Annotated in this window: 48 protein-coding genes (1 of these 48 running past the window's edge); 26 read left to right on the top strand and 22 right to left on the bottom strand. The window is 58.4% G+C overall.

The features are described from left to right. From RGM3321_RS04075 to RGM3321_RS04050, 6 genes are all read right to left on the bottom strand, one after another. A protein-coding gene (locus RGM3321_RS04075) for a nuclear transport factor 2 family protein (protein ID WP_244391706.1) crosses the window boundary here: on the bottom strand, window positions 1–300 show its 5' portion. Its footprint begins 192 nt before the window's first position; the window shows 300 of its 492 coding nt (coding positions 1–300); its start codon is at window positions 298–300; the stop codon falls past the left edge of the window. Window positions 301–373: 73 nt separating this feature from the next. Continuing rightward, entirely contained in the window at window positions 374–1,603 is a 1,230-nt protein-coding gene (locus RGM3321_RS04070) for a CynX/NimT family MFS transporter (RefSeq protein WP_244391705.1), read from the bottom strand. Window positions 1,604–1,770: 167 nt separating this feature from the next. Continuing rightward, window positions 1,771–2,535 carry an amino acid ABC transporter ATP-binding protein gene (locus RGM3321_RS04065; RefSeq protein ID WP_003365366.1) on the bottom strand — a complete coding sequence of 255 codons (765 nt, stop codon included), beginning with the start codon at window positions 2,533–2,535 and terminating at the stop codon, window positions 1,771–1,773. Window positions 2,536–2,545: 10 nt separating this feature from the next. Then, window positions 2,546–3,643: an amino acid ABC transporter permease gene (locus tag RGM3321_RS04060; protein WP_244391704.1), complete on the bottom strand. Its 1,098-nt coding sequence runs from the start codon at window positions 3,641–3,643 to the stop codon at window positions 2,546–2,548. Between the two features lie 10 nt (window positions 3,644–3,653). Continuing rightward, window positions 3,654–4,835 (bottom strand): amino acid ABC transporter permease, encoded by a 1,182-nt coding sequence (locus RGM3321_RS04055; RefSeq protein ID WP_002552269.1) that lies wholly within the window; start codon window positions 4,833–4,835, stop codon window positions 3,654–3,656. A 70-nt stretch (window positions 4,836–4,905) separates the two neighbouring features. Continuing rightward, complete coding sequence (locus tag RGM3321_RS04050; protein WP_003365373.1) at window positions 4,906–5,934, bottom strand: amino acid ABC transporter substrate-binding protein; 1,029 nt, start codon at window positions 5,932–5,934, stop codon at window positions 4,906–4,908. A gap of 485 nt (window positions 5,935–6,419) precedes the next feature. On the opposite strand from RGM3321_RS04050, the gene RGM3321_RS04045 reads away from it, so the two are divergent. Together RGM3321_RS04045 and rhlB are read left to right on the top strand one after the other, a co-directional pair. Then, window positions 6,420–7,079, top strand: coding sequence for an alpha/beta fold hydrolase (locus RGM3321_RS04045; RefSeq protein WP_244391703.1), 660 nt, complete (start codon window positions 6,420–6,422; stop codon window positions 7,077–7,079). A gap of 116 nt (window positions 7,080–7,195) precedes the next feature. Then, the gene (gene rhlB / locus RGM3321_RS04040; protein WP_244391702.1) at window positions 7,196–8,650 is read left to right on the top strand and encodes an ATP-dependent RNA helicase RhlB; all 1,455 of its coding nucleotides are present in this window, start codon (window positions 7,196–7,198) and stop codon (window positions 8,648–8,650) included. Between the two features lie 3 nt (window positions 8,651–8,653). Here rhlB and moaE read toward each other — a convergent pair whose 3' ends face one another. From moaE to RGM3321_RS04015, 5 genes are all read right to left on the bottom strand, one after another. Continuing rightward, window positions 8,654–9,103 (bottom strand): molybdopterin synthase catalytic subunit MoaE, encoded by a 450-nt coding sequence (moaE, locus tag RGM3321_RS04035; protein WP_244391701.1) that lies wholly within the window; start codon window positions 9,101–9,103, stop codon window positions 8,654–8,656. A gap of 2 nt (window positions 9,104–9,105) precedes the next feature. Beyond that, the gene (gene moaD, locus RGM3321_RS04030) at window positions 9,106–9,351 is read right to left on the bottom strand and encodes a molybdopterin converting factor subunit 1 (protein WP_244391700.1); all 246 of its coding nucleotides are present in this window, start codon (window positions 9,349–9,351) and stop codon (window positions 9,106–9,108) included. Further along, window positions 9,348–9,833 carry a cyclic pyranopterin monophosphate synthase MoaC gene (gene moaC / locus RGM3321_RS04025; protein ID WP_244391699.1) on the bottom strand — a complete coding sequence of 162 codons (486 nt, stop codon included), beginning with the start codon at window positions 9,831–9,833 and terminating at the stop codon, window positions 9,348–9,350. The genes moaD and moaC overlap by 4 nt, the downstream gene beginning before the upstream one ends. A gap of 115 nt (window positions 9,834–9,948) precedes the next feature. Further along, window positions 9,949–11,343 carry a PhoH family protein gene (locus RGM3321_RS04020; protein ID WP_002552259.1) on the bottom strand — a complete coding sequence of 465 codons (1,395 nt, stop codon included), beginning with the start codon at window positions 11,341–11,343 and terminating at the stop codon, window positions 9,949–9,951. Between the two features lie 294 nt (window positions 11,344–11,637). Beyond that, window positions 11,638–12,816 carry a polysaccharide deacetylase family protein gene (locus RGM3321_RS04015; protein WP_244391698.1) on the bottom strand — a complete coding sequence of 393 codons (1,179 nt, stop codon included), beginning with the start codon at window positions 12,814–12,816 and terminating at the stop codon, window positions 11,638–11,640. Window positions 12,817–13,018: 202 nt separating this feature from the next. Here RGM3321_RS04015 and yaaA point away from each other — a divergent pair, with 202 nt between their 5' ends. From yaaA to RGM3321_RS03950, 13 genes are all read left to right on the top strand, one after another. After that, window positions 13,019–13,798: a peroxide stress protein YaaA gene (gene yaaA / locus RGM3321_RS04010; RefSeq protein WP_244391697.1), complete on the top strand. Its 780-nt coding sequence runs from the start codon at window positions 13,019–13,021 to the stop codon at window positions 13,796–13,798. 812 nt (window positions 13,799–14,610) lie between these two features. Continuing rightward, window positions 14,611–15,927, top strand: coding sequence for a nucleotide sugar dehydrogenase (locus RGM3321_RS04005; protein WP_002552256.1), 1,317 nt, complete (start codon window positions 14,611–14,613; stop codon window positions 15,925–15,927). A 97-nt stretch (window positions 15,928–16,024) separates the two neighbouring features. Beyond that, window positions 16,025–17,509, top strand: coding sequence for a mannuronan synthase (gene alg8, locus RGM3321_RS04000; protein ID WP_244391712.1), 1,485 nt, complete (start codon window positions 16,025–16,027; stop codon window positions 17,507–17,509). Window positions 17,510–17,549: 40 nt separating this feature from the next. Continuing rightward, entirely contained in the window at window positions 17,550–18,722 is a 1,173-nt protein-coding gene (locus RGM3321_RS03995) for an alginate biosynthesis protein Alg44 (protein WP_244391696.1), read from the top strand. Window positions 18,723–18,724: 2 nt separating this feature from the next. Beyond that, entirely contained in the window at window positions 18,725–20,137 is a 1,413-nt protein-coding gene (gene algK, locus RGM3321_RS03990) for an alginate biosynthesis TPR repeat lipoprotein AlgK (protein WP_244391695.1), read from the top strand. Further along, complete coding sequence (locus RGM3321_RS03985; protein ID WP_004658317.1) at window positions 20,134–21,615, top strand: alginate export family protein; 1,482 nt, start codon at window positions 20,134–20,136, stop codon at window positions 21,613–21,615. The genes algK and RGM3321_RS03985 overlap by 4 nt, the downstream gene beginning before the upstream one ends. Window positions 21,616–21,641: 26 nt before the next feature. After that, window positions 21,642–23,252, top strand: a complete 1,611-nt coding sequence (gene algG, locus RGM3321_RS03980; protein WP_244391694.1) for a mannuronan 5-epimerase AlgG — start codon at window positions 21,642–21,644, stop codon at window positions 23,250–23,252. Between the two features lie 14 nt (window positions 23,253–23,266). Then, complete coding sequence (locus RGM3321_RS03975; protein ID WP_244391693.1) at window positions 23,267–24,706, top strand: alginate biosynthesis protein AlgX; 1,440 nt, start codon at window positions 23,267–23,269, stop codon at window positions 24,704–24,706. Between the two features lie 8 nt (window positions 24,707–24,714). Further along, window positions 24,715–25,851 (top strand): mannuronate-specific alginate lyase, encoded by a 1,137-nt coding sequence (locus RGM3321_RS03970; protein ID WP_244391692.1) that lies wholly within the window; start codon window positions 24,715–24,717, stop codon window positions 25,849–25,851. Window positions 25,852–26,043: 192 nt separating this feature from the next. Further along, window positions 26,044–27,600 carry an MBOAT family protein gene (locus RGM3321_RS03965; protein WP_244391691.1) on the top strand — a complete coding sequence of 519 codons (1,557 nt, stop codon included), beginning with the start codon at window positions 26,044–26,046 and terminating at the stop codon, window positions 27,598–27,600. A 10-nt stretch (window positions 27,601–27,610) separates the two neighbouring features. After that, on the top strand, window positions 27,611–28,756 hold the full coding sequence (locus tag RGM3321_RS03960) for an alginate O-acetyltransferase (RefSeq protein ID WP_244391690.1): 1,146 nt from the start codon (window positions 27,611–27,613) through the stop codon (window positions 28,754–28,756). 42 nt (window positions 28,757–28,798) lie between these two features. Next, a complete protein-coding gene (locus RGM3321_RS03955; RefSeq protein ID WP_244391689.1) occupies window positions 28,799–29,467 on the top strand; it encodes an alginate O-acetyltransferase AlgF in 669 nt (222 codons plus the stop codon). A gap of 118 nt (window positions 29,468–29,585) precedes the next feature. Beyond that, window positions 29,586–31,037, top strand: coding sequence for a mannose-1-phosphate guanylyltransferase/mannose-6-phosphate isomerase (locus tag RGM3321_RS03950; RefSeq protein WP_244391688.1), 1,452 nt, complete (start codon window positions 29,586–29,588; stop codon window positions 31,035–31,037). A gap of 158 nt (window positions 31,038–31,195) precedes the next feature. Here RGM3321_RS03950 and RGM3321_RS03945 read toward each other — a convergent pair whose 3' ends face one another. Beyond that, a complete protein-coding gene (locus RGM3321_RS03945; RefSeq protein ID WP_244391687.1) occupies window positions 31,196–33,979 on the bottom strand; it encodes an RHS repeat-associated core domain-containing protein in 2,784 nt (927 codons plus the stop codon). Window positions 33,980–34,089: 110 nt separating this feature from the next. Between RGM3321_RS03945 and RGM3321_RS03940 the strand changes: the two genes are divergently transcribed. Continuing rightward, entirely contained in the window at window positions 34,090–34,215 is a 126-nt protein-coding gene (locus RGM3321_RS03940) for an alginate biosynthesis protein AlgA (RefSeq protein WP_244391686.1), read from the top strand. Window positions 34,216–34,283: 68 nt separating this feature from the next. On the opposite strand, the gene RGM3321_RS03935 is transcribed toward RGM3321_RS03940, so the two are convergent. Further along, on the bottom strand, window positions 34,284–37,004 hold the full coding sequence (locus RGM3321_RS03935; RefSeq protein WP_244391685.1) for an RHS repeat-associated core domain-containing protein: 2,721 nt from the start codon (window positions 37,002–37,004) through the stop codon (window positions 34,284–34,286). A gap of 211 nt (window positions 37,005–37,215) precedes the next feature. On the opposite strand from RGM3321_RS03935, the gene RGM3321_RS03930 reads away from it, so the two are divergent. Next, entirely contained in the window at window positions 37,216–37,680 is a 465-nt protein-coding gene (locus RGM3321_RS03930) for a multidrug transporter (RefSeq protein WP_244391684.1), read from the top strand. 17 nt (window positions 37,681–37,697) lie between these two features. Beyond that, entirely contained in the window at window positions 37,698–38,516 is an 819-nt protein-coding gene (locus RGM3321_RS03925) for an SDR family oxidoreductase (protein WP_244391683.1), read from the top strand. Window positions 38,517–38,690: 174 nt separating this feature from the next. Here RGM3321_RS03925 and RGM3321_RS03920 read toward each other — a convergent pair whose 3' ends face one another. Genes RGM3321_RS03920 through RGM3321_RS03905 form a run of 4 tightly spaced genes read right to left on the bottom strand, consistent with a single transcriptional unit; the run spans window position 38,691 to window position 43,429 of the window. Next, window positions 38,691–39,551: an HlyD family secretion protein gene (locus RGM3321_RS03920; protein ID WP_244391682.1), complete on the bottom strand. Its 861-nt coding sequence runs from the start codon at window positions 39,549–39,551 to the stop codon at window positions 38,691–38,693. Between the two features lie 23 nt (window positions 39,552–39,574). Beyond that, window positions 39,575–39,775: a DUF1656 domain-containing protein gene (locus RGM3321_RS03915; protein ID WP_058408858.1), complete on the bottom strand. Its 201-nt coding sequence runs from the start codon at window positions 39,773–39,775 to the stop codon at window positions 39,575–39,577. Beyond that, window positions 39,765–41,930: an FUSC family protein gene (locus RGM3321_RS03910; protein ID WP_244391711.1), complete on the bottom strand. Its 2,166-nt coding sequence runs from the start codon at window positions 41,928–41,930 to the stop codon at window positions 39,765–39,767. Before RGM3321_RS03910 ends, RGM3321_RS03915 begins: the two co-directional genes overlap by 11 nt. A gap of 17 nt (window positions 41,931–41,947) precedes the next feature. Beyond that, window positions 41,948–43,429, bottom strand: coding sequence for an efflux transporter outer membrane subunit (locus tag RGM3321_RS03905; protein ID WP_244391681.1), 1,482 nt, complete (start codon window positions 43,427–43,429; stop codon window positions 41,948–41,950). A 183-nt stretch (window positions 43,430–43,612) separates the two neighbouring features. Between RGM3321_RS03905 and RGM3321_RS03900 the strand changes: the two genes are divergently transcribed. Then, window positions 43,613–44,560, top strand: coding sequence for a LysR family transcriptional regulator (locus RGM3321_RS03900; RefSeq protein ID WP_002552240.1), 948 nt, complete (start codon window positions 43,613–43,615; stop codon window positions 44,558–44,560). An 87-nt stretch (window positions 44,561–44,647) separates the two neighbouring features. After that, window positions 44,648–45,622, top strand: a complete 975-nt coding sequence (locus RGM3321_RS03895) for a D-glycerate dehydrogenase (protein WP_244391680.1) — start codon at window positions 44,648–44,650, stop codon at window positions 45,620–45,622. Window positions 45,623–45,658: 36 nt separating this feature from the next. On the opposite strand, the gene RGM3321_RS03890 is transcribed toward RGM3321_RS03895, so the two are convergent. Beyond that, window positions 45,659–46,561: a DMT family transporter gene (locus RGM3321_RS03890; protein WP_244391679.1), complete on the bottom strand. Its 903-nt coding sequence runs from the start codon at window positions 46,559–46,561 to the stop codon at window positions 45,659–45,661. 136 nt (window positions 46,562–46,697) lie between these two features. Between RGM3321_RS03890 and RGM3321_RS03885 the strand changes: the two genes are divergently transcribed. After that, window positions 46,698–47,573, top strand: a complete 876-nt coding sequence (locus tag RGM3321_RS03885; protein WP_244391678.1) for an AraC family transcriptional regulator — start codon at window positions 46,698–46,700, stop codon at window positions 47,571–47,573. Here RGM3321_RS03885 and RGM3321_RS03880 read toward each other — a convergent pair. From RGM3321_RS03880 to RGM3321_RS03870, 3 genes are read right to left on the bottom strand one after another with little or no spacing between them, the layout of a single operon-like run. Further along, on the bottom strand, window positions 47,562–47,894 hold the full coding sequence (locus tag RGM3321_RS03880) for a DUF3325 domain-containing protein (RefSeq protein WP_244391677.1): 333 nt from the start codon (window positions 47,892–47,894) through the stop codon (window positions 47,562–47,564). The two genes, RGM3321_RS03885 and RGM3321_RS03880, sit on opposite strands and share 12 nt — an antisense overlap. Beyond that, window positions 47,894–49,435, bottom strand: coding sequence for a PepSY-associated TM helix domain-containing protein (locus RGM3321_RS03875; protein ID WP_244391710.1), 1,542 nt, complete (start codon window positions 49,433–49,435; stop codon window positions 47,894–47,896). The genes RGM3321_RS03880 and RGM3321_RS03875 overlap by 1 nt, the downstream gene beginning before the upstream one ends. A 20-nt stretch (window positions 49,436–49,455) precedes the next feature. After that, window positions 49,456–49,800: a DUF3649 domain-containing protein gene (locus tag RGM3321_RS03870; protein ID WP_244391676.1), complete on the bottom strand. Its 345-nt coding sequence runs from the start codon at window positions 49,798–49,800 to the stop codon at window positions 49,456–49,458. Window positions 49,801–50,002: 202 nt separating this feature from the next. On the opposite strand from RGM3321_RS03870, the gene RGM3321_RS03865 reads away from it, so the two are divergent. From RGM3321_RS03865 to RGM3321_RS03845, 5 genes are all read left to right on the top strand, one after another. Further along, the gene (locus tag RGM3321_RS03865; protein WP_057460333.1) at window positions 50,003–50,506 is read left to right on the top strand and encodes a sigma-70 family RNA polymerase sigma factor; all 504 of its coding nucleotides are present in this window, start codon (window positions 50,003–50,005) and stop codon (window positions 50,504–50,506) included. Continuing rightward, window positions 50,503–51,480 (top strand): FecR family protein, encoded by a 978-nt coding sequence (locus tag RGM3321_RS03860; RefSeq protein ID WP_244391675.1) that lies wholly within the window; start codon window positions 50,503–50,505, stop codon window positions 51,478–51,480. The genes RGM3321_RS03865 and RGM3321_RS03860 overlap by 4 nt, the downstream gene beginning before the upstream one ends. A 428-nt stretch (window positions 51,481–51,908) precedes the next feature. Continuing rightward, on the top strand, window positions 51,909–54,257 hold the full coding sequence (gene fecA / locus RGM3321_RS03855; RefSeq protein ID WP_244391674.1) for a TonB-dependent Fe(3+) dicitrate receptor FecA: 2,349 nt from the start codon (window positions 51,909–51,911) through the stop codon (window positions 54,255–54,257). 273 nt (window positions 54,258–54,530) lie between these two features. Continuing rightward, window positions 54,531–54,959 carry an HPF/RaiA family ribosome-associated protein gene (locus tag RGM3321_RS03850; protein ID WP_002552231.1) on the top strand — a complete coding sequence of 143 codons (429 nt, stop codon included), beginning with the start codon at window positions 54,531–54,533 and terminating at the stop codon, window positions 54,957–54,959. A gap of 916 nt (window positions 54,960–55,875) precedes the next feature. Further along, window positions 55,876–56,208 carry a DUF3509 domain-containing protein gene (locus RGM3321_RS03845; RefSeq protein WP_122258176.1) on the top strand — a complete coding sequence of 111 codons (333 nt, stop codon included), beginning with the start codon at window positions 55,876–55,878 and terminating at the stop codon, window positions 56,206–56,208. A 152-nt stretch (window positions 56,209–56,360) separates the two neighbouring features. Here the strand turns inward: RGM3321_RS03845 and RGM3321_RS03840 are convergent, their stop codons facing one another. After that, window positions 56,361–57,416: a DUF6396 domain-containing protein gene (locus RGM3321_RS03840; RefSeq protein ID WP_244391673.1), complete on the bottom strand. Its 1,056-nt coding sequence runs from the start codon at window positions 57,414–57,416 to the stop codon at window positions 56,361–56,363. Between the last annotated feature and the right edge of the window lie 255 nt (window positions 57,417–57,671).

Raw genomic sequence — 57,671 nt, 5'->3', positions numbered from 1 at the left:
ATCGTTGACCACCGTGCGCCCGGTCTGGCTGAACAGGTACGTCGCTACCCAGTGCGCACTGCCAGTCTGGTCATCGGCTCGCACCTGATCGAAGACCACCGAAAAATTCTTTGCCCGGGAAGTCAGCATGCGCCACATGTCACCGACCTGAGCACCGCGCAATTCACCAAAGGCAGGATCGCTGAACAGCACGTCATCGGTATAACAGGCACTCATCGCCTCGGCATCCAGCTGCGCAAACGCCTCATAAAAGCGGGTGATCAGTGCGCTGTTGGCCTGACTTTGTTCCTCGTAGTTCATGCGTGCACATCCCTTGGCGAATTATCCGTGCACGATAAGCGGCGCAGAGAAAAATGGCGAGAGGTTGATGGCCTTATACCTTCTCGCTGTTCACCTGCACCTGCAGCGCCCGACCGGCACCCATACCCGCGATGATGGCGCCCAGCCCGAGTACCGCGAAGATCCAGCCAATCGCGGTCCAGCTGCCGGTCATGTCGTGAACCACGCCCACGGCAAATGGCCCGGTCGAGGCGATGGTGTAGCCGAAGCCTTGCGCCATGCTCGACAGATTGGCAGCGACATGTGAGTCACGCGAGCGTAGGACGATCAAGGCCAGCGCCAGACTGAACGTGCCGCCCTGCCCGATTCCCAGCAGGATCGCCCAGCCCCACAGCCCGCCAAGCGGCGCGTACAGGCAGCCGAACAGACCGATCAGGGTCAGCGACATGACCAGCATGATCGCCAGACGCTGATCCTTACCGCGTGTGGCCAGATAGGGCACCGCCAGGGCGCTGATGACTTGCGCGATGATCGAGCCGGACAGCAGCAGACCGGCCTGGGTCGGCGTCAGGCCGCGACCGATAAGGATCGAGGGCAGCCAGCCGAAGACGATGTACGACAGCGACGATTGCAGGCCCATGTACAGCGTGACCTGCCACGCCAGCGGGTCACGCAACAGACCGCGCACCCGATAGACATCGCGATGTGAGCCATGCATTTCACGCGTTTGTGGAAACCAGAACAGCGCCGCAATCAACGCCGGGACCAGCCAGAAACCCAAACCTATTTGCCAACTGTCGCCGACGTATTGGCTCAGCGGCACCGTCGAACCGGCAGCTATCGCAGCGCCCAGGCACAGCGCCATCGTGTAGACACCGGTCATCGCCCCGGCCTGGCGCGGGAAATCGCGCTTGACGATACCGGGCAACAATACGCCGATGATCCCGATGCTCGCGCCCGCCAGCAGGCTGCCGGTAAACAGGCCGACTTCGCCGAACAGGCTGCGTACTGCCAACCCCGACGCCAGAGTCAGGAGCACCACCAAAACCACACGTTCACTGCCGAAACGCCGGGCTAGAATCGGTGCCAATGGCGCGAACAGGCCCAGACACAACACCGGCAAGGTGGTCAGCAGACCGGCTTCGGCAGCCGACATCCCAAGGCTTGCGGACACCTCGTTAAGCAACGGCGCAACGCTGGATAACGCAGGGCGCAGGTTGAGGGCGACCAGCACCAGGCCCAGCAGCAACAGCCAGGGGCGCTTCAGAACAGGATGGGCTTGATCGGTAATCGGTTGGGGGCTGGATTGAGCCTTGGCAGTCATCGGTTTCTCGGTAATCAGGTATGTCGACCCTTTTCAGGGGGGCGGTATCCTGTTGGAGAATCATCGCGAATACAAGGTTCAGCCAAAATTGCATACAAGATGCATGGCAAATCCAGTCGAAAAAAAACCGGGCGCATGGCCCGGTTTTCCGTGTAGCAGCTACTGACTCAGTGAATGATCTGACTGAGGAACAGCTTGGTACGGTCGCTTTGCGGGTTGTCGAAGAAGTCGTTCGGCGCGGCCTGTTCGACGATTTCGCCTTTGTCCATGAAGATCACCCGGTTCGCTACGGTACGGGCAAAGCCCATCTCGTGAGTCACGCACAACATGGTCATGCCTTCTTCAGCCAGGCCAACCATGGTGTCGAGCACTTCCTTGACCATTTCCGGGTCGAGCGCCGAAGTCGGTTCATCGAACAGCATGATTTTCGGCTTCATGCACAAGGCACGGGCAATTGCCACACGCTGCTGCTGACCACCGGAAAGCTGACCCGGAAACTTGTGGGCCTGCTCGGGAATACGCACACGCTCCAGATAATGCATGGCGATTTCTTCGGCTTTCTTTTTCGGCATGTTGCGTACCCACATCGGTGCCAACGTGCAGTTCTGCAGGATGGTCAGGTGCGGGAACAGGTTGAAGTGTTGAAACACCATGCCGACTTCACGGCGGATGGTCTCGATCTGCTTCAGGTCGGAAGTCAGTTCGGTGCCGTCGACGATGATACGACCCTGCTGGTGCTCTTCCAGACGGTTGAGGCAACGAATGGTGGTCGATTTGCCCGAACCCGATGGGCCGCACAGCACGATACGTTCGCCCTGACGCACGTTCAGGTTGATGTCCTTGAGTACATGGAACTGGCCGTACCATTTGTGGACGCCCTCCATGCGGATCATGCCTTCAGCGCCCAGAGGCTTATTGATAACTTCACTCATCACAAAACTCCTAACGCTTGTGGCCTGTGTCCAGCTTACGTTCCAAATGCATGGAATAGCGGGACATACCGAAACAGAAGATCCAGAACACCAGGGCCGCGAAGACATAGCCTTCAGTGGCCATACCCAGCCATGCCGGGTCGGCGGTAGCTTGCTTGACGCTGTTGAGCAGGTCGAACAGGCCGATAATGATCACCAGACTGGTGTCTTTGAAAAGGGCAATGAAGGTGTTGACGATGCCGGGAATGACCATCTTCAACGCCTGCGGCAAAATCACCAGACCCATGCTGCGCCAGTAACCCAGGCCCATCGCCGAGGCTGCTTCGTACTGGCCCTTGGGGATGGCCTGCATGCCGCCGCGTACCACTTCGGCGATGTACGCCGACTGGAACAGAATCACGCCGATCAACGCCCGCAGCAGCTTGTCGAAGTTCATCCCTTCGGGCATGAACAGCGGCAGCATCACCGACGACATGAACAGCACGGTGATCAGCGGCACGCCGCGCCAGAACTCGATGAACGTCACGCACACCACGCGCACAGCGGGCATGTTGGAGCGACGACCGAGCGCCAGCAGGATACCCAGCGGCAAGGCACCGACGATACCCACGGTAGCGATCACCAGGGTCAGCATCAGACCGCCCCACTGGCTGGTCGGTACGTTGGTCAGACCGAACGCGCCGCCATGCAGCAGGTAGAACGCAACAACCGGATAGATCACCAGGAAGGCGATACCGTAGACAGCCTTGCGCGGAAACTTCGAAATGAACAGCGGCGCAGCGCCGACGATCGCCAGGATAGCGGTCAGGTCGACCCGCCAGCGCAGCTCATTGGGGAAGTAGCCGTACATGAACTGACCGAAGCGCTGCTCGATGAACACCCAGCAGGCGCCCGCCTTGGTGCAGTCTTCCTTGGTCGTGCCAACCCAGTTGGCGTCCAGCAGAGCCCAACTGATGATCGGCGGAACGACCAGATAGATCAGGTAAAGCGAGAACAGGGTCAGCAGGGTGTTGATCCAGCTGGAGAACAGGTTCTGCCGCATCCACGCCATCGGGCCGAACACTTTGCCCGGTGGTGGCATATCAGGTTTGAAAGTATGAGTCGTCATGCGCTTTTCCTCACCGCTCGATCAGCGCAATGCGCTTGTTGTACCAGTTCATCAGCAGAGAAATGCTGATACTGATCGCCAGGTACACACTCATGGTGATGGCAATGACTTCAATCGCCTGCCCGGTCTGGTTGAGCACCGTACCTGCAAACAGGGAAACCATTTCCGGATAACCGATGGCTGCTGCCAGCGAAGAGTTCTTCGCCAGGTTCAGGAACTGACTGGTCAACGGTGGAATGATCACTCGCAGCGCCTGCGGAATGATGACCTTGCGCAGCGTCGGCCCAGGGCGCAGCCCCAGCGAACGGGCAGCTTCGGTCTGACCATGACTGACCGACTTGATGCCCGAACGCACGATTTCAGCGATGAACGCCGCCGTGTAGATGGTCAGTGCCAGGGTCAGGGAGATCAGTTCCGGGATCAGCACCCAGCCACCGGTGAAGTTGAAGCCCTTCAGTTGCGGCAGTTCCCAATGCACCGGGCTGCCGAAGACCAGCATGCTCAGGCCTGGAATCACCAGCAACAACGCCAGACCGACCCAGAACTTGTGAAACGGCTGGCCAGTGGCTTCGAAGCGCTTGTTGGCCCAGCGCACCATCATCACGATCGCAATCACGGCAACCACGATGCTGATCAGGAACGCCCATGCACCTTCGGCTGGCAACGCTCTGGGCATATTGAGCCCGCGGCTGCTGACGAAGAACATGTCCAGATAACCATGCGCCTGACGCGGACCAGGCAGCGTGAGGAATACGGCGGTGTACCAGAAAAGGATCTGCAGCAGTGGCGGAATGTTGCGGAAGACTTCGACATAAACAGTTGCCAGCTTGCTGATCATCCAGTTCGGAGACAGGCGAGCGACACCAATGACAAAGCCCAGCAAGGTTGCCAGGACAATACCGATAACCGACACCAGCAAGGTATTCAGCAAACCGATGACGAATACGCGGGCATAACTGTCCGCTTCGCTGTAGTCGATCAGGTGTTGAGCAATACCGAAACCGGCACTGTTCTCAAGAAAACCGAAACCCGAGGTAATACCACGGTGTTGCAGGTTGGTCTGGGTATTGTCGAAGATGAACCAGCCCAACGCGATCACCGCCACGACAGTGATGATCTGAAATAACCACGCGCGCACTTTCGGATCGCTCAGAGAGAGCTTTTGCTTGGGTGCGACGATTTGCTTTTCCATGAAATGCCCCAGGAAAAATCCAACAGAACAACGCCCGACAGGCTGGGAAGCCTGTCGGGCGCCGGGTCAATCAACGAATAGGTGGAGCGTACTGAATGCCGCCGGCATTCCACAGAGCGTTCTGGCCACGCTTGATTTTCAGCGGGGTACCTTCGCCCAGGTTGCGTTCGAACACTTCGCCATAGTTACCGACCTGCTTGACGATCTGCACGACCCAGTCTTTCGGCAGCTTGAGGTCCTTGCCGTAAGTACCGTCGGCACCCAGCATACGGGCTACGTCAGGATTCTTGGTCGACTTGGCTTCAGCTTCAACGTTCTTGGAAGTGATTTTGGCTTCCTCGGCGTTGAGCATGGCGAACAGGGTCCAGCGAACGATCGAGAACCAGTCTTCGTCGCCTTTACGCACGACAGGACCCAGCGGTTCCTTGGAGATCACTTCAGGCAGAACGATGTAATCGTCCGGTTTGGCCAGCTTGCTGCGCTGTGCGTAGAGTTGCGACTGGTCGGAAGTCAGTACGTCGCAACGACCGCCTTCCAGCGACTTGGCGCTTTCGTCGGAGGTGTCGAAGGTGATCGGGGTGTATTTCAGGCCGTTCGAACGGAAGTAGTCGGAGACGTTCAGCTCGGTGGTGGTACCGGCCTGGATGCAGATGGTTGCACCGTCCAGTTCCTTGGCGCTTTTCACGCCCAGCTTGTTGTTTACCAGGAAACCGATACCGTCGTAGTAGGTTACGCCGGTGAACACCAGGCCCATGCCCGCATCACGGGAGCTGGTCCAGGTGGTGTTACGCGAAAGGATGTCGATCTCGCCCGATTGCAGTGCAGTGAAACGCTCTTTGGCGTTCAGCTGGCTGAACTTGACCTTGGTGGCGTCGCCAAAGACTGCGGCGGCTACTGCGCGGCAGACATCAGCGTCAATACCGGTGATCTTGCCGGTGGAGTCCGGAACGGAGAACCCTGGCAGGCCATCGCTGACGCCGCACTGAATAAAACCTTTCTTCTGAATAGCGTCAAGGGTGGCACCTGCGTTAGCAGCCCCGGTTACACCAAATGCGGCCAGGGCGGTGACGACAGCCAGGGTGGATTTCAACATCTTCATTCAAAAACCTCCAGTTTGCTCTTTGTTGTGTAGGTGTCTCAGTCGCGTCGCACCTTTGTGAGGCGCTAATGACCCGTGCTGGCTTATTTTTGGGTCATGCAACGCTGGGCCTGAATCACGAATCGTCTGCAGGATCATCCCGTCATTCGTCTTCATCATTCAGAATCGGCCCCGTGGACTGAAACCCCATGATTTTCCCGGACCAGAGCGGTACAGGTTGAATCGTGCCGCGAATCCTGACGCATGGACTCCCGAGCTGCTTTTCGATCGCTATAAGTAATAGCCTTATAGTGTTACCGAACGATGTGAGCGCCTCGACTCCAGTCCTGCTGTAGCAAAGCCCGTACCAGCATGCTGGCTATGTCGAATTAGCGACAGGTCAAGACAAAAACTTGTAATCTTGCGACATCTTCTTTCATTTTCAACCTAACCGCGCACCCTATTAATGCGCTCTAAATGAGCCAGCGCACACAAATGGAGCAGACATGAGCGAACCTTTGATCATCCAACCTTCAGGCACAGCGGATGCTTGCGTTATCTGGCTGCACGGGTTGGGCGCCGACCGCTATGATTTTCTTCCGGTCGCCGAGATGCTGCAGGAGTCGCTGACGACCACACGTTTCGTCTTGCCTCAGGCACCGACACGCGCCGTAACGGTCAACGGCGGCTATGAAATGCCAAGCTGGTACGACATCAAGGCCATGAGTTCCGAGGCGCGCGCCATTGATCACGATCAGATGGAAGCCTCGGCACAGAAGGTGCTGGACCTGATCGAGCAACAACGCGACAGCGGCATCGACCCGTCACGGATATTTCTGGCAGGCTTTTCCCAGGGCGGCGCGGTGGTGTTACATGCAGGCTATAGACGCTGGCAGGGTCCGCTGGGCGGCGTACTGGCGCTGTCCACTTATGCCCCGACATTCAGCAATGAGATGACACTTTCAGCCAGCCAACAGCGCATTCCTGCCTACTGCCTGCATGGTCAGCATGACGAAGTGGTACACAACCCCATGGGCCGGACGGTGTACGAGCACCTCAAGGCTCAGGGTGTAACCGCTCAATGGCAAGAGTACCCAATGGGGCACCAAGTGTTACCGCAGGAAATCCATGACATCGGCGCCTGGCTGTCTGAAAAGCTGCGCTGAAGCGCCCTGAGCCCGCCTGCAACTGACCGCTTTTGTAGCTCGCCACGGATGGCACTACGCCGAGCACGGTTCTTGCTTTACACTGCTCGGCGTACATTCCTTAACCAATTGATGAGATGACCGTGCTCAAAGCACTTAAAAAGATGTTCGGTAAAAGTGAGGCTGAGCAGCGCGCGCCTGGTCCGACAGCCTTTATTCCCGCCTCCCCCGCTGCCGCAGGCGACACACCGGATCATGCCCAGACTCAGCTTTCGGACACCGTCAACGAGCCCTCCAAAGCCAGAGCACCGCGCACCGACAAGCCAAGGGCCGAGCGTCCGCGTCGTGAGCGCGTGGCAAAACCGCCTGCGCCAGCATGGAAACCCGAAGATTTCATCGTCGAACCGCAGGAAGGCAAGACCCGCTTCCACGATTTCAACCTTGCGCCTGAACTGATGCACGCAATTCAGGACCTTGGTTTCCCGTACTGCACACCGATTCAGGCGGGCGTACTGGGCTTCACGCTCAAAGGCAAGGACGCGATCGGTCGCGCCCAGACCGGTACCGGCAAGACCGCTGCGTTCCTGATCTCGATCATCGAGCAACTTACCCAGACTCCCCCCCCAGCCGAACGCTACATGGGTGAACCCCGCGCGCTGATCATTGCGCCCACTCGCGAACTGGTGGTGCAGATCGCCAAGGACGCCGCCGACCTGACCAAATACACCGACCTGAACGTCATGACGTTCGTCGGTGGCATGGATTTCGACAAGCAGCTCAAACAACTTGAAGCACGGCACTGCGATATTCTGGTGGCCACGCCTGGCCGCCTGCTGGACTTCAACCAGCGCGGCGAAGTGCATCTGGACATGGTCGAAGTGATGGTCCTGGACGAAGCCGACCGCATGCTCGATATGGGTTTCATCCCGCAGGTGCGTCAGATCATTCGCCAAACCCCGCACAAGGGTGAACGCCAGACGCTGCTGTTCTCCGCGACCTTCACCGAAGACGTGATGAACCTCGCCAAACAATGGACGACGGACCCTTCCATCGTCGAAATCGAATCGTTGAACGTCGCCAGTGACAACGTCGAACAGCATATCTATGCCGTTGCCGGTGCCGACAAGTACAAGCTGCTCTATAACCTGGTCACCGACAACGGCTGGGAACGGGTGATGGTCTTTGCCAACCGCAAGGACGAGGTGCGGCGCATCGAAGAGCGCTTGGTACGCGACGGCGTCAATGCCGCGCAACTGTCGGGCGATGTGCCACAGCACAAGCGCATCAAGACCCTTGAAGGCTTCCGCGAAGGCAAGATCCGCGTTCTGGTCGCCACCGATGTGGCCGGTCGCGGTATCCACATTGATGGCATCAGCCACGTGATCAACTTCACCCTGCCTGAGGTGCCGGACGACTACGTGCACCGCATCGGCCGTACCGGTCGCGCAGGTGCCGATGGCGTCTCCATCAGCTTCGCCGGCGAAGACGACTCCTACCAGTTGCCCGCCATCGAAGAGAAACTGGGTCGCAAGATCAGTTGTGAAACACCGCCGACCCATCTGCTCAGGGCCGTGGTGCGAAGCAACACCTGACGGTCACTTCCAGCGATCGGCCGCTTGCTGGTCGCTGTGACGCCCTTCTACCCAGCGCGGGCCGTCGGCCGTATTTTCACGCTTCCAGAACGGCGCGCGAGTCTTGAGGTAGTCCATGACGAAATCGCAGGCTTCGAACGCTGCCTGCCGGTGAGCGCTGGCAACGCCCACGAATACGATCGGCTCGCCGGGCTCCAGCGCCCCTACCCGATGCAGCACATCGACGCGCAGCAACGGCCAGCGCTGTTCGGCCTCGGCAACGATTTTTGCCAGTGCCTTTTCGGTCATGCCCGGATAATGCTCCAGAAACATGCCCGACACCTCGCGCCCTTCGTTGAAGTCCCGCACATAGCCGACAAAACTGACCACCGCGCCGATGCCGAGGTTGGCTGCATGCAGCGCGTTGACTTCATTGCCGGGGTCGAACGCCGCAGCCTGAACGCGAATGGTCATGTTCAGCCTCCGGTGACGGGCGGAAAGAACGCGACTTCATCGCCATCGGCCAACGGCTCGGTCGGCTTGGACAGTTCCTGATTGCGGGCACACATCAGGTTCTGCTCGTCAAGGACCTGCCAGGCCTCGCCACGCTGCAGCAGCGTTTGGCGCAGCGCGTCCAGCGTGGCGAACTCGCCTTCGACAGACTCGCTGTCCAGGCCCAGGACTTCACGGTAGCGGGCAAAATACTGAACCTGGATTTTCATGGCGATACCTGTGTCTGATCGGCAATGAAGTGACCGCTCTTGCCGCCGAACTTTTCCAGCAGCCGAACCGACTCGATGACCATACCGCGATCGACCGCCTTGCACATATCGTAAATAGTCAGCGCCGCAATGCTGGCAGCGGTCAGGGCTTCCATTTCCACACCGGTCTGCCCGGCCAGCTTGCAGCTCGCGGTAATACGCACCGCATCATCCCCGTCAGCTGCGAGGTGAACCTTGATGCTGGTGAGCATCAATGGATGGCAGAGCGGGATCAGATCACTGGTTTTCTTCGCCGCCTGAATGCCGGCAATGCGTGCGACAGCAAATACATCCCCCTTGGGATGACCGCCGCTGACAATCATTTGCAGCGTGGTGGGCAGCATGCGCACCACTGCTTCGGCCACCGCCTCACGGGACGTCACGGCTTTATCCGTGACATCGACCATATTGGCGCGACCCTGGGAATCGAGATGAGTGAGCACAACGTTACTCCTTGGCAGAAGCAAGAAGTGTAGAGGGAGTGGCAGTTACACGCTACAAGCCGTGAGCTGCAAGCAAGGAACCCATTCACACATGGGCTCCCCGCATGCATCTGATTTACAAATGACTCTCCGCGTATTCGGCCAGTATCGAGCGTGGCACGCCTTGCAGGGTGATGTGCACGCCGTTCGGGAAGTCCTTGAAGCGCTCCGTCAGGTAGGTCAACCCGGAACTGGTGGCTGACAGGTAAGGGGTGTCGATCTGCGCCAGGTTGCCCAGGCAGACCACTTTAGAACCAGCACCGGCACGGGTGATGATCGTTTTCATCTGGTGCGGGGTCAGGTTCTGGCATTCATCGATCAGGATCAGGCTTTGCTGGAAGCTGCGACCTCGAATGTAGTTGAGGGATTTGAACTGCAACGGCACCTTGCTGAGGATGTAGTCGACGCTGCCGTGAGTGTTTTCATCATCCATGTGCAGGGCTTCAAGGTTGTCGGTGATCGCGCCGAGCCAAGGCTCCATCTTTTCCGCCTCGGTGCCGGGCAGGAAGCCGATTTCCTGATCCAGGCCCTGAACGCTGCGGGTAGCGATGATGCGCCGGTAGCGCTTGGTGACCATGGTCTGCTCGATGGCAGCTGCCAATGCCAGAATGGTTTTACCCGAACCAGCGGCTCCGGACAGGTTGACCAGGTGAATATCCGGGTCAAGCAGTGCGAACAACGCCAGCCCCTGATAGATATCACGCGGTTTCAGGCCCCAGGCTTCCTGATGCAGCAATGGCTCCTGATGCATGTCCAGAATCAGCAGTTCGTCGTTTTTGACGCCCTTGATCCAGCCCACGAAGCCCTGTTCATCGACAATAAACTCGTTGATATGAACCGCAGGCAGCATTTCATTGAGCTGCACGCGGTGCCAGGTACGGCCACGCTCCTGACGGGTGTCGACCTTGTTGACCCGGTCCCAGAACGAACCGGTCATGTCGTGGTAGCCACGCGACAACAGCGAAACGTCGTCGACCAGCTGGTCGGTGCTGTAATCCTCGGCCGCAATGCCGCAGGCGCGGGCCTTGAGGCGCATGTTGATGTCTTTGGTCACCAGCACAACGCTCAAGTCCTTGTTGCGCGCATGCAGGTCGATCAATTGGTTGATGATGATGTTGTCGTTGAGGTGCTCGGGCAGCAGGCTGTTGGGTTCCTCGCGTTTGCTCATCAAAATCGACAGAAAACCTTTGAAAACACCGGTCCCGCGGTCAATCGGCACGCCCTTTTCAACTTCTTCAGGGTTAGCCTCGCCGAGGGTCTTGTCGATCAGGCGGATGGCCTGGCGGCACTCGGCAGCAACCGAATGTTTACCGGCCTTGAGTTTGTCCAGTTCCTCCAGAACCGTCATGGGGATGGCGACGTGGTGTTCTTCGAAATTCAGCAGTGCGTTTGGATCATGAATCAATACGTTGGTATCGAGCACGTAAAGGATTGGCTGGTTAGTGGAAGGGGTGCGTCCGTGATCATCCATACTCGCTCACCTTTGTAGAAGCCGGGCGACGCAGAACCACGACAGTACTGCGCCACGAAAAGGCCGCCGGATTCTTCCCTTCAGGCAGGGGAGAAATGTCGCTCAAGGTGGGTCTTGGAAGACGCCACCTGTGTTGCAGGTTTCGGCGGTCTGTATTCGTAATACAGCAAAAGGGATGACAGAAAAAAGCTCTTTGACAGTTTTTTGAACTTTATTTCACAGCCTGACGAATAGAGCTTGGCGGACGTACACAGCACGTTTAAAGTCGGAAGTCCGCCCACGCCGAATCTGCCTTCATTCCCCCTCGGGCGCAGCCTCTTCACTGCTCTGCGACCCTTGTTCTACGGGGTTTTCAGAGATATTCCGGCAATCGTCCCAGGTCAACTCGCTTTGCGCGGTATTGGCCAGCAGTAACGGCAGTGCAGACTGCGCCTTGTTGGCCACGTCGTGGAATACCACTGTGCCCTTGCGCCAGAGCAGCATGAGGGTCAACACGCGGTCGCCCACCTGCTCTGCCGAAAGCCGCCCGGTATTGTCCTCGGCATCGATGTTCCACAATGACACGCGTAAATGCTCGGCGCGGAAGAAGTCTCCGCTGTCGGCGCGCCGATGGCCGTACGGCGGACGAAACAGCGGCACGAAGTTATCCGGCAGCAAGCGCTGAACCAGTGCCGCGCTGCGTTGCACTGAGTCCTGCCAGTCCAGCCACTGGCTATGCGAACGATATTCCCACCCTTGAATGCCCACGCACTGCTGGCGATACAGCGCCTGCAAGCTTATGGCCGATGTGCTGTCGAGACGCTCCTGAAGGCTCTTGCCCAGTACAAAGAAGGTGGCGGTCATCTTCTGCTGACGCATGAAGTCGGCCAGCCAGTCGGTTCCGCCATCGGCAGGGCTCGGGCCGCTTTCGAAATTGAGCATGAAGGTACGGTCCGGCATCTCGTCGCCACTCATCTCATCAGAGTTGTAGCGCTCAATCTCGCTGCTGGTCTGCGGGAACAAGGCAGCCATGAACAGCAGCTCGTTCAGATAACGCTGATGGAACGCGGCGGCGGGTCTGGCCCAGTTGGCGTAGAACGAATCGTTCGACACCTGAAACTCTTCAGCGCGCTGACGCAGCTGGTCCATGTCCTCGACCAGCACGCAGAAGTTGGCATCCTGCTCGCAGCTCTTTTGAGCATTCTGATAGTTTTCCAGCAAGCGCAGCCACAGACGATGGCGGACCACGTTCAACGAAGGCACGTTGACGAAGCGCAGGCCGAGGCGCTGCTTGAGCCCCTCCTCGTCCAGCCTCTCGCTGAGGTAGAGTTCGTGGGCAAAGGCGAGGATTTCCGCGCGCGACGCAACGTCGAACAACCCCGGCGTTTCAAGGCGCTCAGGCCATACACTGCGGTCTATGGTGGCAGTGACCGGCACTGCCGCCTGCGCCTGGAGCCAGAACAGACCTGCACACACTGCTAAAACAATACGCAAACCCGACGCCCTCTCGATCAACCGTTAACATCATGACCAGCGCGCCACTATAGCTGATATGAGCCTGGCTTCTTATGTCGGTGCGCATACAAAGCCGCACGACATGCTGGCGTGAGAAACACGCCGAATTCTATCGCTACCATAGCTGGAGTCATGGGCCATCAGCCCCTAGAATCCCCGGACGATCAAAGGAGACGACTTCATGCTGATGGTGATTTCCCCGGCAAAAACCCTCGATTTCGAGACCCCGCCCACTACCGGACGCTTCACTCAGCCGCAGTATCTGGATCATTCTCAGGAGTTGATCACCCAACTGCGTGAACTGACGCCGGCGCAGATCAGCGAACTGATGCACCTGTCCGACAAGCTTGCCGGGCTGAACGCGGCACGCTTCGGCAGCTGGAACCCGGCCTTTACGCTCGACAATGCCAAGCAGGCGCTGCTGGCCTTCAAAGGCGATGTGTATACCGGCCTGCAGGCCGAAACACTGAGCGACGCGCAGCTCGAATACGCCCAGGATCACTTGCGCATGCTCTCCGGCCTCTACGGGCTGCTGCGCCCGCTGGACCTGATGCAGCCCTATCGCCTGGAAATGGGCACGCGACTGGCCAACGCTCGTGGCAAGGATCTCTACGCGTTCTGGGGTACGCAGATCAGCGAATGGTTGAATGAAGCGCTGGCAGCTCAGGGTGACGACTTGCTGCTCAATCTTGCATCTACCGAGTACTTCTCTGCGGTCAAACGCCCAGCACTCAACGCCCGGATCATTGACACCGAGTTCAAGGACTTCAAGAACGGGCAGTACAAGATCATCAGCTTCTATGCCAAGAAAGCGCGCGGCATGATGAGCCGTTTCGTCATTGAGGAACGTATCAACAGCCCCGAGGCGTTACAGGCGTTCGATGTTCAGGGCTATCGTTATAACCGTGAGCAGTCGACGCCCGACAAGTTGGTGTTTTTGCGCAACGTTACAGAAGACTAGATAATGTAACCGTCGTGTAACGCATGGCTGTTACACGACCTGTCCTACGATCCAACAGCAAATGCCAACATCGTGACGCCAGATAAACGTCAACTTTTCGACGACACACTCCCGCCTGATTTTTTCATGAAAAAAAATCCATTTTTTTACGTAGTGGCTTTTTAGCTTTTTACCGTAGTAGCACTTTCATATCCATCCCTCTGCAATCCCCGCGCACTAAGGCTTTTAAGAAAAAAGCCATCATCGCGATACTGCCCCCGTCACAAACTGGATACACCAAAATCCGCAAATCAGGACGAGCGGCCCGGAACTAAATGGGAATTCCTACGCTCCTACATCCCGTAACAATTCTGGGCTGACGCGTAAGAGATCACTTACAGGTCGACCGGAAAAATCGGAAGTTACCGACAGGGAAGCCAGGTTCACACGACACTGGCGTCAGGTATCAGAACTAAACTCACATCACTAGTTGATGTTGTAGACAGGCGATGCGCCAAACAGGTGTGATGCGCAGGATTCGACAAGGTCAGCCAAGGCTTAAGCCTGAGGCTTTCCGAACGAGGTCCGCCGTCAATCGTCAAACAGGAGTGGTTTACTGCATCCAAGGAGAGCAGGGCCCTGCCCACCGGACAGGTCACTTGCCGCTTGTACTTAGTGTCATTTGAGTTCGCCTCACCTATTTGGGCACTCACTTATTAAATATGCCTGCGTTAGTTCCACGGCGTTGTTAGCCGTAACGGATAGCGCGTGACATCTGCTGGCCAAAATTAATATCCAGCCAATTTATGGCGTGAAAAATCGAGGAGAATACGATGCGTATCAGCATATTTGGTTTGGGTTATGTCGGTGCAGTCTGTGCCGGTTGCCTGTCTGCCCGCGGTCACGATGTAGTTGGTGTGGATATTTCCAGCACCAAGATCGATCTGATCAACAACGGCAAATCACCTATCGTTGAACCGGGTCTGGAAGAGCTGCTGCAGAAAGGTATCAGTACCGGAAAACTGCGCGGCACTACCGACTTCGCCGAAGCCATTCGCGCCACTGACCTGTCGATGATCTGCGTCGGTACGCCGAGCAAGAAGAACGGCGATCTGGAACTCGATTACATCGAGTCGGTGTGCCGCGAAATTGGTTATGTCCTGCGTGACAAAGCAACCCGCCACACGATCGTTGTTCGCAGTACTGTGTTGCCAGGCACGGTTGCCAACGTAGTCATCCCGATTCTGGAAGACTGCTCCGGCAAGAAAGCCGGTGTTGATTTCGGTGTTGCCGTCAACCCTGAGTTCCTGCGTGAAAGTACCGCAATCAAGGATTACGACCTGCCGCCAATGACCGTGATCGGCGAGTTCGATAAAGCCTCGGGCGACGTGCTGCAATCGCTGTACGAAGAACTCGACGCACCGATCATCCGCAAGGACATCGCCGTTGCCGAAATGATCAAGTACACCTGCAACGTATGGCACGCCACCAAGGTTACTTTCGCCAACGAAATCGGCAACATTGCCAAGGCTGTCGGCGTCGATGGTCGTGAAGTGATGGACGTGGTCTGCCAGGACAAGGCGCTGAACCTGTCCCAGTACTACATGCGCCCAGGCTTCGCATTCGGCGGCTCCTGCCTGCCTAAAGACGTTCGCGCCCTGACCTACCGCGCCAGCAGCCTGGATGTCGAAGCGCCGTTGCTCAACTCGCTGATGCGCAGCAACACCTCGCAAGTGCAGAACGCTTTCGACATGGTTGCCAGCTACGACACCCGCAAGGTTGCACTGTTGGGCCTGAGCTTCAAGGCCGGTACTGACGACCTGCGCGAAAGCCCGCTGGTAGAACTGGCCGAAATGCTGATCGGCAAGGGCTTCGACCTGAGCATCTTCGACAGCAACGTCGAATATGCACGCGTTCACGGTGCCAACAAGGACTACATCGAATCCAAGATTCCGCACGTATCGTCGCTGCTGAATTCGGACTTCGATCAGGTCATCAACGACTCTGACGTGATCATCCTTGGCAACCGCGATGAGCGTTTCCGCGCCCTCGCCAACAAGACTCCCGAAGGCAAGCGCGTCATCGATCTGGTGGGTTTCATGACCAACGCCACCAGCGAAGACGGTCGCGCCGAAGGTATCTGCTGGTAAATCAGCCGCAAGCCACAAGCGCCAGGCTCCAGGCCACAAGCTCAAGCACTGTGCTTGCAGCTTGGGGCTTGAGGCTCGCAACTGACTTAGGGATACGATTATGCAGAGGCTCAAGCACGGCCTGTTACAGGCCGCCGGTTGGCTGTTTTACTTAAGTTTACTCATGGGCCTTGCCACGGCATTGCCTACCAGTATCTTCGACTCGCAGTCGAAGAACTTTATATTCCTGATTGGCGCCGTTGGCATCTGGCGTTACTCGATGGGGATTACGCACTTCGTGCGCGGGATGATTTTCCTGTACATCGTCTACCCGCATTTGCGCCGCAAGGTTCGCAAGCTGGGCAGTGCAGCAGATCCGTCCCATGTGTTCCTGATGGTTACCAGCTTTCGCATCGATGCACTGACCACCGCACAGGTGTACAGCTCGGTCATCCGTGAAGCCATCAACTGCGGCCTGCCGACCACTATCGTCTGCTCGCTGGTTGAAATGTCCGATGAACTGCTGGTCAAAAGCATGTGGGCCAAGGCCAACCCGCCAGACCGCGTGCAACTGGACTTCGTACGTATTCCGGGCACCGGTAAACGTGACGGCCTGGCTTACGGCTTCCGTGCCATCTCGCGTCACTTGCCCGACGAGCGTGCAGTTGTGGCAGTGATCGACGGCGACACCGTACTCAACGAAGGTGTGGTCGCCAAGACCGTGCCGTGGTTCCAGCTGTTCGACAATGTCGGCGGCCTGACCACCAACGAGTTCTGTGAAGTACGTGGCGGCTACATCATGAGCGAGTGGCACAAGCTGCGTTTCGCTCAGCGTCACATCAACATGTGCTCGATGGCTCTGTCCAAGCGCGTGCTGACCATGACCGGCCGTATGTCGGTATTCCGCGCTGCCGTGGTGACCGATCCGGAGTTCATTGCCGACGTGGAAAGCGACTCGCTCAACCACTGGCGTCTGGGCACTTTCCGGTTTCTGACCGGTGACGACAAGTCCAGCTGGTTCAGCCTGATGCGCCTGGGTTACGACACCTTCTACGTGCCGGACGCCGCGATCAACACCGTGGAACACCCGCCCGAGAAAAGCTTCCTGAAAGCCAGCCGCAAGCTGATGTATCGCTGGTACGGCAACAACCTGCGTCAGAACTCGCGTGCACTGGGTCTGGGCGTACGTCGCCTGGGGATTTTCACCAGCATCGTGCTGTTCGACCAGCGTGTGTCGATGTGGACCTCGATTCTCGGCCTGACCGTCGCCATCATCGCCAGCTTCAAGTATGGCGGCGCGTTCCTGATGATGTACTTGCTGTGGATCGGCATGACCCGCCTGATCCTTACCCTGCTGCTGTCCCTCTCGGGACACAGGATCGGGCCTGCCTACCCGATAATTCTCTATTACAACCAGATCATCGGCGCGCTGATGAAGATCTATGTCTTCTTCCGCCTGGACCGCCAGTCCTGGACACGCCAGGACACCAAACTGAGCCGCGACATGGCCAGCTTTCAAGGCTGGTTCAACACGTGGTCGTCCCGAACCATGACTTTCTCGGCTGGCACCATCTTCGTCGCTGTGCTGTTGACGATGGTTTGACCGGGCCAACGGATTAATCGCTTAAGTAGGAAAATTAGCCATGAATACAGCCGTGAATGCGAACGTCGTACATGAATCCGAAGCCCAGCGCCAACACGCCCGGATCAAGATCCCGGCCAAACTGCGCCTGCTGAACGACAAGCCGAACGCACCGCTGGTGCGCATCGAAGATCTGTCGGCCGGCGGTCTGAGCTTTGTTGCTCCAGAGGGTCTTACCTACACCGCCGGGGAAGTTATCAAAGGCCGCCTGCAGTTCCTGATCGACAACCTTGGCCTGGCCATGGATGTAGAAATGCAGGTCCGCTCGGTGGATAACGCCAGCGGCCGCATTGGCTGCCAGTTCCAGAATCTGGAAGTTCAGGACATTGCCACCCTGCGCCACTTGATCACCTCTCACCTGTCCGGCGAAATCGTCAGCCTGGGTGAAGTGCTGGCAACCTTGCAGCGTGACAACTTCACCAAGGCACGCAAGGTCAAGGGCAGCGACAGCGGCATGAGCGCCCTGGGCCGCCTGCGCGCCGTAACGTTCAGCCTCGGCATCTTCATTGTCGGTCTGGCGGCGTTCGGCTTCATCTTCAAGACCGTCTACGGCCTGTACTTTGTCAGCCACGCATCGGCTGGCCTGGTATCGATCCCGAGCATGGACGTGACCATGCCGCGTGAAGGCACTGTGCAAAGCCTGGTAGCCCAGAACGGCGAAGCCACCAAAGGCGCGCCACTGGCAACCTTCAATACCAGCATGCTGGAAATGCTCAAGGGTAGCCTGACCGGTGAAGACCTGCAGCCAGCCAAGATCGAAGAGCTGTATGGCAAGCAGATGAGCGGCACCATGACCAGCCCGTGCGACTGCGTTGTAGCTCGCCAACTGGTTGCCGACGGTCAGTTCGCGTCCAAGGGCCAAGTGATCTTCCAACTGGTGCCACGCAACGCGCCGGCAACTGTTGAAGCCCGCTTCACCTATCGCCAGTTCAACGACGTCAAGCCAGGCACCCGTGTCAGCTTCCAGATCGCTGGTGAAGACAAACTGCGCACCGGTCAGATCGTTAGCAGCACCAACCTGAGCGACACCGACCTGTCTACCGACATCCGCGTGCAGATCAAGCCTGATGAAAGCCTGAGCAGCTCGCTTGCCGGTCGCCCTGTGGAAGTCGTCAGCGATCGCGGCCCGTCCGTGAACTGGCTGATCGATAAAGCAATGGCTGCGGGTCTGTAACCATGAACAGCCCACTACGACGCCTGTCGACCCCCACGCTATTGAGCCTTGCCGTCGCGCTCGGCCTCAGCGGCTGTGCCGGCCTGCCTGATCAACGCCTTGCCAATGAAGCCCTGAAAAACGGCGACACTGCATTGGCAGAGCAGAACTATCGGCAGCTGGCGGACCTGGGCTATAGCGACGCGCAAGTCGGCCTGGCTGATATTCAGGTCGCAACTCGCGACCCGGCTCAGCTCAAGCAGGCCGAGGCTACCTATCGCGCTGCCGCGCAGACCTCCCCTCGGGCGCAGTCGCGCCTGGGCCGTTTGCTGGCTGCCAAGCCCGACGCTACCGAAGCCGAACATCGCGAAGCCGAAGGCCTGCTGAAACAGGCCTTCGCCAATGGCGAGTCGGGCACCCTGATCCCGCTGGCCATGCTCTATCTGCAATACCCGCATACCTTCCCGGAAGTGAATGCGCAGCAGAAGATCAGTGAGTGGCGCGCTGCCGGTTATCCGGAGGCAGGTCTGGCCCAAGTGCTGCTGTATCGCACGCAAGGTACCTATGCCGAGCATCTGGATGAAGTCGAAAGCATCTGCAAGCAGGCGCTTTCAACAACCGATATCTGCTACGTCGAGCTGGCCACCGTCTACCAGACACGCAACCAGACCGAGCAACAGGCAGCACTGATCGCGCAATTGAAGAGCGAGCATGCGGCCGGCCGTGTCGGCGCTCAGCGAGTGGACAGCGTGGCGCGCGTACTGGGTGACTCCACCATCGGTACGCCGGACGAAAAGACCGCTCAGCAATTGCTGGAAAGCGTTGCGCCGGGCTACCCGATTTCATGGGTCACGCTGGCCAAACTGCTTTACGACTTCCCCGAACTGGGTGACGTCAACAAGATGATGGAATACCTGAACAACGGCCGCGCGGCGGACCAGCCTCGCGCCGAGCTGCTGCTGGGGCGCCTGTACTACGAAGGCAAATGGGTCACGCCCGATGCCGTCAAGGCCGAAGAGCATCTGAAGAAAGCTACCGCAACGGAAATCTCTGCCCATTACTACCTGGGTCAGATCTACCGTCGCGGCTACCTGGGCCAGGTCTACTCGCAAAAAGCCGTGGACGAGCTGCTGACCGCCGCCCGTGGTGGCCAGAACAGCGCCGACTTCGCCCTTGCGCAGCTGTTCTCGCAGGGCAAGGGCACGCTGCCCGATCCGGTCAACGCCTGGGTTTTCGCCCAGTTGGCGCTGACCAGCGAAACCCCGCAAGCAACCGAGCTTGCCCAGGCACTCAACGCACAACTGCCGCCTGAAAAACTCGCCACTGCCAAAGACCTGTTGGCACGCGAGCAAAAAGTCCGGGGCGCTAGCGCTACTCAGAACGCGATGGCGATGCAGGCCCTGCAAGAAGAAAAAGACGGTGAGGAAGCATTATGAAGTTGAATCCCCTGATGGCTGCTGGCATGGGCCTTGGCTTCACCCTGTTGTGGGCCTGCCCGACGCTGGCAGCGCTGACCGAAGAACAGAATTTCGGTATCGAAGTGAAAGCCACGGCACAGGCCGAGGATGATCGCGATCTGGGCACCCGTTCGGGCGGCGACGTCAACGGTGTGGGCCTGGACCTGCGCCCTTGGGTCTACGGTGAGCGCGGCAACTGGAGCGGTTATGCCATGGGCCAGGTGGTCACCGCCACCGACACCATTCAGACCGACCCGCTGGAGCAGAGCAACAGCGACGGCAGCGGCACGCAAACCTCCCGCGGCACTGCCAGCGAACGCGAAGTCGACAAGTCCTATGCTGCGCTGCGTGAATTCTGGATTGGCTACAGTGGCTTCACGCCCTACCCCGGCGAAATCCTCAAAGTGGGTCGTCAGCGTCTGCGCAACGACGATGGTCAGTGGCACGACACCAACATCGAGGCCATCAACTGGAACTTCGATACCACCTTGCTGCGTGCCGAACTGGGTGCCGCACAGCGCTTCAGCGAATACCGCACCGACTTGACCGAACTGGCACCTGACGACGAAGACCGCAAGCACCTGTTCGGTTCCGCCAGCTACCAGTGGACTCCCGGCCATTGGGCGGGCGTGCGCGCTCACTACAGCCATGACGACGGCAAGCTCAAGTCTCAGGGCGAGCAACTGGATGATCTGGACAAGACGTCCAACGGCAATCTGACCTGGCTGGGTCTGCAGGCCGACAGCGATGCCTACAACTATCGCAACACTACCCCGCTCAATTACTGGGGCAGCCTGACCTGGCTGAACGGTACACGTGACGAAATCGGCGTGACTTCCGCAGGCAATGACCAGTTCATCGCCGGCGAGAAAAACGACCGCGACATGAACGGCTGGGCCACTGACCTGGGTCTGCGTCTTCGTCTCGACCCGCAATGGCAAGTCGGTGCGGCTTACTCGCGCGCCAGCAAGGATTACGTCCAGAACGGTCTGGAGAGCAACCGTTCGAACTGGACCGGCACGCGTTCGCGCATTCATCGCTTCGGCGAAGCGTTCCAGGGCGAAATGGCCAACGTGGAAAGCGGCTCGCTATTCGCCTCCTGGCAGATGAACGAGGAATACGACGCGTCGCTGATCTACCACAAGTTCCGTCGTGTGGACGGCAACACCGGTATCGGCGGTTCGGGTATCAATGCCGTGCGTGAAAACGGTAACAGCAACACATTCAGTTCACTGCCGCTGGAAGACGGGCGCAAGGACCTGGGTCAGGAAATGGACCTGGTCGTGACCAAGTACTTCAAACAAGGCCTGCTGCCTGCCTCGCTCAGCCAGTCGTTCGACGAACCTTCGGCACTGGTGCGCTTGCGCGCAGGTGTCTTCAAGCCCGGCGATGCGTATCACAACGGCGTGGATGAATACATGCACCGCGCTGTTGTCGACGTCATCTGGCGCTTCTGATGCGAACCGCCAAAGGAGTGCCAGAGATGAACAGTCATACAAGCAATGGGCGTAGCCGAAGCTGGCCGCATGCCCTGCTCGAAAGCGCACTGCTGACCAGCGCTCTGCTGATGGCCAGCGGTGTGGCGCTGGCTAACGCCCCTGTCGTAACCGATGCACAGAAGGCGGTGGTCAAAGAGCTCCACGAGGCCAAGACCTACACCATCACCAGCCCGCCGCCAGAACCGCTGGAAATGGCCAAGCCTGTGCTGCCCGACCTCAAGGGCTACACCGCAGAAGCCGCCTTGAAAAAGATCGTGCGCAACAAGCCGGGCAAGGTCACTGTTTCGCGGATGATGGAAGAAACCGGCCTGAAGGAATTCATCGGCGGCGATAACAAGATGGCCGAATGGGTCAACCGTCAGCGCGGCATCCCGCAGGCCATCATGATTTCCGATGGCTACGTGAACCTGCAGGACCTCGCCAAAAAGGTGCCCAAGCAGTTCCTCAATGAAGTGTCGCCGGGTGTCTATGTGGCGCGCCTGCCGATCCTGGTCAAAGAGACCGGGATCTTCGAGATCGACAGCAAGACCAAGGAATTGCGTCTGTCTCAGGAAAAAGGTTCGTTCATCGTCAGCGAAGGCAAGATGCTGATCACCCACACTCAGGTCAATGCCTGGAGTGAAACCCGCAACAGCCTGGCGACCTATCGCAAGCCTGACGAGTTTCGTCCGTTCCTGTTGACCTGGGGTGGCTCGGAAACCTGGATCGCCAACACCAAAATGGCGAGCATGGGTTACGACCAGAGTAAGTCCTACGGCATCAGTATTTCCCAGTACACGCCCAACACCGCGAAGATTCTCAAGCGTGCCGAGCCGACCGGCTGGATCATCGATTCAGAGTTCTCGGACATGTGGTACGGCTTCTACTGCTATGAAACCCGCGACTTCGTGGTCAAGGGCAATACCTACCGCGACAACATCATTTACGGCATTGACCCGCATGACCGTTCGCACGGTCTGATCATCGCCGAAAACGACGTTTACGGGACCAAAAAGAAGCACGGGATCATCATTTCCCGGGAAGTGGACAACAGCTTCATCTTCCGCAACAAGAGCCACAACAACAAACTGTCCGGCGTGGTTCTGGACCGTAACAGCGTCGGCAATATCGTCGCCTACAACGAGATCTATCAGAACCACACTGACGGCATCACCCTGTACGAAAGCGGCAATAACCTGCTGTGGGGCAATCGCGTGATCGCCAACCGCCGCCACGGTATCCGCGTGCGTAACAGCGTGAACATCAAGCTGTATGAAAACGTCGCCATAGGCAACGGCCTGATGGGCGTCTACGGCCACATCAAGGACTTGAGCGACACCGACCGCGACATCGAGCTCGACCCGTTCGACGCTCAGGTATCGCTGATCATGGTCGGTGGCGAACTGTCCAGCAATGGCTCCGGCCCGCTGTCCATCGACTCGCCATTGAGTGTCGAGCTGTATCGCGTCTCGATGCTGATGCCCACCAAAGAGGTCGGCATCAGCCTCAACGGCATCCTCGGTGAGCGCCAGGACGAGATCCTCGACCTGCTTGTACGCCAGAAAAAAGCCGTATTGATCGACCCCGTCGAAAGCCAGACCGAGCTGCGGGAATGAGGAAGGGTATTTTTATGCACGCACATCTGATCAAGCTGTTGAGCCTGTCCAGCCTCACCGCCGCCCTCATGGCCGCCGCAGGTGTCGCTCGGGCGGATGACTCACAAGCGCCGACATTCAAGGCCGAGCCTTGCTGCTCTCTGTGCCCGGCTGCGCATGATGCGAAAAACTACACCACGCGCTATCAGCAGAACTTCACCACACTGGTCCAGGCTCAGGGCGACTGGCTGTTCCGGACTCAGGAAGACCTGCGCACCGAATTCGACACCACGCCTGCCGGCTACCGCCGCATGAAAGAACTGCACGATGCGTTCAAAAGCAAAGGCGTCGAACTGGTCGTGGTCTATCAACCGACCCGTGGTCTGGTAGATCGCAACAAGCTGTTTCCAGCCGAGCGCGACAAGTTCGACTACGACAAGGCGCTGAAAAACTATCAGGCCATGCTCGGCCGCTTCAGCAAGATGGGTTACTGGGTCCCGGACCTGTCACCGTTGACCAACGAGCAGCAGGCGCATGACTTCTACTTCCGCGGTGACCAGCACTGGACGCCTTACGGCGCACAACGCACTGCGAAGATCGTCGCCGAAACCGTGAAGAAGGTTCCGGGCTACAGCGACATCCCCAAGCGTGAGTTCGAAAGCCATATTTCCGGACGCATGGGCAAAACGGGCACTTTGCACAATATGGCGGGTCAATTGTGCGGCACCAGCTACGCGATCCAGTACATGGATCAATTCACCACCGAACCCAAGGGTGAGGCGGGCGACGGTGACCTGTTCGGCGATTCCGGCAACCCGGAGATCACACTGGTCGGCACCAGCCACAGCGGCAAGAACTACAACTTCGCTGGCTTCCTGCAGGAATACATGGGTGCCGACGTGTTGAACGTAGCGTTCCCTGGTGGTGGTCTGGAAGGTTCGATGCTGCAGTACCTGGGCAGTGAAGACTTCCAGAAGCGTCCGCCGAAAATTCTCATCTGGGAATTCTCGCCGCTGTATCGCCTGGATCAAGAGACCATCTATCGCCAGATGATGGCGCTGCTGGACAACGGTTGCGAAGGCAAGCCTGCGGTCATGAACGCCAGCACCACCCTCAAGCCGGGCACCAACGAAGTGTTGGTCAACGGCAAGAATGGCATCAAGGACATTCGTAACGGCAGCAATCAGATCGACATCAAGTTTGACGACACCTCGGTGAAAGTCCTTCAAGCCAGGCTCTGGTACATGAACGGGCGTCACGAGGATCTGAAAATCGAAAAACCGGAAACGTCCGATACCGACGGACGCTTCGCGTTCGAACTGCGCGAAGACGAGGACTGGGCTAACCAGCAATTGCTGGCGCTGGAAATCCAGGGACCGGAAGCAGGCACGGCACCACAAAAAGTCGAAGCCAAAGTATGCAAACGCAACGTGTTCCCGAGCGCTGCGACACACACCGCTCAAGCCGGACTATGAGGTGACTTATGCAGACTCCTAAACTGATACGCCCTACCCTGCTGTCGATGGCAATCCTGTCATCGATGGCCTGGGCTACGGGTGCGTCCGCCGCACTGGTTCCACCCAAGGGCTATGACGCCCCGATCGAAAAAATGAAGACTGGCGATCACAACTTCAGCTGTGAAGCCATTCCGAAGCCGTACACCGACAAGCTGGTTTTCCGCAGCAAGTACGAAGGTTCGGACAAGGCACGTGCGACTCTCAACGCCGTGTCGGAAGAAGCTTTTCGTGATGCTACCAAGGACATCACCGACCTTGAGCGTGGCGTCAGCAAAGTCGTGATGCAGTACATGCGCGACGGTCGTCCGGAACAGCTCGATTGCGCGTTGAACATGATGACCACCTGGGCCAAGGCCGATGCGCTGGAGTCGCGCGAGTTCAACCACACCGGCAAGTCCATGCGCAAATGGGCACTGGGCAGCATGTCCTCCGCCTACCTGCGTCTGAAGTTCTCCGAGTCGCACCCGCTGGCCAATCGTCAGCAGGACGCGAAGATCATCGAAGCCTGGTTCAGCAAGCTGGCCGACCAAGTGGTCAGCGACTGGAGCAACCTGCCGCTGGAAAAAATCAACAACCACTCGTACTGGGCCGCATGGTCGGTGATGGCAACCGCCGTCGTGACCAACCGCCAGGACCTGTTCGACTGGGCTGTTAAGGAATTCAAGGTCGCCGCCAATCAGGTAGACAAGGACGGCTACCTGCCCAACGAGATGAAGCGTCGTCAACGCGCGCTGTCGTATCACAACTACGCCTTGCCGCCACTTGCAATGATCGCAAGCTTCGCCCAGGCCAATGGTGTCGATCTGCGTCCGGAAAACAACGGTGCTTTGAAGCGCTTGGGTGACCGTGTTCTGGCCGGCGTCAAAGACCCTGCATCGTTTGCTGAACACAACGGTGAAAAACAGGATATGACGGACCTGAAGAAAGATCCGAAATTCGCTTGGCTCGAACCGTACTGCTCGCTCTACACCTGCAGCCCGGACGTGCTGGAAGAGAAACACGAAAAGCAGCCGTTCAAGACTTTCCGCCTCGGCGGTGACCTGACCAAGGTTTACGACCCGACGCACGAGAAAGGCGACAAGGGCGATAACGACGGCTCCTGATTCACTGTTGTTATTTGTAGGAGCGGACTTGTCCGCGAAGCCCCACGCCCAAGCGATGCATCCAAAAGACCGGACTTCGCCTGAGCTGCTTCACCGACAAGCCGTAACGCGACGTGTTTTACCCCCCCAATTTCAACGGGGGGTTTGGGGGGGCTTTGAGCCCTTGAATGTTGGACAAACGGAGAGATAAGGATGGTTTTCTCATCCAACGTGTTCCTGTTCCTGTTCATGCCGATCTTCCTCGGTTTGTACTACTTGAGCGGGCAACGCTATCGCAATCTGCTGTTGCTGATTGCCAGCTATATCTTCTACGCCTGGTGGCGTGTTGACTTTCTGGCGTTGTTCATCGGCGTGACCGTCTGGAACTACTGGATCGGTCTCAAGGTAGGCGCAGCAGGTGTGCGGACCAAACCGGCACAGCGCTGGCTGCTGCTCGGCGTAATCGTGGACCTGTGTATTCTGGGCTACTTCAAATACGCCAACTTCGGTGTGGACAGCATCAACGCAGCCATGACCTCGATGGGGCTTGAACCGTTCATCCTGACCCACGTGCTGTTGCCGATCGGTATCTCGTTCTATGTCTTCGAGTCCATCAGCTACATCATCGACGTTTACCGCGGCGACACCCCGGCCACGCGCAACCTGATCGACTTCGCTGCATTCGTCGCGATCTTCCCGCACTTGATCGCCGGCCCCGTGCTGCGTTTCCGCGATCTGGCCGACCAGTTCAACAACCGTACACACACGCTGGACAAGTTCTCTGAGGGTGCCACGCGCTTCATGCAGGGCTTCATCAAGAAAGTGTTCATCGCCGACACCCTGGCGGTGGTCGCCGACCACTGCTTCGCCTTGCAAAACCCGACCACCGGTGACGCCTGGCTGGGTGCGCTGGCCTACACCGCGCAGCTGTACTTCGACTTCTCCGGTTACAGCGACATGGCCATCGGTCTGGGTCTGATGATGGGTTTCCGCTTCATGGAAAACTTCAAACAGCCCTACATCAGCCAGTCGATCACCGAGTTCTGGCGTCGCTGGCACATCAGCCTGTCCACCTGGCTGCGTGATTACCTGTACATCACCCTGGGCGGCAACCGTGGCGGCAAGTTCGCGACTTATCGCAACCTGTTCCTGACCATGCTGCTGGGCGGTCTGTGGCATGGTGCCAACGTCACCTACATCATCTGGGGTGCCTGGCACGGTATGTGGCTGGCCATCGAGAAAGCGGTCGGCATCAACACCAAGCCTTATAGCTTCAACCCGATTCGCTGGGCACTGACCTTCTTGCTGGTGGTCGTAGGCTGGGTCATCTTCCGCGCCGAAAACCTGCATGTCGCCGGTCGTATGTACAGCGCCATGTTCAGCTTCGGCGAGTGGCAGCTGTCGGAACTCAACCGTGCCAGCCTGACCGGTCTGCAAGTTGCGACACTGGTAGTGGCCTACGTGACCCTGGCGTTCTTCGGTCTGCGTGACTTCTACCAGAACCGTGAAAAAGACACCGGCAAGAGTGCCAAGGCTGACGGTCCTGCGACCGCACAACCGGGCACCATCAAGGCCGTTCCTGGCGATGCTCCCGGCAGTCTGCACCTGCCAGGCTACACCGTGGGCAGCGAAGCCCAGGTGCAGCCAGCGTACTGGGTTGCCGACTGGCCACGTTACGCCATGCGTGCACTGATCCTGCTGCTGTTCGTGGCTTCGATTCTCAAACTCTCGGCGCAAAGCTTCTCGCCGTTCCTTTACTTCCAGTTCTGAGGAGCCTGACATGACCCGTTCATTACGAATCCTCTATATCGCCATCTTCCTGGCCATTCTGCTGGTCCTGGGCGTCTGGTCGTTGCGCAGTTTCAGCACATTCTCGACCTCGGCCGAGACCACCGTGCTCAACGGCAAGTGGACCAAGGCGGCGGAAACTCATTACGACGATGAGTTCCCGATCAAGCGCCTGGGCACCAACCTGTGGGCAGCGCTGGACTTCAAACTGTTCAACGAAGGTCGTCCGGGTGTTGTGCTCGGCAAGGACCAGTGGTTGTACACCGACGAAGAGTTCGACGCAGTTGCCAACGGCGAGCAGAACGAAGCCGACAACCTGGCGATCATTCAGGGTGTGCGTGACGCGCTGGAAAAACAGGGCACCAAATTGGTCCTGGCGATTGTTCCGGCAAAAACCCGTCTGTACCCGGAGCACATCGGTGACAGCAAGCCTGCCAGCCTGCACACCGACCTGTATCAGCAGTTCCACGCTCAGGTCGCCAAGGCCGGGATCTTTGCCCCGGACCTGCTGGCACCGCTGCAAGCTGCCAAACAACAGGGCCAGGTTTTCCTGCGCACCGACACCCACTGGACGCCAATGGGTGCCGAAGTCGCCGCGCAGCAACTGAGCGCCGCAATTGCCCAGAAAACGCCGCTGGAAGGCGAACCTGAGCAGTTCGTCACACAAGCCAAGGGAACCGAAGCCTACAAAGGTGACCTGACTACATTCCTGCCGCTCGATCCGCTGTTCAGCAACCTGCTGCCCAAGCCGGACGAGTTGCAGAAACGCAGCACCGATCCAGTAGCAGGCGAAGCAGCAGGCGGTGACGCACTGTTCGCAGACAGCGACATCCCGGTGGGTCTGGTTGGCACCAGCTACAGCGCCAACCCTAACTGGAACTTCGTCGGTGCCTTGAAAGAAGCCCTGCGCAGCGACGTCGTCAACTACGCCGAAGACGGCCATGGCCCGATTCTGCCGATGCTCAAGTACCTGCAGACCGATGCTTTCAAGAACACCCCGCCGCAAGTGGTGATCTGGGAGTTCCCGGAGCGCTACCTGCCAGCACACAACGATCTTGGCGAGTTCGATCCGAAGTGGATCGCCGAGCTGAAGAAATCGCGTGACACCCAAGAAAACGTGGCGCTCAACGCCAAATAATCCGAGTCGCCCAACCGGGCGCAAAACTGAGAGGACTGACTCATGACTTTTAACACTACTGCCAACCGTTCGACCGCAAAACGCATTTTCAAAACCTGCGCAATGGCCGCAGGTCTGGGCCTGATGTCCCTGCAAGCTTTTGCCGGTGACTCCGCCCTGTACGGCCCGACCGCACCAAAAGGCTCGACCTTCGTGCGTGTCTACAACGCCAGCAACGCCGAAATCAGCGCCACCGTTGGCAACACCAACCTCAACGAAGTGGCGCCACTGGGCAGCACTGCGTTCAGCTTCATGCCACAGGGCGACTACACCGCCAAGCTGGGCAGCCAGAGCCTGCCGGTGAAACTGGCGGGTGATCACTACTACACCATCGTCAACAACGCCAGCGGCAAACCGCAGCTGGTTGAAGAGCCGCCGTTCAAGAACAAGCAGAAATCCCTGGTTCGCGTTCAGAACCTCAGCGACAAGTCCCTGACTCTGAAAACCGCCGACGGCAAGACTGAAGTGGTCAACGCAGTAGCGGCCAAAGGCACCGGTGAGCGTGAGATCAACCCGGTCAAAGTCAGCCTGGCGCTGTACGACGGCGACAAGAAAGTCACCGATGTGAAACCAGTGGCACTGGAGCGTGGCGAAGCCGCTGTGCTCTACATCACCGGCAGTGGCAGCAGCCTCTCGCCAGTGTGGGTCAAGCCACCGGTCGCAACCCGCTAAACGGATTATGCAGGCCGGTTCAGGGCATCAGCGCTGAACCGACCCGCGCGGAACAAGAACAAGACAGAAACGACAGACACCTCGTACGGCCCTAATTGAATGCTTTTGGAGAAACAAAATGATTCCAGTTATCTTGTCAGGCGGTAGTGGTTCACGACTCTGGCCGCTTTCGCGTAAACAATTCCCTAAACAGTTCCTGGCACTGACCGGCGAGCACACCCTGTTCCAGCAAACCCTGGAGCGTCTGGTGTTCGAGGGCATGCAGGAGCCTATCGTGGTCTGCAACAAGGACCACCGTTTCATCGTCAACGAGCAACTGGCTGCACTGAACCTGGACACCCAGGCGATCCTCATGGAACCGTTCGGCCGCAACACGGCACCAGCCGTTGCCCTGACCGCCATGAAGCTGGTCAACGAAGGCAACGACGGCCTGATGCTGGTGCTGCCAGCCGACCACGTCATCGAAGACCAGAAAGCCCTGCAACGCGCACTGGCACTGGCAACCGTAGCCGCAGAACGCGGCGAAATGGTGCTGTTCGGCGTACCGGCCAACAAGCCTGAAACCGGCTACGGCTACATCAAGTCCACCGCCGATGCCCTGCTGCCGGAAGGTGTCAGCCGCGTATCGCAGTTCGTCGAAAAACCTGACGAAAAACGCGCCAAGGAATTCGTCGAAGCCGGTGGCTACTACTGGAACAGCGGCATGTTCCTGTTCCGCGCCAGCCGCTTCCTGGAAGAGCTGAAAAAGCACGATCCGGACATCTACGACACCTGCCTGCTGACCCTTGAGCGCAGCGTGCAGGACGGCGACGCGCTGGAAATCGACGCTTCCACGTTCGCTTGCTGCCCGGACAACTCCATCGACTACGCGGTCATGGAAAAAACCCAGCGCGCCTGCGTTGTGCCGCTGTCGGCTGGCTGGAGCGATGTCGGCTGTTGGTCGTCGCTGTGGGAAGTCAACGCCAAGGACGCCAACGGCAACGTCACCAAGGGCGACGTGGTCATCCAGGACAGCCGCAACTGCATGATCCACGGCAACGGCAAGCTCGTGTCGGTGATCGGTCTGGACAACATTGTAGTCGTCGAAACCAAGGACGCGATGATGATTGCCCACAAGGACAAGGTCCAGGGCGTCAAGCAGATGGTCGCCACCCTCAACGAACAGGGCCGCACCGAGACCCAGAACCACCTCGAAGTGTACCGTCCGTGGGGCTCCTACGATTCGGTGGATATGGGCGGTCGTTTCCAGGTCAAGCGTATCTCCGTCAAGCCGGGCGCCTGCCTGTCGCTGCAGATGCACCACCACCGCGCCGAACACTGGATCGTGGTATCCGGTACAGCGCAGGTAACCTGTGACGAGAACGTGTTCCTGCTTACCGAGAACCAGTCCACTTACATCCCGATCGCCTCGGTGCATCGCCTGCGCAACCCGGGCAAGATCCCGTTGGAAATCATCGAAGTGCAATCGGGCAGCTACCTGGGCGAAGATGACATCGAGCGTTTCGAAGACATCTACGGTCGTTCGAATGCGCTTGAAGCGGGTGTGAAGACCCAGACTATCGCTCGCTGACAGACGCTTTTAGCTGCAAGTGAGACAGCCCTCGGCAACACGTTGCGTAGCCTTACCCGCAACGTGTTGTCGAGGGCTTTTTATCTTGAGATCCAGACCATCATTGCCCTGTAACAGATGGTTCTCATATTCAGGTTGCTCATACGGCCTCACCGGCGCTATTTCCATGAGTGGCTGCCTCCCATGTTTATGAAGTTCGAGAGTGGCATTCTTTTTTGGGCTTCTGCCTGATAACGCTTCGGGTTTTTTAATGGTTTACCTTTAATATCGTGATCGATCATCGTTGAAAACAGCTTGCTCAGCCCGCGCCCCTCTTTAAGCAATACCTCTGTGAACACCCTGGGCCCCGTGACAGCAGAAACGATTCTCATCCTGTCATTCACATCGGCGGTGCTACTGAGCACTGCGCCAAGGCCCGTCTCACGATAAACGCTGTACCGGTCGACGATCTCCTTTTCCAAGGTGCTCAGCACCGGATTGTTGGCAGGTGACGCGAACGAATTATTGTTAATCACGATTTCATCCCGGTTCCAAGGTGTGTCCGTCGGGCGCATCGTGAAAATCCTCTTGGGCTTGGGAATGAAATCGGTATCCCTGACACCGCGCTTGAACATGTCGTCCGTGTCCGAATAAATACCGCCATAATGGTTGATCAAGCTGTAGCGAAGCACGTCACTGGCTGCAGAGTAGTGTCGAGGGTCATCCCCATACAAATCCTTATAAATCTCGTACGACGGGGTTTTCTGGAATTTTCTGAAAAATTCTTCTTCCCTGAGATCGGAAATATGGACGTTCCTTCGCCCGCGCAGCGCTGCAACTATTTCCGTTTCATCACCCTTTCGCAGGTCCAGATGCAGATGCAGCGTCAATTGATAGTCAGGGTTCAGCACAGAAGTGTTTTCAATCCCTCCCAGGTGCTTCATCAGTGGTTCCGCAGCGCCCAACCAGATGTAATGAATATGCTTGGGGATTTCAGCGACTCCTCCCGCAGCGTCGATGAAGGTGAGCGGATTGTTTCTCAACATACCGTATAGATTAAGCCCGTCTTCAAGCCCGGCCGGGTCCGGATTGATCCAGCGCTGTAACCACGGCGCGTAATACCGCATCCCGTAATAATAAAGCCCTGTCGCATCCCGCTCCTTGCCCGAGTAACGCACAGTCTTGTAACTCGCCTCGATCGCACTGCGCCCCGCCCACCATGACGTGCCGCCGAACGGGTAATAACTTTCCTGGCTGACACGCTGCGCCTGTCCATCCAGTTCCAGCGTGCCGGACCCCAGGTGGTCGTTCACTGTGTAGCGAGTCTGATCATTTTCAAGCGCGTCGGGCTTTCCAGACGCCCAATGCAGCACGCGTACGTTATTGCGCCCGGCCTGAGCTACAACAACGTGCAGGGTTTCGCCAGTGGCCGTATCGGTACGGATTTCAAGCCCGGGCAGGTAACGTACATCGGCCGTATGGGTAATGCTTTTGGCTTGCGTGGTGCGTACCTTGCGCAGGCGCTGGCCGCTGGCGTCGTAGCTGTAGCGTTCGCTGTCATCATTGCCGGATTCACGAACCACTGGACGCACTTGCTGCAGCTGGTTGCGTCGATCCCAGCCAAGGTCCTGCCCGACCCGCAGGGCAAGCAGATTACCGCTGGCGTCGAAGGCTGCAGCAATTTCAGCTTCATCGGGTATATGGTCATTGATCACCGGCAGACTGCGGTTGCTGTAACGCGCAGTCACCAGCGTTCGCGAATGGGACTGCGCGCCTGTATGGGTAAGCTGTTGCAGGTTGCCACCCGCGTCGTAGCGGTAGGTCTGGGTGTAATTGGCCAACTGCGTTGGATCCGCGGGACTTTGAAACCTTGGAAGCATCGGGCCGTGATTAACGACCGCCGATTCCCGACCTGTGGCTTCGATCAGTTGGTACAGCGTGTCGTAGCCATAGGTCGAAACAGGGTCGATGCGCTGATTGCGGTTATAAGCCGTTGACTGAGCGCGGTCCTCGATACGGATGACATTACCGACCGGGTCGTAGTCGTACAGCAAGTCCTGCAACATCGGCCCATCGGCCCGCCTGGCCTTCAACTCCAGTAGACGACCGTCTTCAGCGGCATAGAGCGCCGTGCTGATCACACCATTGCCAGCCGTTTCCGACACCACCCGCCCCTGCGCGTCATACTGAATGGCACTGACCAGAACCTGTTCGGCCTGACAGTTCAGTTGCAAACGACTGCTTTTCAACTGCCCCGCAACGGTGTAATCCAGCAACTGAACATTACCCTGCGCATCGATTTGCCGGATTGTTTCGTTCAACGGGTTGTAGCGCCAGCAGGTGGTTGCGCCGTCGCCGGGCTCCAGCAAGGCATCACGCCCGGCCAGCGACGCGGGCCAGTCAGGCTCATTGGCAGAGTGCAGAAAGCGCCGCGTTTGACGAATCACATTTCCCGAAAGACCGTACGCATCGTCAAGCAGCGTGCCTGCCGGATCGTCATGACGAATCAACTGACCGCACTGGTTATACGCGGTCGAATCAGGCCCGCCATAAAGCAAGCGCTCGACGCAGTGCTCATCTTCAAAAATCTCGGTGGGTCTTAGCAGCGCATCGTACTGAGTACGTCGCACAACGCCCCGAGCGTCCCAGGCTTCCACTACCTGCCCGGCCTCCCCCGCCAGCAACACTCGCCAGCCAGCATCCACGCTGTCGCTGGCCAGAACCTGTCCGCCGAGCGAATGAATGACGCTGAGATTGGCAGGTGCCCGATCAGCCCACAGGCGCGGATCCCAGCTCATCGACGGACGACCCGCGACATCAAAGGCCGTATGACTGTGCCTGGCCTGCGGTTCTTCAGCAGGCTTCAGACGGCAGAACACGACTGAACCGGTCAGCAGCCGACGCGGATCTACCACCTGTAGATGCGGGGTGTAACGGTGCAGTACAGCGCTTGTAGCATTCATGGTTCAGTCATCCTTGATCAGCCTTGCCAGGTAGTGCACTGAATACTTTTTCAGCTCGAAACCATCACGATTGACTCGGCACATAGACTCATAACCCAGGCGAGATCCCGTTGGAAATCCTCGATGTGCAATCGGGTAGCGACCTGGGCGAAGACGATATCGAGCGTTTCGAAGATAGCTACGGTTGTTTGCAAGCGCTGGAGGCGAGTGTGAAAATACAGACTATCGCACGCTGAAGTTGTTAAGTTACTACTCCCGGCAGCGGGCCGGGGAATTTTTTCATATCTACTGCAACTAGCGGGCCTCAAAAAAACTGTTTGTACAAAGCAAACTCGGATGATTTCTCTGAAGCCGACCGCTTTACATACATAACAGCACTCGCAAATGAATCAGCATTACCATATGCCAACTCAGCGAATGTTTTGTTTGTATCGTTCCGATAGTGCTTACCTAAAGTTGCTGAATGCTTATCGACCTTGCCCGCAGCCAGATCTAGCAAAGGCGTAGGGTCCTGGCCCTCCTTGGCCTTACCGTATACATAATCCATGGTATTCAACGCAGCGTGGGAAAATTCGTGAATCAACACTTGGGCAATAAAACTTTTCCCGGTAGCCTTTTTGGCTTCTCCCCAGGTTTTCCTGTTAATCCTCAAAAATTTTTCGTCGCGTTGATCCCTATAATTTTTGCGAAGCTGTGTCATCTCTCTGTTCAACTCTTTCGGGGAAGCACTTTGACGTGTCACTCGTTCAGTCGCAGCCAGGTAATGAGAGAACCCTTTATAGCGCTCCATATCAAGTAAAGCAGTGACGGTATCCTCTGGTTTATCTGAATCCAAGATATCGACGTTACGCATAGAGGTTTCTCGGGCCACTCGTAACACCTTATCAATGTCATCTTTCCAGCGAGCCTTATGCTCGACACTGTCAACTCCAAAGAAACGCTTCATGACTATTGGCACATCTTCATTGGCTTCAACGTCAAGCAGCGCTTTCGTTTTTTCCAACGCCCTTATCGCTTCGAGGCGAGCATCATCTACCTCCTTCTCAAATCCAAATAACGGAGCGAGTCCCTCGACATCAGTCATGGATACCGGATTATTTCTGACCATTCGGTACATATTCAACCCGTCCACCGCACCCGCCGGGTCCGGATTGATCCAGCGCTGTAACCACGGCGCGTAATACCGCATCCCGTAGTAATAAAGCCCCGTCGCATCCCGCTCCTTGCCCGAGTAACGCACGGTCTTGTAACTCGCCTCGATCGCACTGCGCCCCGCCCACCATGACGTGCCGCCGAACGGGTAATAACTTTCCTGACTGACACGCTGCGCCTGTCCATCCAGTTCCAGCGTGCCGGACCCCAGGTGGTCGTTCACTGTGTAGCGAGTCTGATCATTTTCAAGCGCGTCGGGCTTTCCAGACGCCCAATGCAGCACGCGCACGTTATTGCGCCCGGCCTGAGCTACAACAACGTGCAGGGTTTCGCCAGTGGCCGTATCGGTACGGATTTCAAGCCCGGGCAGGTAACGTACATCGGCCGTATGGGTAATGCTTTTGGCCTGCGTGGTGCGTACCTTGCGCAGGCGCTGGCCGCTGGCGTCGTATATATAGCGTTCGCTGTCGTCCGCAGCGTCATCGCGAACCACTGGCCGCACCTGCTGTAACTGGTTGCGTCGATCCCAACTCAGATCTTGCCCGGCTTGCAGGGCGAGCAAATTGCCATTGGCGTCGAAGGCAGCAGCGATTTCAGCTTCATCGGGTATATGGTCATTGATCACCGGCAGACTGCGGTTGCTGTAACGCGCAGTCACCAGCGTTCGCGAATGGGACTGCGCGCCTGTATGGGTAAGCTGTTGCAGGTTGCCGCCCGTGTCGTAGCGATAAGTCTGCGTGTAGTTGGCCAATTGCATTGGATCCGCAGGACTTTGGAAGCCGGGAAACACCGGGCCGTGATTAACGACCGCCGATTCCCGACCTGTGGCTTCGATCAGTTGGTACAGCGTGTCGTAGCCATAGGTCGAAACAGGGTCAATGCGCTGATTGCGGTTATAAGCCGTTGACTGAGCGCGGTCCTCGATACGGATGACATTGCCAACGGGATCGTAGCCGTAGAGCAAGTCCTGCAACATCGGCCCATTGCCATGCCTGGCATTCAACTCCAGTAGACGACCGTCTTCAGTGGTATAGAGCGCCGTGCTGATCACACCATTGCCAGCCGTTTCCGACACCACCCGCTGCTGCGCGTCGTATTGAATGGCACTAACCAGAACCTGTTCGGCCTGACCGTTGAGCTGTAAGCGACTCTCTTTCAACTGCCCTGCAACGGTGTAATCCAGAGACTGAACATTGCCCTGCGCGTCGGTTTGCCGAATTGTTTCGTTCAACGGGTTGTAGTGCCAGCAGGTGGTTGCGCCGTCGCCGGGTTCCAGCAAGGCATCACGCCCGGCCAGCGACGCGGGCCAGTCAGCCTCATTGGCAGAGTGCAGAAAGCGCCGCGTTTGACGAATCACATTTCCCGAAAGACCGTACGCATCGTCAAGCAGCGTGCCTGCCGGATCGTCATGACGAATCAACTGACCGCACTGGTTATACGCGGTCGAATCAGGCCCGCCATAAAGCAAGCGCTCAACGCAGTGCTCATCTTCAAAAACCTCGGTGGGTCTTAGCAGCGCATCGTACTGAGTACGTCGCACAATGCCCCGGCCATCCCAGGCCTCCAGCACCTGCCCGGCCTCACCCGCCAACAACACTCGCCAGCCCGCGTCCACACTGTCGCTGGCCAGAACCTGACCGCTGAGCGAATGAATGACGCTGAGATTGGCAGGTGCCCGATCAGCCCACAGGCGCGGATCCCAATGGCTGACAGGTCGACTGGCAAGGTCGAATGATGCCTGGCTGGTACGGAGTTCCGGCTCGTGGTCGATGCTCGAGCGATGCAGCAAAATCGACACCACAGGCAACCCGCGCGGATCCACCAACTGTAATGCCGGCGTGTGCTGATGAAGGGCAATCGAGCGTTCAACCATGACTGGCACCTGCATAAGTCCGACGAAGCTGGAAGATTCCGCGCTGTCCCACACTCTAGATAAGCGGGGCCGTAGCGCCTACTGACACTTATGACAGTGGCACAACAAGGGCAGACTGCAGCGCTCTCCGCGCCGATGCCTTGCCCATTGGTCAACGCCTGCCCAATGTCTGTAGTATCTCTGACATTGCATCTTGCTGGAGACCCGCCGCATGTTGATCGGCATCCTGTTAATCCTCACCTGGCTGATCCTTCTGCTCCGTTATCCGGCGAAGGCCCTGCCCGTCTCGCTGGCTGCGGCGGTCGCGCTCGGCGCGGTGGCGGCCATCGTCATCTGGCAGGACAGTCGGGAAACGCGTCAGCTTGAAGGCCTGGAAATCCGCCTGAGTTACGATCCGCAAGGCTGCCCGGCAGATCGCCCCTTGCAGGTCAGCATCACCAATAACAATCAGGTCACGTTGCGGGAGCTGCGCTGGCGGATCGCGGCCTATGCGCCCGGCGACTCGGTGAATCTGGCGGACAACACCTACACCTCTGCACGCTACCGCGGCCCCGGCGAACTTCAGGCCAAAGGTACGTGGCAGGATTGCGTGCCGCTGCCCGCACTGCGCAATGGCTATCGCCCGCAAACACTGGAATTTCGCGCAGAACATCTGCAAGGCAGCTTCTCGGACTGACCACAAGGACTTCACCCATGCCTATCGCTCTGATTACAGGCTGTTCCAGCGGAATAGGCCGTGCACTGGCCGATGCGTTCAAAACTACTGGCTATGAAGTCTGGGCCACTGCACGCAAGGCCGAGGATGTCGCTGCACTCAGTGCCGCGGGCTTCATTGCCGTTCAGCTGGATGTCAACGACGGACTGGCGCTGGGGCAACTGGCCGCCGGGCTGGAGCACAGCGGTCTGGATGTGTTGATCAATAACGCTGGCTATGGCGCGATGGGGCCGCTGCTCGACGCCGGCGTGGATGCCTTGCAGCGGCAGTTTGAAACCAATGTGTTTTCCGTCATAGGCGTTACCCGCGCGCTGTTTACGGCGCTGCGTCGCAACAAAGGCCTGGTAGTGAATATCGGTAGCGTTTCAGGTGTATTGGTCACCCCGTTTGCGGGTGCTTACTGCGCTTCCAAGGCCGCGGTGCATGCCCTCAGCGATGCGCTGCGTCTGGAGTTGGCACCATTTGGCGTACAGGTGATGGAGGTCCAGCCCGGCGCCATTGCGTCAAGCTTCGCAAAAAACGCCAGTCACCAAGCCGAGCAGTTGATCAGTGAGCAATCACCCTGGTGGCCGATCCGCGAAGGCATTCGCGCACGCGCCAAGGCTTCACTGGACAACCCTACACCCGCAACAGAATTCGCCCGCGACTTGCTCAAAGCAGTGCAACAAGCCAACCCGCCCCGCCTGCTGCGCCTGGGCAATGGCTCGCGCCTCCTACCGCTGATGGCATGGTTGCTGCCCAAGGGGTTGCTGGAGAATGGCTTGAGAAAACGCTTCGGGTTGAATACCGACTTGTGACGCAGAGCGTCACGAACTGCATTCCCACGCTGTAGCGTACGGAACGATCACCTCAACTATCGTGCAACGCTCCGAGTCGTCAATCCCAAGGCTGGGGCGTAGGGAGCGATCATTGCAATTATCGTGCGACGCTCCGCGTCGCATGCCGTTCTGGACGCTCTGCATCCTCAAGCATCAGCCGTCTATCGGCCTGACAATCACCGTGCAGGTCATTCCCGCCGCCAGCAATACGCTTTCCGGTACGGAATCCAGATGAATACGCACCGGCACGCGCTGGGCCAGACGCACCCAGTTGAAGGTCGGGTTCACATCAGCGATCAGTTCGCGACTTTGCGGGTTGTCGCGGTCGTAGATACCGCGTGCGATGCTTTCGACATGGCCTTTGAGCACTTCGCCGCTCATCAACTGCATATCGGCAGGATCGCCCACGCTCAGGTGCGGCAACTTGGTTTCCTCGAAAAAACCGTAGACCCAGAACGAGTTCATATCGACCACTGCCATCTTCGCTTCACCGATACGAGCATAGTCGCCGCGATGGACATTGAGGTTGGTGACGTAACCGTCCACTGCCGCTAATACCTGCGTGCGGGACAGGTTCAGCTCGGCCGCTTCCAGTTGCGCCTGCGCCAGCTGGTAATCGGCGAGTGCCGAGGTGGCGACATTGCTCGCGTCGTCACGGTTTTCTGCCGAGATGACCAGTTCATCCATGTCGGCACGGCGCTTCGCGTTGAGCTTGCGCATCTCCCACGTTGCCTTGCGTGAAGCCAGCAATGCCTGCGCCTGACGGACTGCGATCCGGTAATGCTCCGGGTCGATCTGCATCAGCAGATCGCCGCGTTTTACCCGTTGATTGTCGCGCACCGGCACATCGACCACGGTGCCGGACACATCGGCGGCCACATTGATGATATCGGCACGTACCCGACCATCACGGGTCCACGGCGTATCCATGTAGTCGACCCACAGCGTACGACCAACCCAGAGCGCGATTGCCAGCACCAGCAACGTGGCAAACAGGCTATAGAACTTTTTCATGCGATTATTTCTCGACTCAGGCGTCAACGATAAAGGGGCAGCGCCAGAGCGCCGAAGATGCAGATAAACACGCACAAGCGCAGCAACGCCGGGTGCCAGAAATGTCGGTACAGGTCAAAACCGGCCAGCAGGCGATCCAGTGCCCACGCCAGAACGACAGCCAGCAGAAACATCAGCGTCAGGCTCGGCATGTACAGACCGTGGAAGGCTATTTCACGTGGCATGGGCGATTCCTGAAGCTGTGCACGCAACGCCATAGGCGGCCAGCGGCGATTGCGGGTCCAACAGCGAGGTGCGGATAAAGTGCAGATAGCTTTTCACCCGGCGCAGCACTGACGTATCGAAATGCGAGGCGAAGGGTTCATCGGCCTCTTGCACCCGCTTGATCGCCTGATCGACCGCCAACAGGCCGCGCTGCAGATTGACCGCATCGGGCTGGATGAACAGGCGTACCAAGGCGCGTCCCATGACGCGCAACGCGATGCGCCAGGGTTGGTATTCGGCGTAGGCAGGATGAATCGGCAGAATCGCCTGTTCGCGGCGCAGCTCGATAATGGCGTGGCCGATTTCCAGCACCACGAACATCCAGCGCAACAGCTCGCGCTGCACCAGGGGTTTGCTGATCGCCAGACCATACGCCTGATGCATCAGGTCGCGGGTCTGGCTTTCGAAGCTTGAACCCAGACGCTTGAGCGGTGCGCCAATCGCAAACACCACCTGATTGCGCAAGGCCTGCTCCAGACGCTGCCACATCCAGCGGCTGTTGGGTGGCAGGATGATCGCCCCCGCTGCGGCACAGATCAGCATGCCGATAACCATCGCGAGGTAATCGTTGATGAAGGTGTAAGGGTTGTAGACCGTCAGGTTGTCTGGCACCGAGCCCAGGCTGAAAAAAATCAGCAGCCCCAGGCCGTATCCCGTCCACTGCGGACGTGAGCCCAGAAAGGCGCCGAGCACAAACACCGGGGCCAATAGCAGGCACAGCAGCGGGAAACCGTCGATGTGCGGGAACAGAAAAAAGGTTTCGACAAAACCCAGCAGTGCGCCGAGCAACGTACCGCCGGCCATCTGCAGCGACATGCGCCTGGGGTTGTTGGTGGTCGATGAAAGCGCGACGGTTGCCGCCGAAGCCAGGACCATGCTCGCGCCGCTGGGCCAGGCCGTCAGCACCCAATATGCACTCATCAGGCCGACCACGAAGGTCGCGCGAGCTCCGGACGCCAGGACTGTCATCCAGTGGGTACGCGGCACGAATGACGCGTTCCACTGCTCACGCGCATGGGTGTGATCGGCCAGCGACGCGTGGGTGAGCGCGTAATCATGCAGCTCGCTGACCAGCCGGTATAGCAGCTCGAACGCCGTATGAAAATCGAGTCGTTCGGCGTCGCTCGGCAGGGTTTGTTCCAGCTCGGCGCGCAGGCTTCTGACCCGCTCGGGCAACTGCGCCCTGCACGTCTCAAGGCGCATGACCAGCAGCGCAGCATCATCGTTGGTCAACGCGCGGTCGACGAACACATCAAGCAGCTCTGCGAGGGTTTCAAGACCGGGACCGATGTACTTCAACACGGTATTGGCGCGTTCCAGACGCAGCCGTTCAAGCAACTGATGCAGTGCATTGAAGCGCGTCGTAACGGCCATGAACTCGCTGTTCAAGCGATTGAGCCGCCCGTTGCGCCGGCGCATGTGCGGGTCTTCGAACACTGTGACGCTGCGCAACCCTTCCAGACCGATGGCCTCGGCCACGAAGCGCACGTTTCCGGTTTCAAATGCCGTGCGTGCAATCTCCCCGCGCAAACCCTCGGCCATGAAACGGGCGAATACGCCGAAGCGCTGGTACAGCGCATTGCGCATGGCGGCACTGGAACTCTGTGGCAGGATCGCCGCACTCACCGCAGTGGAACAGAGGATCCCCAGGGTGATTTCCAGCACTCGCCACACCGCTGACATGAATGAACCTTCGGGATGCGCCAGGGCGGGCAGCCCTACCATCGCGGCCGTATACCCCGCCAGCACAAAGCCGTAAGCGCGAAAGTTGCGATAACGTGCCGCACCTGCGGAGCAGATCCCGACCCAGATCGCCAGGCTGCCGAGAAACGGCAGCGGGTTCTGCGCAAACAGGGCCATCAGCAGCACCATCATGGCCGACCCGGCCAGCGTACCCAGCAGACGATAAAAACTTTTGGCGAACACCTGCCCGCTCTGCGGCTGCATGACGATGAACACTGTGATAATCGCCGTGTGCGGCTGCGGCAATTCCAGGCGCAGAGCCAGCCAGTACGTCAGAAATGCAGCGATCAATACCTTGAAAAGGTAAACCCAGGTCACCCCGTCACTGCGCGCCCAACTACGAAATTCCCGACGCCAGGGCAAAGCGGCCATGCGCTCAAAAGCAGCAATCACTTAGCGCACTCAAGATCAGCGGTGGTGTGTGAAGAATGGCAACTGCCGCTCTCCCCACCCAGCGCCACCACCAGCCCGGCATAGGCATTAAGGCGCGCAGCCTCGACCTGTTGCTGAGTCTGCTGCTGGCGAAACAACTGGGTCCGGGCGTTGAGTACGTTCAGGTAATCAGTCAGACCGCGCTGCCAGGCGATCAATGCAATGTCGTAGGTCTTTTGTGCCGACGCCACCGACTCGGCGGCAAGTGCCTGTTGCTTGTCCATTGAGGCGCGACGAATAAGCTGGTCGGAGACACTTTTCAGCGCCATCACCAGCGTCTGGTTGTAATGCGCCACGGCCTGATCATAAGCAGCCGACGCCCGCCCCAGCTCCGCCCGCAAGCGTCCAGCGTCGAAGATCGGCAGGCTGATGGCCGGCCCGACCTTATAGCCCAGCTTGCTGCCGGTCAGAAACTCCAGCATGCCGCCGCCCGTGGCCATGTAGCTCAGGCTCCCGACCAGATCGACATTGGGATAAAAGCCCGCATGCGCGACGTCGATACCACGCGCCTGTGCCGCAACCTGCCAGCGAGCGGCCACCACATCAGGCCGCTGCCCCAGCAGTTCAGCGGGCAATGCCGACGGCAATTTCAGCTCGGTGTGCAACGACAGCGCAGGCCGTTGCAGCGCCGCGCCCTCTCCCGGCCCTTTGCCTGCCAGAGCAGCCAGCTGATTGCGGCTCAGGGCGATGGCCTCTTGCAGCGCATCAATCTGCCGGTGAGCCTCGGGCAATGGCGTTTCGGCCTGACTGATCTCGAAATGCGTGCCGATCCCGCCCTTGAGGCGACGTTGCGCCAAATCAAGTATCTGTTGCTGCTGGGCCAGCGCTGCCTCGGCGATATCCAGTCGGGCGTATTCAAGGGCCAGCTGGATGTAGGCGCGAACCACGTTTTCCTGCAATTCGAGCTGCGCCTGACGTTGCTCGGCAGCGCTCATGTGCGCCAGATCAAGGGCCTGCTCGCTGGCGTTGCGTTCACGCCCCCACAGGTCCAGCGCGTAGCTCAGGCCCAGCGACGCATTGTTGTCCCAGGTGCGAGTATCGGCCAGCGCGCCGGGGCCATAAAACTGATCCTCGGGCCAGTCGTGGCGCATCAGGCTGGCACTGCCCTGCACCTGCACCGACTCGGATGACTCAGCCACCTGCGCCATCGCTTTTGCCTGTCGCACACGAGCTGCGGCAAGTGCCAGACTCGGGCTGCCCAGCGTAGCAATATCGACCCAGCGATTGAGTTGCGCATCGCCGTAGGCACGCCACCACTGCGCTGCGGGCCAATAGGCGTCGAGGGCAGCGCTCTGAATCGCTTGATCGGTGGCCAGGCTGTCCGCGTGCAGGACACTGCCCTGCGGTTTGATTCCATGTGTTCCGATACAGCCGCTGAGGACCAGCGTAAAAGCCAGGATACCGACGGGCCAGAGCCCTTTGATGATGCGACGCGGCACAGCTGCAAGTTCCCGAACGAAGGTGACACACCTTGAATGGAGGCGATTCTAGGCGGCGCTCGACGCGGCGATAAGCGGGGAGATTTGTGAATCTTTGTTACTGAAACGGCGATAATCCTTTGGTCTGGATACATGCATCCGTTACTTCATGTCACAATTTGCCATCTACTCAGAGAAGTACCCATGGACACCCTGCAAAACATGCGTGCCTTCAGCTGCGTGGCGCAAGCGGGCAGCTTCACTGCTGCCGCCGCCGTGCTGGATACCACCACCGCCAACGTCTCGCGCGCGGTCTCCAACCTTGAAGCACATTTACAGACGCGCCTGCTCAATCGCACCACCCGACGCATTGCCCTCACTGAAGCAGGCAAGCGTTATCTGTTGCGCTGCGAGCAGATTCTCGCCTCGGTAGAAGAAGCCGAGGCCGAAGCCAGCGACGCGCATGCCCGCCCGGCCGGGCAACTCAAGGTGCATTCAATGCCCGGCGTCGGCCAGCATTACGTGATTGACGCCATCGCCCGTTATCGCCGCAACCACCCTGACGTCGCGTTCGACCTGACCATGACCCACCGCGTGCCGGACTTGCTGGAAGAAGGCTATGACGTGTCGATCGTGCTGGCCAGCGAACTGGCAGACTCCGGCTTTGTGTCTCAGCGGCTGGGCATTACCTATAGCATCGTGTGTGCATCGCCCGAGTACGTCAAAACCTTCGGCATGGCCCACAAGCCAGCTGACCTTCTGAATCATGCGTGCCTGCGCCTGGTAAGCCCGGTGTTCCCGCTGGACAAATGGCTGTTCGATGGCCCGGAAGGTCAGGAGATGGTCACCATCAACAGCTCGCCGCTGCTGGTCAATTCTGCGGATGCCATGAAAACCGCGATTTCCAGCGGCATGGGAATTGGCATTCTGCCGATCTATTCGGCAATAGAAGGGTTGCGCAACGGCACGTTGGTGCGAGTGCTGTCGGATTACCGCTCGCAGGAGCTGAACCTGTACGCCATCTATCCGTCACGCCAGTATCTGGATGCCAAGATCAGAACCTGGGTCGAATACCTGCGAGGTTCCCTACCGGAAATTCTCGCGGCCGATGAGGCGGATCTGCATGTGCAGGCACTCAAGTCCTCGTTCTGACATCGTACAACTGTAAAAAGCGGCTGCCAAAGAGCGGAGAGGAATGTTAGCGTGCTACTCATTCAACCGCTCAAGAGTGACTGCCCAATGAAAAAAACCGTACTCGCCTTCAGCCGTGTTACTTCAGAAATGGCCGAGCGCCTGGCACAAGACTTCAACGTGATCGTGCCCAACCCCAAGCTGGGAGACATCAGCGCCCAGTTTAACGAAGCCTTGCCTGAATCCCATGGGCTGATCGGCTCAGGCCGCAAGCTGGGTCGCGAGCAGCTGCAAAATGCAACGAAACTGGAAGTGGTTTCCAGCATCTCGGTGGGCTACGACAACTACGATGTCGACTACCTGAGCGAGCGCGGCATTCTGCTCACCAATACGCCGGATGTACTGACCGAGAGCACCGCCGACCTGGGCTTCTCGCTGATCATGAGCAGCGCCCGCCGCGTCGCCGAGCTGGATGCCTACACCAAGGCCGGACAATGGACGCGCAGTATCGAGCCTCCGCATTTCGGTACCGACGTGCACGGCAAGACGCTGGGCATCGTCGGCATGGGCAATATCGGCGCCGCCATCGCCCGCCGTGGTCGTCTGGGCTTCAACATGCCAATCCTGTACAGCGGTAACAGCCGCAAGACCGAGCTTGAAAAGGAACTGGGCGCACAGTTTCGCAGCCTGGACCAATTGCTGGCCGAAGCGGATTTCGTCTGCCTTGTAGTGCCGCTGAGCGAAAAGACCAAACACTTGATCGGCCGTCGCGAACTGAGCCTGATGAAGCCCGGTGCCATCCTGATCAACATCGCCCGTGGCCCGATTGTCGATGAGCCTGCGCTGATCGAAGCCCTGCAGAACGGCACCATTCGCGGTGCAGGTCTGGACGTTTACGAAAAAGAACCGCTGCAAGAATCGCCGCTGTTCCAGCTCAAGAACGCCGTCACCCTGCCCCATATCGGCTCGGCCACCACCGAAACCCGTCAGGCGATGGCCGAGCGCGCTTATCACAACCTGCGCAACGCGTTGCTGGGCGAGCGGCCGCAAGACCTGGTCAATCCGCAGGTGTGGAAGGGCTAAGGCGTTCCTGCTCTATAACCGAGGATGAACATCGACTCAGGCCAGTTTGCCGCCGACCAGGACGGCAACCGGTCTGGTCTTCCTGAACACCAGCACATTGCCCGCCATCACCAGCACAAGCCCGAGCAAGGCAGCCAGCGTCCACTGGTAGCCTTCGACCCACGTCGAGATGTTCAGCGCCACAATCGGGAACAGCACAGTGCAATAAGCTGCGCGTTCCGGCCCCATGCGCCCGACCAGGGTCAGGTAGGCGGTAAAGGCAATCACCGAGCCGGGAATAACCAGGAACAGCAGTGAGCCTACGTAACGCGTGTTCCATTCAAAGGTGAACGGCGTGCCGCTGAGCAGGCAGTAGAAGCCAAGTATGGTCGCCCCGTAGAACATACCCCACGCATTGGTGGTCAGCGGACGCAGGCCGGCTTTCTGTTGCAGGCTCGACAGCATGTTGCCCGCCGAGAAGCACAGTGTGCCCAGCAGGGCCAGGCCCAGACCGATCAGGGTCTCGCGGCTGGCGCTGTGCCCGGACAGCTCGGGCCAGAACAGACACGCCAGCCCGATCAGGCCCATGGCACCACCGGCCATAACGTTACCGGCTATTTTCTGGCGAAAGAACACCCGCGCATTCAGCGCATTCCACAGCGTCGAGGTCGAGAACACCACAGCGATCAGCCCGCTGGGTATCCATTGGCTGGCGGTGTAGAAACACATGAAGTTGACGCAGAACAGGCACACGCCTTGCGCAAGACAAATCAACTGACCACGACGGTTGACCGGTTGCAGACGCTTTGTCAGCAACAGAAATGCAAACAGCACCAGCGCCGCCAGCGCGAAGCGATAGACGATCGATACCGGAATCGCGACATCGCCGAGTTGAAGTTTCAGGGCGATCCAGGTCGTACCCCAGATCAGCACAGTCAGCAGATAAAGCGAAATGTTCATGGTGCAGGCTCCTTGATGAGCCATCAGTCTGCTGCGCCTCGACCTGTTAGCGCTTGCACAATCTTGCGCATTTGATGGGTCGGGGACTGGCAACCGCGTTTGCCCAGAGTAGGATACGAATCCTAGAGGAATCGTCATGCCCGCCATTGAATCCATCCAGGTCTTTCAGGCCCTGAACAGTTCACCCAATGCCAATCTGGAGCAGAGCGCGCCGCTGGGCGACGGGTTGGTGGCGGCGTTGTGGAACAATCGGCATGACTCGCAGGAATATCACGCACCGACCCACCACACGCTGTCGTGCTATATCGAGGACGGTACCGGGACTTTTCGGCGCGGCAGACCCGACCAGAAAGGTGCGCCGGGCAAGCTGTGCATCTTGCCTGCCGGTCATGAGTCCGCCTGGGTGGTGAACGGCGAGATCCGTCTGGCGCATCTGTATTTCAGCCCGGAACAGTTTGCGCTGGGCTGCGTGACACTACTGGATCGCGAGCCGCGTGAGATGCAACTGCGGGAAAACACTTTTCTGGAAGACCCCGCACAAGCCGCACGCTTCCGGCAGTTGATCCGCCTGAACTGGGCAGAGCCCGGCGAGCGTTTGCTGACCAGCAGCCTGGCGCACGAGATGGTCAGCCATGCGCTACTCAGTCAGGTAGGGTTGCGCGAAGGCTTACGTCTGAAAGGCGGCCTGGCGCCACACCTGCGGCGGCATCTGGTGGACTTCATCGAAATGCACCTCGCCGACCCGCTGAGCCTCGGTCAACTGGCAGGCATGTGTGCGCTGTCGGAATACCACTTCGCGCGGATGTTTCGCGAAAGCTTCGGCTTGCCACCACACCAGTACCTATTGGCGCGGCGTATCGAACAGGCTCGCCAGTTACTGCGCAGCACCGGCAAGCCACTGGGCGAGATCGCGCTGGCCTGCGGCTTTGCCAGCGCCAGCCATTTCAGCAACCGGTTTCGTCAGGCCACGGGCGCCACGCCGGGCGAATACCGGCTGGCGTTAAGCCAATAATTGACTCACGGCTGCCAACGGGCTGAGCAGCACGCCACAGCCTGCCAGCGCCAGCACCCAATGCGGCCGGAACGGCAGCAGCGCAACCAGCAACACGGCACTGCTCATCAATACAGCAAACCAGTGCACCGTGCCCATCATCCAGCCATCGGCCTGAACCGCCGCCCATGACGACAACAGCAGCGCGCTCCAGCCGACCAGCTTGAGCGCCCGACGCCGCCGTTCGGTCAACGGGCCTTTGAGCAGTTCGCTGTAATGGCGCGCCATGGACAGGCACAGGCAGGTAAACCCTACGTAGCACAGCAAGGCAGCCAACAGCATCAGTGGCTCTCCTGAGGAGCGGGCTGCAAGGCAACTCTGGATGTTTTACGGGCGGGTACAGCCTTGAACTTCAGTGCCGCCCAGCCAACGAACACCCCGGTGACCAGCGCCGTCAGGTCAAAGGCCGTCATTACCCAGCTTCCCGACATCAGCGAACCCAGCAGATAGCGGCCGCTGGTCAGTAGATCGAGCAGCGGCAGCCCGGCAAACAGCACCGCGCCCAGCCCCAGTTGTTCGCGCCATGCACTGCGCCCTTTGCGCACCAGGGCGTGCACCACTGACAACGCCCAGCATGTGAAGAACACGCTGACTTCCCAATCAGCACGCCCGGTGAAACCCGAAGGCAGCAGACGATTGGCCCAGAAGAAGCTGGCCACGGCAATCATCAACCCGGCCATGCTGGCGATGTTCAGCACTTCCACCAGACGTAACTCCAGTGGCAGCACGCCGGTTTTTGCATGCTTGAGCTGACGCTTGCCCAGCCACATCACCAGCCCGGTACCGATCATTGCGGTTCCGGCGACCCCGAAAATGAAGTACAGCCAGCGCAGCAGGGGCTCGGCGAAATGGCCTACATGCAAACCGTACATCCCGCTGGAAATCAGCAGCGCGACGGGGCGCTCGGGTACTTCGTTCAGCAACGCGCCGCTCGACCCGCTGAACGTCAGCGCCCCGCCCCGATCCGGCACGATGCTGCCCTTGTCATCACGGGTCAGCAGAACCGAGGCGGTATTGTCGCCAGGATTATTGACGATCACCCGACCCACCTGACCGCTGTCCCACTTCGCGTTCGCCGCATTGACCAACGGCGCAAGTGCCACCAGCGGCGCAGGCTTGCCTTCTCGCTGGAGCATTTCCGGGGTCGGATAGGCTTCGCGGTAGAACGCTTGAACCGTGTCGTACTGGCTGAGGATGCTCGCGGGCATCACCATCGACATGAAGATCACCAGACTGCTGTAAGTGATCATCAGATGGAACGGCAGCACCAGCACGCCCAGCGCGTTATGCCCGTCCAGCCAGGAACGCTGGCCCTTGCGTGGACGAAACGTGAAGAATTCCTTGAAGACTTTTTTGTGAATGATGATGCCGGTGATCAACGCAACGAACATCACCATCGCGGCGCTCGTCGCCAGCCAGCGCCCCCAGGGATAAGGCATCTGCAGTTGATAGTGAAAACGGTAGAAGAAATCACCGCCGCGCGTGTCTCGTGCCTGCACCTCGCTGCCGGTTTGCGGGTCGAGCTGCTTGCGCACGAAGTTGTTGCGCTGGCCCTGCTTGCCTTCGGGCAGCCAGCCAACCGTCAGGCCCGGCGTGCGCTCGTCCGGCAGGCTTATGAACCAGCGCGTGGCCCCGGCGGCGTGGCTTTGCAGATAATCCTGAGCCCGCTGCACGCTGGCACCCGCATCCAGAGCGCGCACCGGAATTTCCGGCTGCATCCACTGGGTAATCTCATCCTTGAAATAGGAAAGCGTGCCGGTCAGAAAAATCGCGAACAACAGCCAGCCGAACAGTAAACCGACCCAAGTGTGCAACCAGGCCATCGACTGACGAAAACCCTCTTTCACAATAGCCACCGACCGCAGGCGCAGGCAGCCGCCAGCAATGCGCACGGCGCCAGCACTCCGACCCAGGCCTGCAACGCCGTGCGGCAGGCAAAACACCAGAGCACCGCGACCAGATAAACCAGAAAGGACAGCATCATGCCCGTCACCACTGCTTCGGCGCGGGGGATGAGCAGCCACTGCGCGACGCAGATGCTGACCACTGAGGCGAGCAGATAACCGGCAAACACGGCTGCCAGCGCCCGCGAGGTAACGGCAAGCCGATAAGCAGCCGTCAGGCCCTTGCTTCTGGCTTTCGCCATGCGTTTTTCCGGCAGCGAACCGCTTGCGGTAGTGACATCCATCAAAGGGTCTTCATTGATTCATGAAACCTGGGAAGCCGGATCACCAGCCCTCGGGAAGAGGCCGCGATGAATGCCAGCTGTTTGCGTCATTCGTCCCTGAGTGGGATAAATGAACCGCAATATTAATGATAAATATTCTCATACGCAAAAGAGTCTGCCAGAATCCACGCCATCAACGAGTCCCCGTGGATTGTTCTCCGTGATGCCCATCGCCCACTCCGCTCTCAATCACACTGTCGAAAGCCTGTACAGGGCACACAACACCTGGCTGACGACCTGGCTGCGGCGCAGGCTCGGCTGTCCGCACAGCGCAGCGGATCTGGCCCAGGACACCTTCATCAAGGTATTGGGCGCGCGCGATACGCAGCAGATCATCGAGCCTCGCGCCTTTCTGACGACGATTGCCAAACGCGTGTTGTGCAACCACTACCGACGTCAGGACCTGGAGCACGCCTACTACCAGGCGCTGGCCGAACTGCCGGAATGCGTGGCACCTTCGGAAGAAGAGCGGGCAATCATTCTCGAAACCCTGGTGGAACTCGATCAACTGCTGGACGGCCTGCCAGTGCTGGTCAAGCGGGCGTTCCTGATGTCACAGGTCGACGGGTTGAGCCACGGCCAGATTGCCGCCGAACTGGGCATCTCCATCGCAACGGTCAAACGCCATCTGAACAAGGCCGCACTGCGCTGCTATTTCGCCTTATGAACACGAGCAACGAGTCCTTGAACAAATCCGACATCTCGCCTGGCGTGGCGCAGCAGGCGGTCGGCTGGCTGCTGGAAATGCAGGAAGGCACGCTGGATGCGCGTCGTCAGCAGGCCTGGCAGCTCTGGCTCAATGGCAACGCCGAACATCAGCGGGCCTGGGCGCATATGCAGCGGGTCAACCAGCGCCTCAGCGGGCTGTCCTCGCCGCTGGCGCATGCTGCACTCAATGCGCCGAAATCCGCCAGCCGTCGGCACGCTCTGAAACTGCTGTTGTTGCTGGGCGCAGGCTCGGTAGCAGGCTGGAGCCTGCGCGAGCAGATCGCCCAGCAACCCTTGCTGGCCGACTACAACAGTGGCGTTGGCGAGCAGCGCAAGGTGGCCTTGAGCGATGGCAGTCAGGTGCAGTTGAATACTGCCAGCGCGGTCGATGTGCGTTTCGATGCACAGCAGCGCTTGATCAAGCTGTTGCAGGGCGAAATCCTCATGACCGCCTCGGCGGACAGCCGCCCGCTGAGCCTGCTGAGCGCCGAGGGCACGGTCAGGGCGTCGACAGGTGCCAGCCGTTTCAACCTGCGCCAGCTGGATGGGCGCACGCAATTGGCGGTGTTTGCCGGAGCCCTTGAAATAGCCCCGCTTGGCAGGAGCGGCCCGGGTTTGATGCTGCGGGCCAGCCAGCAAGTGACCTTCAGCCGTGATGCCTGGGACAGCGTGAAACCGATAGATGCGGGCAGTGGGGCGTGGGCGGACGGGATGCTGGTGGCGTCGCGCATGAAGCTGTCCGACTTCCTTGCAGAGCTGGGCCGCTATCGACGCGGTCGTTTGAACTGCGATGCAAAAATCGCCAGCCTGCTGATTTCCGGCAGCTATCCGCTGGCCGACAGCGAGCGCATCCTCGACATGCTGGAACTCGCCCTCCCGGTGCATGTGCAACGCTTCACCCGGTATTGGGTAAACGTGCAGGCGCGGGTTTGATGCCTCATCAAATGCTGACCGCTCGCTCCCGCTTCCAGTGCTCATGGAGAGACCGAAATACGAGGCTGAAAATACGCCGGTTATCGTTCCCATGCTCCGCGTGGGAATGCCTTTCGTGACGCTCCGCGTCACACAACTCTGTGATTCAGTGAGATTTCGGCCCGACTTGAGTCACCTTTTCGCCGCTCGGCGACCTACTTTGATGGGGCCAAAGTAAGCAAAGCCCCTCGCTCCTGTTTCCGGCCCGACTTCGTCGGGTTCCTTCGCCCTGACACTGATCCGGGGGTCGCCCAATACATCACTACGCGAGGCGCGGGTACGATAATCAAACCCGGAAAAATAATTTCAAAAAAACGTGAGCCGTTTTTTGTTGCTCGCGTGACAGACAGAGAAAGTATCTCTCAACCTTCCGGTCAAAGGACTCCTGCATGTCAGCTCGCCCTACCCAACTTTCACCGCTGGTGCGCACGTTGCGCCATGTCATTTTCGGTGCCAGCCTTTCGGTCGGCAGTCTGTCGATGGCGCAGGCTGCCGAGGTGCCACCCAAGGCGTATCACATTGCGCCAAGCGAGCTTGAAGCTGCGCTGAGCCAGTTCGGTCGAGAGTCCGGCGTGCTGATTTCCTACGGTTCGCAAATCACCAGCGGCCTGAAGAGCCGCGGTCTGGAAGGTCAATACACGCCCGAGCAAGGCCTCAATGCGTTGCTCGAAGGCACCGGGCTGCAGGCCCTGGCCGACGGCAATAACGGCTTCACCCTGCAGCAGGCCAATGCCGCTGGCGCGCCTATCGAGCTGGGTGTGTCCACCGTGGTCGGCGACTGGCTGGGCGCCGCGCAGCAGACCAACGTTTTCGAACATCCGGGCGCACGTGATGTGATCCGCCGTGAAGAATTCGAGCGCGTCGGCGCAACCTCGGCACGTGAAGTGCTCAATCGCATCCCGGGCGTCAATGCGCCGGACAACAACGGCACCGGTAGCCATGACATGGCGCTGAACTTCGGCATTCGTGGCCTCAACCCGCGTCTGGCGTCACGCTCCACAGTATTGATGGACGGCATCCCGGTGCCGTTCGCACCTTATGGTCAGCCGCAGCTGTCCTTCGCGCCGATCAGCATGGGCAACATGGACGCGGTCGACGTAGTGCGTGGCGGTGGTGCGGTGCGTTACGGGCCGCAGAACGTGGGCGGTATCGTCAACTTCGTGACCCGTGCCATCCCTGACGCACCTACCCTCAAAGGCGGCATACAGACCGAAACCAGCCCGTCGTCCAGCCACGATGGCTTCAAGACCACCGGCAACCTGCTGGCAGGCGGCACGGCGGACAATGGTCTGGGCGGCGCGATTCTGTATTCCGGCGTACGCGGCGGTGACTGGCGCGAGCACAGCGATACCCAGATTGACGACTTGATCCTCAAGGGCAAATACCAGATCGACGAAGCCAACAGCCTCAATGCCATGGCGCAGTATTACGATGGCGAAGCGCAGATGCCCGGCGGCCTGAACGTCAGGGATTACGATGCCGATCCGTACCAGTCGACGCGTCTGAAGGACAAGTTCTGGGGCCGTCGCACCATGTTCAACTTCGGCTACCGCTATGAAGAGGATGCGCGCGTCTTCACCGCCAACACGTTCTTCACCAAGACCCTGCGCAGCGGCTATCTGGATCAGGGCAGCTTCGTCTCTCTATCGCCCCGCGAATATTGGGTACGCGGTCTGGAAACGCGCTTCTCGCAAGGCTTTGCGCTGGGTGAGACCTGGCATGAAGTGGGCGTCGGCTACCGCTACATCAACGAAGCCGGTCACGAACTGCGCTATCGCGAACCGGTGACCGGCAACCTGCCGACCACCGCCAGCCGCAACGACCGTGACACCCGTGGCGCGACTGAAGCGCATGCGTTCTACATCGATGACCGTATCGACATCGGCAAGTGGACCATCACGCCCGGCGTTCGCTACGAGATGATCGACACCGCGCAGAACAACAACCTGACCAACGCCCGCTATCAAGGCGACTACAGCACCGCACTGCCAGCGCTGAATGTGCTTTATCACCTGACCGACACCTGGAACCTGTACGCCAACACCGAAGGCTCGTTCGGCAGCGTGCAGTACAGCCAGATGCCTAACCGCGTTACCGGCGACGAAGTCAAACCGGAAAAAGCCCGCACCTGGGAACTGGGTACACGCTACGACAATGGCAACCTGCGGGCCGAGATCGGCGCATTCCTGATCAATTTCGACAACCAGTACGACAGCAACCAGACCAACGACACGGTGATCGCACGCGGCGAGACGCGCCATCAGGGCATCGAGACCAGCGTCAACTATGCACTGGAAGGCCTGAGCCCGGTGCTGGCCGGCTACGATATCTACGCGACCTACGCCTTCGTCGACGCCACGATCCGCGAAGACGGCCCGAACAAAGGCAACCGCGTGCCGTTCTCGTCAAAGCACAAGGGAACGATGGGGGTCAGCTACACCGAAGGGCCGTGGAAGCTCAATTTCGACAGTTCCTTCCAGAGCGACCAGTTTGCCGACAACGCCAATACCTCGACTGAAAGCGCCGATGGCAGCACTGGCAAGATCCCTGGTTACATGCTGTTCAGCACCCGCGCCAACTACGACTTCGGCCCGCAACTGTCTGACCTCAACGTAGCGATCGGGATGAAGAACATCTTCAACCGCCAGTACTACACCCGCTCGTTCGACGACAACAACCGTGGCAAATACGTCGGCGAACCGCGCACGGTGTACGTACAAACGTCAGTCGCATTCTAGTTCCCGGACGCCAGAGCGTGAGAGAAGTGTTCTCCCGGACACCTCTCGTTCCCCACGCTCCGCGTGGGAATGCCGTTCTGGACGCTCTGCGTCCGCTCCTGATTCTCAGCCTTGAATCAGGGCGGCCATTTTTGCTGCGAAATATTTCTTACACATTGGGGTTGAATTGTCAGGCCATTGCCGCCAACACTGTGAATGAGCGCAAACGAAATCGATTCCGCAAGGAATCACGTAGTCCAGCCTCGCACGAGCAAGCCCTAATAAGGATTAACTATGCAAATCCAGGTCAATAGCGATAATCACATCGAAAGCAGTATCCGACTGGAGGAGTGGGTTCGTACCACCGTTGAAAGCACGCTCGAACACTACGATGAAAACCTGACCCGCGTGGAAGTCCACATCCGCGACGAAAACGGCGACAAGCCTGGCCCGCACGATATCAAGTGCCAGATGGAAGCTCGCCCCAAAGGACACCAACCTATTTCTGTTTCCCACAAGGCCGATACGGTAGATCAGGCTGTGGATGGCGCTGCTGTAAAACTCGATCACGCCCTCGAGCATCTGTTTGGCAAACTGCGCGGCAAACGAGGTGCCGCACCGATCATCGCCGAACAGGATGAAGATCCGGTCAGCCCGGACGCGCTGCTCGAAGAAGAATTTCTGGAAAAAGAGCAGGAGAAAGAAGCCGCTCGTCTGACCTGATGTTCCACTGACACGTTTTGCAAAAAAGGGCGAACCGGCAACGGTTCGCCCTTTTTGTTTGCCATGGATTATTCCCCATGAGCAGGCAAGCGCAGCGCTCCACGCACACCGACAATCTGTCGGCCAGCGTGCCCGACAGACTGTTGTGCCCCAATCAATGCGCACCACAAATGCTCGCTGCACAGCTTTGGCCACCTTGCGCCATCGCTCGCCTCGCAGCCATCTCGATCGCCGGTTGCCGTCCATCGAATTTAACATTCAGCAGCGGGCAGCCTGAGCGCTGCATCTGACAGCCATCGGCGAGCAAAAAATCAAGCCGCTTGCCTACATGAGCAGTCGGGTCAGCCCTTCATACCGACAAGCATTCAACACTCACACTGCCGCTCTGCAGCAAGACGCTCAACGCCAGAACCTGGCCAGCAGGCGAGTACGGTTTCGACCCCGTCTTTACGAATCTCTGACGCCAGGATTCGGTTGTCAGAGTGTCAGACAATCACTCGAAAAAGTCATACGCAAACTGCATTCGCGTAAGGAGCAGGCCATGTCAGGGACGTGTTCTTCGCGCCTTTTCGAGAGCTCTTTTGCCAACCAAATCGACCGGTTCGTATTGCAGCCAAGCAAGCCATGAAGCAGCTGTGATGGGCCCCCGTTCGGCGGCTTCTCGCGCATCACACATGCAATATGGCCCGAACCATGCAATGTCCTGTAATACGCACTACGAGGCTGGCCATCAGGAAGGCCACTTCCAGGCGCGCACTCGTTAAAGCGTCTCAAACGAAACCTGTCATCCACGCGAAAGACGACAGCGAACCTGTCAGCAGCAGGCGAAGGAGTAACGCAACCGCTGATCAGTCGTCGAGAACCAAAAGGACTATTACCCGGTCAACTTATGCAGACCATTTAGCAGGTGAATGATATGGACAATCCTTTTCAGATGATCACGGATACTTTTCACCCCGACTATCGGGTGAATCTGAGCATTCAAGGGCTGGACGGCAGCATCATGCTGACCCTGTCCAATGAATGCGGAGTCGTTGCCAAGCGCCTGATCAGCGCCGCGCAACGCAATGACCCGCTGCGCCTGCGCAAGCTTATCGAAAGCGTGCAATTCGGCATCGCCATCGAGCGTGGCGAAAGCGCGATCAAGATTCTTGCCGCGATGACCGACGGTGCCACGCTCAAAAAGACACCCGGCCCGGCCAATGGTCTGTGGTCGCAGAATCAGGCCGCGGTGAATGCCGGGGTTTGATGCGTAATGACATCCATACAGGTTGAATGACCAGACCGGGAGTCACGTAATTGCCTCCCGGTCTTCGTTTCTGGCGGTTACAGCAGAATAGTCGTTGAACAACGCTTGTAGAGGCGCGGCATGATCAAGCCGATGTAATCTCGCACCGACCATCAGTCTTCCTTGCTGTACACAGGCGATCCCGGCATTGGCTTACCTGTTTTAGGATCGAGAACCATGGCTTTAGCCAGTAACTCGATCAGCGGCTCGGATGGCTTGGGCGGCGGGATATTGGCTTTACGTTCTTCAACCCATTTCAGCCTGCCATCCCAAGCAGGCAGTCTGGCTGGTGGCACGGGAACGATTTCGTTAATTTCAGGAACGCTTGGGTTGGCGTAGGACCAGTCAGCTAGATGGCTCCAGATTTTGTAATAACGTTCGGCGCGCTCTAAATCTTCCTGTTGACCTAAATAATATAAATGGTCATCTGGCTTGCGTCCGCGAAAGCCGTTCTCAAGAAAAGAAGCAGAGCTTTCATCTCCCGCTGCTATACCAAGTTGAAAAGCTTCAAGGGCTTTCTGATAATGTCCATCTATTGATAAGTCATTTCCCAATGCTATTGCTGCGTCTCCATTCCCTTGTTCTGCAGCACACCACCGCATCCGGCGAGCGATATCTGGAGCGATGTCAATTGGTTCCAGCTTGTCGGCCACATAAGCTTGGGCCTGAGCACTTCCTTCATCCGCAGCCTTTCGGAAGTAACGCAAGGATATATTTGAATCCTTCTGCAATCCTGCTGAGCCCCGCTTCAGAAAAATAGCGATGAGGTAATATCCGGTCGCTACGCGTGCGTCAATTAATTGTTGACTCAACCTTAGAAGCTCCCCACTGCCTAGTTTGAAGTGTCCACGCATCGTGCCATTCTGCAGGTTGATGTTAGCTTTGTAATTCTTATTTTCTGCTGCGATTCGGTAAAGCCTCTCGATTTCGGAATCAACGTCTTTATCCTGCTTAAGCTGATTGTTTTTCTGCAGCCAGCGCGCATATTGAAATAGTACATCTGTTTCTGCTGAGGGCGCCGGAAATCGCTCATGCACGCAGGTAAAAGCCAGCCTGGCTTTGAATTCAGTCAGTTGATTCAAGGAAGTGTCCTTTGTTCGAAAATTGATAGCGTTTTCGGTACCACATGCAACCAGCAGCAGGCTTGAAACCAAAATAGCCAGTCGCATTAGTCAAAGTCCGTCACAGTAGTTTCTACGTAATAAAATCCGACAAGAGGCGCGTATGGCGGCATTTTCTTTGATCGCAGCCTTTTATTTTTACCCACAATATCCTCCCAAGCCTTGAAAGCAGCTTTTGGTGACCTTGCCCCCGAGAAACGTATCCCTTAACCCGGCGTCGGGGTCGAGTATCTAGGGTTGTTGCCTTTGCCAGTTCTGCTCGTATTGCATCGGACTTACGTAATGCAGCGTCGAGTGCAGGCG

The sequence above is a fragment of the Pseudomonas sp. RGM 3321 genome (genome assembly GCF_022836805.1).
GTDB lineage: Bacteria > Pseudomonadota > Gammaproteobacteria > Pseudomonadales > Pseudomonadaceae > Aquipseudomonas.
Note: the sequence above shows the minus strand (reverse complement) of the source record. Positions and strands in the feature narration are given on the sequence as shown.

Excerpts from the sequence above, each read along its gene's own strand:
- RGM3321_RS03880 (WP_244391677.1), bottom strand. The coding sequence starts at position 47,894 with ATGCTGTTGGCTGCCTTGCTGTGCTACGTAGGGTTTACCTGCCTGTGC.
- RGM3321_RS04055 (WP_002552269.1), bottom strand. The coding sequence starts at position 4,835 with ATGGAAAAGCAAATCGTCGCACCCAAGCAAAAGCTCTCTCTGAGCGAT.
- RGM3321_RS03960 (WP_244391690.1), top strand. The coding sequence starts at position 27,611 with ATGACCCGTTCATTACGAATCCTCTATATCGCCATCTTCCTGGCCATT.
- RGM3321_RS03930 (WP_244391684.1), top strand. The coding sequence starts at position 37,216 with ATGTTGATCGGCATCCTGTTAATCCTCACCTGGCTGATCCTTCTGCTC.
- RGM3321_RS03975 (WP_244391693.1), top strand. The coding sequence starts at position 23,267 with ATGCACGCACATCTGATCAAGCTGTTGAGCCTGTCCAGCCTCACCGCC.
- moaD (WP_244391700.1), bottom strand. The coding sequence starts at position 9,351 with ATGAAAATCCAGGTTCAGTATTTTGCCCGCTACCGTGAAGTCCTGGGC.
- fecA (WP_244391674.1), top strand. The coding sequence starts at position 51,909 with ATGTCAGCTCGCCCTACCCAACTTTCACCGCTGGTGCGCACGTTGCGC.
- RGM3321_RS04065 (WP_003365366.1), bottom strand. The coding sequence starts at position 2,535 with ATGAGTGAAGTTATCAATAAGCCTCTGGGCGCTGAAGGCATGATCCGC.
- RGM3321_RS03850 (WP_002552231.1), top strand. The coding sequence starts at position 54,531 with ATGCAAATCCAGGTCAATAGCGATAATCACATCGAAAGCAGTATCCGA.
- RGM3321_RS03845 (WP_122258176.1), top strand. The coding sequence starts at position 55,876 with ATGGACAATCCTTTTCAGATGATCACGGATACTTTTCACCCCGACTAT.
- RGM3321_RS04070 (WP_244391705.1), bottom strand. The coding sequence starts at position 1,603 with ATGACTGCCAAGGCTCAATCCAGCCCCCAACCGATTACCGATCAAGCC.
- rhlB (WP_244391702.1), top strand. The coding sequence starts at position 7,196 with ATGACCGTGCTCAAAGCACTTAAAAAGATGTTCGGTAAAAGTGAGGCT.
- RGM3321_RS03995 (WP_244391696.1), top strand. The coding sequence starts at position 17,550 with ATGAATACAGCCGTGAATGCGAACGTCGTACATGAATCCGAAGCCCAG.
- RGM3321_RS03915 (WP_058408858.1), bottom strand. The coding sequence starts at position 39,775 with ATGCCACGTGAAATAGCCTTCCACGGTCTGTACATGCCGAGCCTGACG.
- RGM3321_RS04045 (WP_244391703.1), top strand. The coding sequence starts at position 6,420 with ATGAGCGAACCTTTGATCATCCAACCTTCAGGCACAGCGGATGCTTGC.
- RGM3321_RS04005 (WP_002552256.1), top strand. The coding sequence starts at position 14,611 with ATGCGTATCAGCATATTTGGTTTGGGTTATGTCGGTGCAGTCTGTGCC.
- RGM3321_RS03950 (WP_244391688.1), top strand. The coding sequence starts at position 29,586 with ATGATTCCAGTTATCTTGTCAGGCGGTAGTGGTTCACGACTCTGGCCG.
- RGM3321_RS03970 (WP_244391692.1), top strand. The coding sequence starts at position 24,715 with ATGCAGACTCCTAAACTGATACGCCCTACCCTGCTGTCGATGGCAATC.
- RGM3321_RS03945 (WP_244391687.1), bottom strand. The coding sequence starts at position 33,979 with ATGAATGCTACAAGCGCTGTACTGCACCGTTACACCCCGCATCTACAG.
- RGM3321_RS03920 (WP_244391682.1), bottom strand. The coding sequence starts at position 39,551 with ATGAAAAAGTTCTATAGCCTGTTTGCCACGTTGCTGGTGCTGGCAATC.
- RGM3321_RS03870 (WP_244391676.1), bottom strand. The coding sequence starts at position 49,800 with ATGGATGTCACTACCGCAAGCGGTTCGCTGCCGGAAAAACGCATGGCG.
- RGM3321_RS04060 (WP_244391704.1), bottom strand. The coding sequence starts at position 3,643 with ATGACGACTCATACTTTCAAACCTGATATGCCACCACCGGGCAAAGTG.
- RGM3321_RS03955 (WP_244391689.1), top strand. The coding sequence starts at position 28,799 with ATGACTTTTAACACTACTGCCAACCGTTCGACCGCAAAACGCATTTTC.
- RGM3321_RS03900 (WP_002552240.1), top strand. The coding sequence starts at position 43,613 with ATGGACACCCTGCAAAACATGCGTGCCTTCAGCTGCGTGGCGCAAGCG.
- RGM3321_RS03965 (WP_244391691.1), top strand. The coding sequence starts at position 26,044 with ATGGTTTTCTCATCCAACGTGTTCCTGTTCCTGTTCATGCCGATCTTC.
- yaaA (WP_244391697.1), top strand. The coding sequence starts at position 13,019 with ATGCTGATGGTGATTTCCCCGGCAAAAACCCTCGATTTCGAGACCCCG.
- RGM3321_RS03910 (WP_244391711.1), bottom strand. The coding sequence starts at position 41,930 with ATGGCCGCTTTGCCCTGGCGTCGGGAATTTCGTAGTTGGGCGCGCAGT.
- RGM3321_RS03865 (WP_057460333.1), top strand. The coding sequence starts at position 50,003 with ATGCCCATCGCCCACTCCGCTCTCAATCACACTGTCGAAAGCCTGTAC.
- RGM3321_RS03890 (WP_244391679.1), bottom strand. The coding sequence starts at position 46,561 with ATGAACATTTCGCTTTATCTGCTGACTGTGCTGATCTGGGGTACGACC.
- algK (WP_244391695.1), top strand. The coding sequence starts at position 18,725 with ATGAACAGCCCACTACGACGCCTGTCGACCCCCACGCTATTGAGCCTT.
- RGM3321_RS03885 (WP_244391678.1), top strand. The coding sequence starts at position 46,698 with ATGCCCGCCATTGAATCCATCCAGGTCTTTCAGGCCCTGAACAGTTCA.
- RGM3321_RS03985 (WP_004658317.1), top strand. The coding sequence starts at position 20,134 with ATGAAGTTGAATCCCCTGATGGCTGCTGGCATGGGCCTTGGCTTCACC.
- algG (WP_244391694.1), top strand. The coding sequence starts at position 21,642 with ATGAACAGTCATACAAGCAATGGGCGTAGCCGAAGCTGGCCGCATGCC.
- RGM3321_RS04050 (WP_003365373.1), bottom strand. The coding sequence starts at position 5,934 with ATGAAGATGTTGAAATCCACCCTGGCTGTCGTCACCGCCCTGGCCGCA.
- RGM3321_RS03840 (WP_244391673.1), bottom strand. The coding sequence starts at position 57,416 with ATGCGACTGGCTATTTTGGTTTCAAGCCTGCTGCTGGTTGCATGTGGT.
- RGM3321_RS03935 (WP_244391685.1), bottom strand. The coding sequence starts at position 37,004 with ATGGTTGAACGCTCGATTGCCCTTCATCAGCACACGCCGGCATTACAG.
- RGM3321_RS03895 (WP_244391680.1), top strand. The coding sequence starts at position 44,648 with ATGAAAAAAACCGTACTCGCCTTCAGCCGTGTTACTTCAGAAATGGCC.
- moaE (WP_244391701.1), bottom strand. The coding sequence starts at position 9,103 with ATGACCATTCGCGTTCAGGCTGCGGCGTTCGACCCCGGCAATGAAGTC.
- RGM3321_RS03925 (WP_244391683.1), top strand. The coding sequence starts at position 37,698 with ATGCCTATCGCTCTGATTACAGGCTGTTCCAGCGGAATAGGCCGTGCA.
- RGM3321_RS04020 (WP_002552259.1), bottom strand. The coding sequence starts at position 11,343 with ATGGATGATCACGGACGCACCCCTTCCACTAACCAGCCAATCCTTTAC.
- RGM3321_RS03860 (WP_244391675.1), top strand. The coding sequence starts at position 50,503 with ATGAACACGAGCAACGAGTCCTTGAACAAATCCGACATCTCGCCTGGC.
- RGM3321_RS03875 (WP_244391710.1), bottom strand. The coding sequence starts at position 49,435 with ATGGCCTGGTTGCACACTTGGGTCGGTTTACTGTTCGGCTGGCTGTTG.